The sequence below is a fragment of the Streptomyces sp. NPDC055815 genome (assembly GCF_053616475.1).
The window spans coordinates 221864-274950 of record NZ_JBSHDU010000002.1 but is presented as its reverse complement, the minus strand read 5'-3'; the positions used below and the strand labels follow the sequence as shown (position 1 = coordinate 274950).

61 protein-coding genes (1 of these 61 cut by a window edge) are annotated in these 53087 nt (G+C 72.7%); 36 read left to right on the top strand and 25 right to left on the bottom strand.

Annotation, left to right across the window (positions count from 1 at the left end; all coding sequences use genetic code 11):
• A protein-coding gene (gcvP, locus tag ACWGN5_RS03080) for an aminomethyl-transferring glycine dehydrogenase (RefSeq protein ID WP_453510862.1) crosses the window boundary here: on the top strand, window positions 1-741 show its end. Its footprint begins 2145 nt before the window's first position; only the last 741 of its 2886 coding nucleotides appear in the window; its start codon lies off the left edge, out of view; the stop codon is at window positions 739-741.
• 82 nt (window positions 742-823) lie between these two features.
• On the opposite strand, the gene ACWGN5_RS03075 is transcribed toward gcvP, so the two are convergent.
• Window positions 824-1030, bottom strand: a complete 207-nt coding sequence (locus ACWGN5_RS03075) for a DUF5999 family protein (RefSeq protein ID WP_017238438.1) — start codon at window positions 1028-1030, stop codon at window positions 824-826.
• Window positions 1031-1361: 331 nt separating this feature from the next.
• On the bottom strand, window positions 1362-1952 hold the full coding sequence (locus tag ACWGN5_RS03070; RefSeq protein ID WP_453510861.1) for a hypothetical protein: 591 nt from the start codon (window positions 1950-1952) through the stop codon (window positions 1362-1364).
• Window positions 1953-2432: 480 nt separating this feature from the next.
• Between ACWGN5_RS03070 and ACWGN5_RS03065 the strand changes: the two genes are divergently transcribed.
• Both ACWGN5_RS03065 and ACWGN5_RS03060 read left to right on the top strand, forming a co-directional pair.
• Complete coding sequence (locus tag ACWGN5_RS03065) at window positions 2433-3932, top strand: glutamate--cysteine ligase (protein ID WP_453510860.1); 1500 nt, start codon at window positions 2433-2435, stop codon at window positions 3930-3932.
• Window positions 3933-4052: 120 nt separating this feature from the next.
• Window positions 4053-4844 carry a CPBP family intramembrane glutamic endopeptidase gene (locus ACWGN5_RS03060; RefSeq protein ID WP_453510880.1) on the top strand — a complete coding sequence of 264 codons (792 nt, stop codon included), beginning with the start codon at window positions 4053-4055 and terminating at the stop codon, window positions 4842-4844.
• An 88-nt stretch (window positions 4845-4932) separates the two neighbouring features.
• On the opposite strand, the gene ACWGN5_RS03055 is transcribed toward ACWGN5_RS03060, so the two are convergent.
• Window positions 4933-5742, bottom strand: coding sequence for a PhzF family phenazine biosynthesis protein (locus tag ACWGN5_RS03055; RefSeq protein WP_453510859.1), 810 nt, complete (start codon window positions 5740-5742; stop codon window positions 4933-4935).
• A gap of 109 nt (window positions 5743-5851) precedes the next feature.
• On the opposite strand from ACWGN5_RS03055, the gene ACWGN5_RS03050 reads away from it, so the two are divergent.
• Entirely contained in the window at window positions 5852-6208 is a 357-nt protein-coding gene (locus ACWGN5_RS03050) for a hypothetical protein (RefSeq protein WP_453510858.1), read from the top strand.
• Here the strand turns inward: ACWGN5_RS03050 and ACWGN5_RS03045 are convergent.
• Genes ACWGN5_RS03045 through ACWGN5_RS03035 form a run of 3 tightly spaced genes read right to left on the bottom strand, consistent with a single transcriptional unit; the run spans window position 6186 to window position 8240 of the window.
• Window positions 6186-6734: a GNAT family N-acetyltransferase gene (locus tag ACWGN5_RS03045; protein WP_453510857.1), complete on the bottom strand. Its 549-nt coding sequence runs from the start codon at window positions 6732-6734 to the stop codon at window positions 6186-6188. The genes ACWGN5_RS03050 and ACWGN5_RS03045 overlap by 23 nt on opposite strands.
• Window positions 6731-7492, bottom strand: a complete 762-nt coding sequence (locus ACWGN5_RS03040) for a GNAT family N-acetyltransferase (RefSeq protein ID WP_453510856.1) — start codon at window positions 7490-7492, stop codon at window positions 6731-6733. Before ACWGN5_RS03040 ends, ACWGN5_RS03045 begins: the two co-directional genes overlap by 4 nt.
• Window positions 7493-7520: 28 nt before the next feature.
• Complete coding sequence (locus ACWGN5_RS03035; RefSeq protein WP_453510855.1) at window positions 7521-8240, bottom strand: TioE family transcriptional regulator; 720 nt, start codon at window positions 8238-8240, stop codon at window positions 7521-7523.
• A 69-nt stretch (window positions 8241-8309) separates the two neighbouring features.
• Here ACWGN5_RS03035 and ACWGN5_RS03030 point away from each other — a divergent pair, with 69 nt between their 5' ends.
• Together ACWGN5_RS03030 and ACWGN5_RS03025 are read left to right on the top strand one after the other, a co-directional pair.
• Window positions 8310-9512 carry an erythromycin esterase family protein gene (locus ACWGN5_RS03030; RefSeq protein ID WP_453510854.1) on the top strand — a complete coding sequence of 401 codons (1203 nt, stop codon included), beginning with the start codon at window positions 8310-8312 and terminating at the stop codon, window positions 9510-9512.
• A gap of 119 nt (window positions 9513-9631) precedes the next feature.
• Window positions 9632-10255 carry a PadR family transcriptional regulator gene (locus tag ACWGN5_RS03025; protein WP_453510853.1) on the top strand — a complete coding sequence of 208 codons (624 nt, stop codon included), beginning with the start codon at window positions 9632-9634 and terminating at the stop codon, window positions 10253-10255.
• Between the two features lie 63 nt (window positions 10256-10318).
• On the opposite strand, the gene ACWGN5_RS03020 is transcribed toward ACWGN5_RS03025, so the two are convergent.
• Window positions 10319-10747 (bottom strand): type II toxin-antitoxin system Rv0910 family toxin, encoded by a 429-nt coding sequence (locus tag ACWGN5_RS03020; protein ID WP_453510852.1) that lies wholly within the window; start codon window positions 10745-10747, stop codon window positions 10319-10321.
• A 69-nt stretch (window positions 10748-10816) separates the two neighbouring features.
• A complete protein-coding gene (locus ACWGN5_RS03015; RefSeq protein WP_392158210.1) occupies window positions 10817-11041 on the bottom strand; it encodes a hypothetical protein in 225 nt (74 codons plus the stop codon).
• A 196-nt stretch (window positions 11042-11237) separates the two neighbouring features.
• Here ACWGN5_RS03015 and ACWGN5_RS03010 point away from each other — a divergent pair, with 196 nt between their 5' ends.
• From ACWGN5_RS03010 to ACWGN5_RS03000, 3 genes are all read left to right on the top strand, one after another.
• The gene (locus ACWGN5_RS03010) at window positions 11238-11822 is read left to right on the top strand and encodes a Clp protease N-terminal domain-containing protein (RefSeq protein ID WP_453510851.1); all 585 of its coding nucleotides are present in this window, start codon (window positions 11238-11240) and stop codon (window positions 11820-11822) included.
• Window positions 11823-11863: 41 nt separating this feature from the next.
• Complete coding sequence (locus ACWGN5_RS03005) at window positions 11864-12871, top strand: EamA family transporter (protein WP_453510850.1); 1008 nt, start codon at window positions 11864-11866, stop codon at window positions 12869-12871.
• Between the two features lie 175 nt (window positions 12872-13046).
• Complete coding sequence (locus tag ACWGN5_RS03000; RefSeq protein ID WP_453510849.1) at window positions 13047-14012, top strand: DMT family transporter; 966 nt, start codon at window positions 13047-13049, stop codon at window positions 14010-14012.
• 48 nt (window positions 14013-14060) lie between these two features.
• Here ACWGN5_RS03000 and ACWGN5_RS02995 read toward each other — a convergent pair whose 3' ends face one another.
• Together ACWGN5_RS02995 and ACWGN5_RS02990 are read right to left on the bottom strand one after the other, a co-directional pair.
• The gene (locus ACWGN5_RS02995; RefSeq protein ID WP_453510848.1) at window positions 14061-14705 is read right to left on the bottom strand and encodes an FMN-binding negative transcriptional regulator; all 645 of its coding nucleotides are present in this window, start codon (window positions 14703-14705) and stop codon (window positions 14061-14063) included.
• A gap of 33 nt (window positions 14706-14738) precedes the next feature.
• The gene (locus ACWGN5_RS02990) at window positions 14739-15443 is read right to left on the bottom strand and encodes a pyridoxamine 5'-phosphate oxidase family protein (protein ID WP_453510847.1); all 705 of its coding nucleotides are present in this window, start codon (window positions 15441-15443) and stop codon (window positions 14739-14741) included.
• Between the two features lie 35 nt (window positions 15444-15478).
• Here ACWGN5_RS02990 and ACWGN5_RS02985 point away from each other — a divergent pair, with 35 nt between their 5' ends.
• The 3 genes from ACWGN5_RS02985 to ACWGN5_RS02975 all read left to right on the top strand — a co-directional run bounded on the left by ACWGN5_RS02985 (window position 15479) and on the right by ACWGN5_RS02975 (window position 18184).
• Entirely contained in the window at window positions 15479-16813 is a 1335-nt protein-coding gene (locus ACWGN5_RS02985; RefSeq protein ID WP_453510846.1) for an aminotransferase class I/II-fold pyridoxal phosphate-dependent enzyme, read from the top strand.
• Between the two features lie 226 nt (window positions 16814-17039).
• Entirely contained in the window at window positions 17040-17903 is an 864-nt protein-coding gene (locus ACWGN5_RS02980) for an isocitrate lyase/PEP mutase family protein (RefSeq protein WP_453510845.1), read from the top strand.
• A complete protein-coding gene (locus tag ACWGN5_RS02975; protein WP_453510844.1) occupies window positions 17900-18184 on the top strand; it encodes a hypothetical protein in 285 nt (94 codons plus the stop codon). Before ACWGN5_RS02980 ends, ACWGN5_RS02975 begins: the two co-directional genes overlap by 4 nt.
• Window positions 18185-18261: 77 nt before the next feature.
• Here the strand turns inward: ACWGN5_RS02975 and ACWGN5_RS02970 are convergent, their stop codons facing one another.
• Together ACWGN5_RS02970 and ACWGN5_RS02965 are read right to left on the bottom strand one after the other, a co-directional pair.
• The gene (locus tag ACWGN5_RS02970; protein WP_453510843.1) at window positions 18262-18450 is read right to left on the bottom strand and encodes a hypothetical protein; all 189 of its coding nucleotides are present in this window, start codon (window positions 18448-18450) and stop codon (window positions 18262-18264) included.
• The gene (locus ACWGN5_RS02965) at window positions 18447-19454 is read right to left on the bottom strand and encodes a DMT family transporter (RefSeq protein WP_453510842.1); all 1008 of its coding nucleotides are present in this window, start codon (window positions 19452-19454) and stop codon (window positions 18447-18449) included. Before ACWGN5_RS02965 ends, ACWGN5_RS02970 begins: the two co-directional genes overlap by 4 nt.
• 93 nt (window positions 19455-19547) lie before the next feature.
• Between ACWGN5_RS02965 and ACWGN5_RS02960 the strand changes: the two genes are divergently transcribed.
• Window positions 19548-20450 carry a LysR family transcriptional regulator gene (locus ACWGN5_RS02960; RefSeq protein WP_453510841.1) on the top strand — a complete coding sequence of 301 codons (903 nt, stop codon included), beginning with the start codon at window positions 19548-19550 and terminating at the stop codon, window positions 20448-20450.
• A gap of 39 nt (window positions 20451-20489) precedes the next feature.
• On the opposite strand, the gene ACWGN5_RS02955 is transcribed toward ACWGN5_RS02960, so the two are convergent.
• Window positions 20490-20957, bottom strand: coding sequence for a pyridoxamine 5'-phosphate oxidase family protein (locus ACWGN5_RS02955; protein WP_123458798.1), 468 nt, complete (start codon window positions 20955-20957; stop codon window positions 20490-20492).
• A gap of 76 nt (window positions 20958-21033) precedes the next feature.
• Here ACWGN5_RS02955 and ACWGN5_RS02950 point away from each other — a divergent pair, with 76 nt between their 5' ends.
• Window positions 21034-21741, top strand: a complete 708-nt coding sequence (locus ACWGN5_RS02950) for a cysteine hydrolase (RefSeq protein WP_453510840.1) — start codon at window positions 21034-21036, stop codon at window positions 21739-21741.
• Here ACWGN5_RS02950 and ACWGN5_RS02945 read toward each other — a convergent pair.
• A complete protein-coding gene (locus ACWGN5_RS02945) occupies window positions 21728-22126 on the bottom strand; it encodes a Rieske (2Fe-2S) protein (protein WP_453510839.1) in 399 nt (132 codons plus the stop codon). The genes ACWGN5_RS02950 and ACWGN5_RS02945 overlap by 14 nt on opposite strands.
• 151 nt (window positions 22127-22277) lie before the next feature.
• Between ACWGN5_RS02945 and ACWGN5_RS02940 the strand changes: the two genes are divergently transcribed.
• A complete protein-coding gene (locus tag ACWGN5_RS02940) occupies window positions 22278-23309 on the top strand; it encodes an AraC family transcriptional regulator (protein WP_453510838.1) in 1032 nt (343 codons plus the stop codon).
• A gap of 103 nt (window positions 23310-23412) precedes the next feature.
• Window positions 23413-24021 carry a signal peptidase I gene (lepB, locus tag ACWGN5_RS02935; protein ID WP_453510837.1) on the top strand — a complete coding sequence of 203 codons (609 nt, stop codon included), beginning with the start codon at window positions 23413-23415 and terminating at the stop codon, window positions 24019-24021.
• 3 nt (window positions 24022-24024) lie between these two features.
• On the opposite strand, the gene ACWGN5_RS02930 is transcribed toward lepB, so the two are convergent.
• On the bottom strand, window positions 24025-24627 hold the full coding sequence (locus ACWGN5_RS02930) for a TetR family transcriptional regulator (protein ID WP_453510836.1): 603 nt from the start codon (window positions 24625-24627) through the stop codon (window positions 24025-24027).
• Window positions 24628-24762: 135 nt separating this feature from the next.
• Here ACWGN5_RS02930 and ACWGN5_RS02925 point away from each other — a divergent pair, with 135 nt between their 5' ends.
• From ACWGN5_RS02925 to ACWGN5_RS02900, 6 genes are all read left to right on the top strand, one after another.
• Entirely contained in the window at window positions 24763-25449 is a 687-nt protein-coding gene (locus ACWGN5_RS02925; protein ID WP_453510835.1) for a DUF6230 family protein, read from the top strand.
• A gap of 86 nt (window positions 25450-25535) precedes the next feature.
• Window positions 25536-26003, top strand: coding sequence for a DUF6114 domain-containing protein (locus ACWGN5_RS02920; RefSeq protein ID WP_453510834.1), 468 nt, complete (start codon window positions 25536-25538; stop codon window positions 26001-26003).
• Window positions 26000-26743, top strand: a complete 744-nt coding sequence (locus ACWGN5_RS02915) for a DUF6230 family protein (RefSeq protein ID WP_453510833.1) — start codon at window positions 26000-26002, stop codon at window positions 26741-26743. The genes ACWGN5_RS02920 and ACWGN5_RS02915 overlap by 4 nt, the downstream gene beginning before the upstream one ends.
• A complete protein-coding gene (locus ACWGN5_RS02910) occupies window positions 26737-27123 on the top strand; it encodes a DUF6114 domain-containing protein (RefSeq protein ID WP_453510832.1) in 387 nt (128 codons plus the stop codon). Before ACWGN5_RS02915 ends, ACWGN5_RS02910 begins: the two co-directional genes overlap by 7 nt.
• A complete protein-coding gene (locus ACWGN5_RS02905; RefSeq protein WP_453510831.1) occupies window positions 27120-27728 on the top strand; it encodes a hypothetical protein in 609 nt (202 codons plus the stop codon). Before ACWGN5_RS02910 ends, ACWGN5_RS02905 begins: the two co-directional genes overlap by 4 nt.
• Entirely contained in the window at window positions 27725-28432 is a 708-nt protein-coding gene (locus ACWGN5_RS02900; protein ID WP_453510830.1) for a DUF6230 family protein, read from the top strand. The genes ACWGN5_RS02905 and ACWGN5_RS02900 overlap by 4 nt, the downstream gene beginning before the upstream one ends.
• A gap of 47 nt (window positions 28433-28479) precedes the next feature.
• Here ACWGN5_RS02900 and ACWGN5_RS02895 read toward each other — a convergent pair whose 3' ends face one another.
• A complete protein-coding gene (locus tag ACWGN5_RS02895; protein WP_453510829.1) occupies window positions 28480-29250 on the bottom strand; it encodes a hypothetical protein in 771 nt (256 codons plus the stop codon).
• A gap of 480 nt (window positions 29251-29730) precedes the next feature.
• On the opposite strand from ACWGN5_RS02895, the gene ACWGN5_RS02890 reads away from it, so the two are divergent.
• The 10 genes from ACWGN5_RS02890 (at window position 29731) to ACWGN5_RS02845 (ending at window position 38668) form a co-directional block, all read left to right on the top strand.
• Window positions 29731-30501, top strand: a complete 771-nt coding sequence (locus tag ACWGN5_RS02890; protein ID WP_453510828.1) for a hypothetical protein — start codon at window positions 29731-29733, stop codon at window positions 30499-30501.
• 139 nt (window positions 30502-30640) lie between these two features.
• A complete protein-coding gene (locus ACWGN5_RS02885) occupies window positions 30641-31384 on the top strand; it encodes a DUF5819 family protein (RefSeq protein ID WP_453510827.1) in 744 nt (247 codons plus the stop codon).
• A 1-nt stretch (window position 31385) separates the two neighbouring features.
• Window positions 31386-32570, top strand: a complete 1185-nt coding sequence (locus tag ACWGN5_RS02880; protein ID WP_453510826.1) for an HTTM domain-containing protein — start codon at window positions 31386-31388, stop codon at window positions 32568-32570.
• Between the two features lie 96 nt (window positions 32571-32666).
• Window positions 32667-33512, top strand: coding sequence for a HipA family kinase (locus tag ACWGN5_RS02875; protein ID WP_453510825.1), 846 nt, complete (start codon window positions 32667-32669; stop codon window positions 33510-33512).
• A complete protein-coding gene (locus ACWGN5_RS02870; protein WP_030686313.1) occupies window positions 33509-33892 on the top strand; it encodes a DUF3037 domain-containing protein in 384 nt (127 codons plus the stop codon). Before ACWGN5_RS02875 ends, ACWGN5_RS02870 begins: the two co-directional genes overlap by 4 nt.
• A gap of 169 nt (window positions 33893-34061) precedes the next feature.
• Window positions 34062-34823 carry a 3-oxoacyl-ACP reductase FabG gene (fabG, locus tag ACWGN5_RS02865; RefSeq protein WP_351181289.1) on the top strand — a complete coding sequence of 254 codons (762 nt, stop codon included), beginning with the start codon at window positions 34062-34064 and terminating at the stop codon, window positions 34821-34823.
• A 28-nt stretch (window positions 34824-34851) separates the two neighbouring features.
• A complete protein-coding gene (locus ACWGN5_RS02860; protein WP_453510824.1) occupies window positions 34852-35619 on the top strand; it encodes an SDR family oxidoreductase in 768 nt (255 codons plus the stop codon).
• 148 nt (window positions 35620-35767) lie between these two features.
• The gene (locus tag ACWGN5_RS02855) at window positions 35768-37345 is read left to right on the top strand and encodes an ABC transporter substrate-binding protein (RefSeq protein WP_453510823.1); all 1578 of its coding nucleotides are present in this window, start codon (window positions 35768-35770) and stop codon (window positions 37343-37345) included.
• A gap of 95 nt (window positions 37346-37440) precedes the next feature.
• Window positions 37441-38124 carry a uracil-DNA glycosylase gene (ung, locus tag ACWGN5_RS02850; RefSeq protein ID WP_453510822.1) on the top strand — a complete coding sequence of 228 codons (684 nt, stop codon included), beginning with the start codon at window positions 37441-37443 and terminating at the stop codon, window positions 38122-38124.
• A gap of 70 nt (window positions 38125-38194) precedes the next feature.
• Window positions 38195-38668 (top strand): hypothetical protein, encoded by a 474-nt coding sequence (locus ACWGN5_RS02845; protein WP_453510821.1) that lies wholly within the window; start codon window positions 38195-38197, stop codon window positions 38666-38668.
• 73 nt (window positions 38669-38741) lie between these two features.
• On the opposite strand, the gene ACWGN5_RS02840 is transcribed toward ACWGN5_RS02845, so the two are convergent.
• The 3 genes from ACWGN5_RS02840 to ACWGN5_RS02830 all read right to left on the bottom strand — a co-directional run bounded on the left by ACWGN5_RS02840 (window position 38742) and on the right by ACWGN5_RS02830 (window position 40560).
• Entirely contained in the window at window positions 38742-39230 is a 489-nt protein-coding gene (locus ACWGN5_RS02840; protein ID WP_453510820.1) for a hypothetical protein, read from the bottom strand.
• Between the two features lie 119 nt (window positions 39231-39349).
• Window positions 39350-39877, bottom strand: a complete 528-nt coding sequence (locus ACWGN5_RS02835) for a DinB family protein (protein WP_453510819.1) — start codon at window positions 39875-39877, stop codon at window positions 39350-39352.
• Window positions 39878-39942: 65 nt separating this feature from the next.
• Complete coding sequence (locus ACWGN5_RS02830) at window positions 39943-40560, bottom strand: TetR/AcrR family transcriptional regulator (RefSeq protein WP_453510818.1); 618 nt, start codon at window positions 40558-40560, stop codon at window positions 39943-39945.
• 173 nt (window positions 40561-40733) lie between these two features.
• On the opposite strand from ACWGN5_RS02830, the gene ACWGN5_RS02825 reads away from it, so the two are divergent.
• Together ACWGN5_RS02825 and ACWGN5_RS02820 are read left to right on the top strand one after the other, a co-directional pair.
• Window positions 40734-41960 (top strand): FAD-dependent monooxygenase, encoded by a 1227-nt coding sequence (locus ACWGN5_RS02825; protein WP_453510817.1) that lies wholly within the window; start codon window positions 40734-40736, stop codon window positions 41958-41960.
• A gap of 61 nt (window positions 41961-42021) precedes the next feature.
• Window positions 42022-42927: a Gfo/Idh/MocA family protein gene (locus tag ACWGN5_RS02820; RefSeq protein WP_453510816.1), complete on the top strand. Its 906-nt coding sequence runs from the start codon at window positions 42022-42024 to the stop codon at window positions 42925-42927.
• Here the strand turns inward: ACWGN5_RS02820 and lnt are convergent.
• Both lnt and ACWGN5_RS02810 read right to left on the bottom strand, forming a co-directional pair.
• The gene (gene lnt, locus ACWGN5_RS02815) at window positions 42872-44482 is read right to left on the bottom strand and encodes an apolipoprotein N-acyltransferase (protein ID WP_453510815.1); all 1611 of its coding nucleotides are present in this window, start codon (window positions 44480-44482) and stop codon (window positions 42872-42874) included. The two genes, ACWGN5_RS02820 and lnt, sit on opposite strands and share 56 nt — an antisense overlap.
• Before the next feature lie 53 nt (window positions 44483-44535).
• The gene (locus ACWGN5_RS02810; RefSeq protein ID WP_453510814.1) at window positions 44536-44982 is read right to left on the bottom strand and encodes a nuclear transport factor 2 family protein; all 447 of its coding nucleotides are present in this window, start codon (window positions 44980-44982) and stop codon (window positions 44536-44538) included.
• 127 nt (window positions 44983-45109) lie between these two features.
• Here ACWGN5_RS02810 and ACWGN5_RS02805 point away from each other — a divergent pair, with 127 nt between their 5' ends.
• Window positions 45110-45703: a flavin reductase family protein gene (locus tag ACWGN5_RS02805; protein WP_453510813.1), complete on the top strand. Its 594-nt coding sequence runs from the start codon at window positions 45110-45112 to the stop codon at window positions 45701-45703.
• 71 nt (window positions 45704-45774) lie between these two features.
• Window positions 45775-46887 (top strand): MerR family transcriptional regulator, encoded by a 1113-nt coding sequence (locus tag ACWGN5_RS02800; protein WP_453510812.1) that lies wholly within the window; start codon window positions 45775-45777, stop codon window positions 46885-46887.
• A gap of 40 nt (window positions 46888-46927) precedes the next feature.
• Here the strand turns inward: ACWGN5_RS02800 and ACWGN5_RS02795 are convergent, their stop codons facing one another.
• The 4 genes from ACWGN5_RS02795 to ACWGN5_RS02780 all read right to left on the bottom strand — a co-directional run bounded on the left by ACWGN5_RS02795 (window position 46928) and on the right by ACWGN5_RS02780 (window position 52694).
• Entirely contained in the window at window positions 46928-47557 is a 630-nt protein-coding gene (locus tag ACWGN5_RS02795) for a sigma-70 family RNA polymerase sigma factor (RefSeq protein WP_453510811.1), read from the bottom strand.
• 174 nt (window positions 47558-47731) lie between these two features.
• A complete protein-coding gene (locus ACWGN5_RS02790) occupies window positions 47732-49105 on the bottom strand; it encodes a cryptochrome/photolyase family protein (RefSeq protein ID WP_453510810.1) in 1374 nt (457 codons plus the stop codon).
• On the bottom strand, window positions 49102-50634 hold the full coding sequence (locus ACWGN5_RS02785; protein WP_453510809.1) for an SDR family oxidoreductase: 1533 nt from the start codon (window positions 50632-50634) through the stop codon (window positions 49102-49104). Before ACWGN5_RS02785 ends, ACWGN5_RS02790 begins: the two co-directional genes overlap by 4 nt.
• 164 nt (window positions 50635-50798) lie before the next feature.
• Window positions 50799-52694: an FHA domain-containing protein gene (locus ACWGN5_RS02780; RefSeq protein ID WP_453510808.1), complete on the bottom strand. Its 1896-nt coding sequence runs from the start codon at window positions 52692-52694 to the stop codon at window positions 50799-50801.
• Between the last annotated feature and the right edge of the window lie 393 nt (window positions 52695-53087).

Sequence of the window (53087 nt, the reverse complement as noted above, 5' to 3'; positions counted from 1 at the left end):
GGCGGCGGCGGCCCCGGCGTCGGCCCGGTCGGCGTCCGCGCCCACCTCGCCCCCTACCTGCCGAACCACCCGCTCCAGCCCACCGCGGGCCCGGAGACCGGTGTCGGCCCGATCTCGGCCGCCCCGTGGGGCTCCGCCGGCATCCTGCCGATCTCCTGGTCGTACGTGCGCCTCATGGGCGGCGAGGGCCTCAAGCGCGCCACCCAGGTCGCCGTCCTCGCGGCGAACTACATCGCCAAGCGCCTGGAGCCGCACTTCCCGGTGCTCTACACCGGTCCGAACGGGCTGGTCGCGCACGAGTGCATCGTGGACATCCGTCCGCTGGCCAAGGCCACCGGCGTCAGCGTCGACGACATCGCGAAGCGCCTCATCGACTACGGCTTCCACGCGCCGACGATGTCCTTCCCGGTGGCCGGCACGCTCATGATCGAGCCGACCGAGTCCGAGGACCTGACCGAGCTCGACCGCTTCTGCGACACGATGATCGCGATCCGCGCCGAGATCGAGAAGGTCGCCTCGGGCGAGTGGCCCGCCGACGACAACCCGCTGCACAACGCCCCGCACACCGCGGCCGCGCTGGGCGGCGAGTGGAACCACCCGTACACCCGCGACGAGGCCGTCTTCCCGGCCGGTGTCTCGGCGGCCGACAAGTACTGGCCGCCGGTGCGCCGCATCGACGGTGCCTTCGGCGACCGGAACCTGGTCTGCTCCTGCCCGCCGCTGGACGAGTACGACAACTGAGCATGCGCCGAGGGCCGGTTCGGAGGATCTCCTCCGGGCCGGCCCTCGGCGTTTCCCTCGTACGGTGTCCTGCCGCGCGGCTTCAGGCGGCGGTCGTCACCTGTCCCGCGGTCAGCGGCCGGTGCGGGGCGATGATCTGCCCGTCCGGCAGCAGTTCGCCGGTGTCCTCGAAGAGCAGGACACCGTTGCACAGCAGGCTCCAGCCCTGTTCCGGGTGGTGTGCCATCAGTCGGGCCGCCTCACGGTCGGCGGAGTCGGCGGTGGGACAGGCAGGCTGATGCTGGCACATGGGTGGGTTCTTTCGCTGCGTCGTGGTGGATGTCCTGCGGCTCTGTGCGCTCATGGCCGCCCCCGTCGGTCGGTTCGGTTCCGGTCCCCAGTGTTGCCCCACGGACGGTCTTCCGCAGGTATTTCGCGGCAGCTCGTCCTCTCCTGGGAAGACGCATCACCCGCAGGGGCGGTTCAGGTCAACTGCACCGTCTCTTCGGGTGGTTCGGGGTGGTCCCAGCGGGCTAGTCCGTACGGGAGGGGCGTTCGGGAGGCGCGTTCGGGCGCACGGTTCGGACAGGAGTGCGCCCCGTGACCCGGCCGGGTCACGGGGCGGCGTCGCGTGGGTTCGATCAGGCGGGCGCCGGCGAGCCCAGGAGGGGCGGCGGCGCGAGTCGTGTACTGAGCACGGGCAGGAGATCGGCGACCTGGTACGGGCGGTGCGCCGCGATCCCCGGGGGTGCGGGGGCCAGGGGCACCATCAGATCGGCCGCGGCCGGGGCGACGGTGGTGCCGTCGTCCTCCGGTCCGGCCTGCAGCCAGAGCGTCAGCATGTAGAGCTCCGGTACGGACAGCAGTCGTGGTGCGTACGTGACCGGCAGGGCCTCGGCCTGGAGCAGGGCCCGTTCCGTGGCGGAGACGTACGGGCCTTCGAAGAAGTGCGAGAAGGCCCAGCCGTCCGGGGTGAGCATGGTGTCCGCGGCGGCGATCGCCCGGTCTCCGCTGCGGATCAGGAACCGCCAGCCGGCGAGCCGGGTGCCGGGTGCGAGCCCCGGTGCTCCGGTGACGCCGAGGACGTGCACGGGCAGCGGGTTCTCGGGGCTCAGCGGTCCTTGTGCGGCCCGCAGCGCGGGAGTTCGCCGCTCGTTGACGGCGGTCGGTGAGCCGAGGGCCGCGAGGACACTGCGGAGAGCCGGCGCAGGGGCCGGGGAGGGTCGGAGCATGGTGGGTCGCCTCTCACTCAGGAGACACGGTGATGCGTGGGCAGGTACGACGGCGCTGTCGGCGGCGGGGCCAGAGAAGGGCCATGAGGCCATGGCCGGGCGCCAACACTCTGCCTCGTCCGCGGAGTTTATACGACACGTGTTCACACAGTGTTTCCGCTAGACCTCGCGGATATTCCTGACAAGGCGTCATCAGGCCGTAATCACGGGGAGTTGAAGCGGAATCACGAGGGCGATACCGCTCTCACCTGCGCATTCCTCGCGAAGGCGGACGGCTGAATTCCGACCCGGGGTCCCGGGACAATATGACATTGGTATATGTCGAGTGTTCCGTGCCTTCGGGATGTGCCGATGGACCGCTCCGTCCAGCCTATCCTCCGACAGGCCGGTTCCGCAGGCGTTGTGGATCAGCGGGGTGGGCATCATCGTCCGTGACGCGCGGCCGTCCGGGCGGCCGCCCACTCGGGGAGGGACGCTTCGATGGGGCAGAAGGTCGTGGCCGACGGGTTCGGCCCGTCCGACCGGCAGCAGTACCGCAGAAAACTCCAGCAGTGTCTCGCGGGGCTCGCGCGACTGTTGGCGGAGAAGCGGTTCGACCGGCCCCGCAATCTCATGGGCGTGGAGATCGAACTCAATCTCGCCGGCGCCGACGGGCTGCCCAGGATGCTGAACGGACCGGTTCTCGAAAAGATCGCCAGTGCCGATTTCCAGACGGAACTCGGAATGTTCAACCTCGAAGTGAACATCGCGCCCCACCAGCTCCACGGGCGCGTATTCGACCGGCTCGCGGAAGAGATCGGAACCGGCATCGGATATGCCGACCGCAAGGCGGCGGAACTCGACGCGGGCGTCGTCATGATCGGCATACTTCCCACCCTCGCCCAGCGCGACCTGGTCCCCGAGAACCTCTCGGACAACGAGCGCTACACCCTCCTCAACGACCAGATCCTCGCCGCCCGCGGCGAGGACTTCACCCTCGACATCCACGGCGTCGAACGCCTGCTGTGCACCTCCGAGTCGATCGTGCCCGAGGCGGCCTGCACCTCGGTGCAGCTGCACCTCCAGGTGACACCGGCCCGGTTCGCCGCCGTGTGGAACGCCGCGCAGGCCGTGTCCGGCGTCCAGATCGCGCTCGGCGCCAACGCGCCCTTCGTCTTCGGCCGCGAGCTGTGGCGCGAGTCCCGGCCCCCGCTCTTCATGCAGGCCACCGACACCCGGCCGCCCGAGCTCCAGTCCCAGGGGGTACGGCCGCGCACCTGGTTCGGGGAGCGGTGGGTGGACTCGGTGTACGACCTCTTCGAGGAGAACGTCCGCTACTTCCCCGCCCTGCTGCCGCTCTGCGACGAGGAGGACCCGCTGCTCGTCCTCGACCGGGGCGGCGTCCCGCGCCTCCAGGAGCTGGTCCTGCACAACGGCACCGTCTACCGCTGGAACAGGCCCGTGTACGGCTGGGTCGACGGGGTCCCGCACCTGCGCGTCGAGAACCGGGTGCTGCCGGCCGGGCCGACCGTCACCGACGTCATCGCGAACGCCGCTTTCTATTACGGCCTCGTCCGCTCGCTCGCCGACGACCCCCGCCCGGTGTGGAAGCGGATGACCTTCCAGGACGCCGAGGCCAACTTCGACACCGCCTGCCGCCAGGGCATCGAGGCGGAGCTGCGCTGGCCCCGCTCGGGCCGGGCCGGCGGCATCGCGACCCTGCCGGCCGTACGCCTCGTCCTCGACGAGCTGCTGCCGCTCGCCGCCGCCGGGCTCGACGCCTGGCACATCGAGCCCGCCGACCGCGACTTCTACCTCGGGGTCATCGAGCAGCGCTGTCTGCGGAAGGTGAACGGCGCCTCCTGGCAGGCCGACACCTTCCACCGGGCCCTGGACTCGGGCCTCGACCGGGAAGCGGCCCTCGCGGCGACGACCCGGCGGTACCGGACGCTCATGCTCGCGGGCGAGCCGGTGCACACCTGGCCGGTGGGGATCGGCTGACCTCCACCCCGTACCCCTCCATGGGCGATCATGTCCAGGTGGTCCCGGTCGGCCGGGGCCACCTGGACGGCATGGGCCCGCGAGGGGGAAACGGAGACAGGTGTGGTGTCGGAGCAACGACTGAGGGACGGTTCCCTGCCCCCCGACGGCCTGCCGCGCGGCGTGCTGCGCTCCGAGACGCTCATCGTGCTCGCGCTCTCGCTCGGGGCGAGCGGGGTGTCGGCGCTCATCAGCTTCATCGGCTCGCTCACCAAGCCGGGGGCGCTGAAGGAGCAGGCGGCGACGCTCAACGGCTCGTACGCTCCCGGGCGGCCCTGGCTCGACCTGAGCTGGCAGCTCTTCGGCATCGCCACCGCGCTCGTGCCGGTCGTCCTCGTCGCCCATCTGCTGATGCGGGAAGGACCGGGGGTACGGGGGCTGCGGGCCATCGGCTTCGACCGGAGCCGGCCGTGGTCCGACCTCGGGCGCGGGGCCCTGGTCGCGGCCGGGATCGGGAGCGCGGGCCTCGCCTTCTACCTGGTGGCGCGGGCGTCCGGGTTCAACCTGACGGTGGTGCCCGAGTCGCTGCCCGACGTGTGGTGGAAGTACCCGGTGCTCATCCTCTCGGCGATCCAGAACTCCGTCCTGGAGGAGGTCATCGTCGTCGGCTATCTGCTGCGGCGCCTCGGCCAGTTGGGGTGGTCGCCGATGGCCGCGCTGGTGGCGAGCTCGGTGCTGCGCGGCTCGTACCACCTCTACCAGGGGGTCGGCGGCTTCATCGGCAACATGGTGATGGGCGTCGTCTTCGTGCTGCTCTACCGCCGCTGGGGCCGGGTCGGGCCGCTGGTCGCGGCGCACGCGCTGCTCGACATCGTGGCCTTCGTCGGGTACGGGCTGCTGGCCGGGAAGGTGGACTGGCTGCCGACCGTGTGACGGACGCGGGACGGGGGAGAGGGGGTGTGCGGCTCGGTCGGCCGTGCACCCCCTCTCGTACGTCCTCGTACGTCTGCCTCTTCGTGCGTCAGACGCGCAGGTCGCCCTCGATGACCGTGACGGCGTGACCGTTCAGGAGGGTGCGGTCGCCGCACAGACGGGTGCGGACGTGGCCCGTACGGGCGCCGCCCTGGAAGCCGGTGAGCTCCTCGCGGCCGAACCGGGCCGACCAGTGCGGGGCGAGCGCGGTGTGGGCGCTGCCCGTGACCGGGTCCTCGTCGATGCCGACGGCGGGGAAGAAGCCGCGCGAGACGAACTCGTAGCCGCTGTCCGGGTGTTCGGCGGCGGCGGTCACGATGATGCCGCGCGTGGAGAGCGCCTTCAGGGCGGCGAAGTCCGGCGTGAGGGAGCGGACGGTGGCCTCGTCGCGCAGCTCGACGACGAGGTCGCCGATGTGGTCGGACGTGTCGTGGACGGCGACGATCTCGGCGCCGAGCGCCTTCTCCAGGCCCTCGGGGACCGGGAGCGGGGTGAGGGAGGAGGTCGGGAAGTCCATCGTGATCGTGCCGTCCTCCTCGGCGGTGGTGATCAGGAGCCCGCAGCGGGCAGCGAAGCGGACGGTGCCGCTCGCGATGCCGGTGCTGTGCAGGACGTGGGCCGTGGCCAGGGTGGCGTGCCCGCACATGTCGACCTCGGTGGTCGGGGTGAACCAGCGCAGGGCCCAGTCCGCCTCGCCACCGGCGGGCAGCGGGTGGGCGAAGGCCGTCTCGGAGAGGTTGACCTCCGCGGCGACCTTCTGGAGCCAGGCGTCTTCGGGGAAGGAGTCGAGGAGCAGGACCCCGGCAGGGTTGCCGGAGAAGGGCTGGTCGGTGAAGGCGTCGACGATTCGGATGCGCATGCGACCGACCGTACCGGGGGAGGAAAACGGCGGGCCAAGGCCAATCGCGGAGAACTGGACCCGTTCTCGTGCGGGCAGGCCTGTGGGGCGAGTGGGCCGGGGGGCTTCGATGATGTTCGGGTACGGGGACGAGTGGTGGGCGCTGCTGTTCTACCCGGTGCTGCTGTGGGTGCCGTTCGGGCCGTTCCTCATGGCCGCGACGGGCGTGTGGTGCGCCCGGCGGCCCGGTATGTGGCCGTGGCTGTGGTCGGTGCTGTTGCCGCTGCTGCCGGTGGGGGTGTCGGCGACCGCGCTGGTCCTGCCCTGGGACCAGCCGACGCGGACCGAGGACCTCGTCGGCTACCTCCTCGTGTACGTCCTCGGGATCACGGTGCTGCCGTGGGTGCTCGGGTACGGGATCACCCGGGTCGTGCGCGCCGTGCGGGCCCGTCGTGGCGCCGGGGTCAGAGGGGAGCCAGGACCATGAGGATCTCGTCGCGGTCGTCGTCGGCGGCCAGGCGGAGGGCTCCGGGCCAGCGGCCGATCTCCCGCCAGCCGAGCCGGCCGTAGAAGTCCTCGAGGCCCGCGCCGCCGCGTGCCGCGAGGTGCAGCTGCTCCAGGCCCATCTCGTCGCGGGCGATCGCGCGGGCGTGCCGGACCAGGCCCGCGCCGATGCCCCGGCCTCGTACCGCGAGGCGGGTCTGGACGTGGTGCAGGGTGCCCCAGTGCGCGATCAGCGGCCAGGGGTCGCGGCGGAGGCACAGCCAGCCCGCGAGGGCGCCGTCGACCGTGGCGATCACGAGACGGCTGCTCTCCGGGGCGAGTCCGGCGACGATGCGGTCGACCGCGGCGGCGACCTCCGTCGGGTCGACCGGCGGGAAGGGGAACCCGGCCGCCCCGCCGGCGTCGCTCACCTCGGTCCAGCAGTCGACGAGAGTCGTCGCCAGCCCGGCGGGCAGCGCCTCGCGGGAGGTGAACTGGGTGAAGAGCGGGGTGGTGTTCGTGCTGGTCATCGCAGGAGTGTCGCAGAGCCTTGGGGGGCCGGCTCCTTCAGGGTGAGTTCCAGGGAGAGTTGGGCGCCCAGCTCCTCGAAGCCCAGGGCTGCGGCGACCCGCCGGGAGGCCGCGGGACGCGCGCGCCACTGGGGCAGGAGTCCGGCGGCGAGGGCGTGGGCGACCGCGGCCGAGGCCGCCGTCCGCGCGAGCCCGCGTCCGCGGGCCTCCGGGGCCGTCAGCACGCTGATGTGGGCGGTCCGGCGCGGCCAGTCCTCGTAGCCGGCGGCGGCCACGACCCGGCCGTCCTCACGGACCACGAACGCGGGGGAGGTGATCTCGTCCAGGGCGGCCTCCGCGGCGTCCTCCTGCCCGGCGGCCGCTTCGAGGGCGCGCAGGGCCCGATGACCGGCGGGCAGCCGTTCCACCGGCGAGGGGCCGGTGGCCGGACGGAAGCCCTCCGGGGACACGTACGCCAGCGTCGCCGGTCCGAGCGTCCTGGCCACGGGCAGGACGTCACGGACGGAGGCGGCGTCCACCAGGGCCTCGGCCGGCAGGCCCGAGAAGGCGGTGCGGACGGTCGCGGCGGTCTCCTCGCCCGGCACGGTCACGATCGCCGATCCGGCGAGGGTGACGACGCCGACCCATCCGGACGGGCAGAGGCGCGACTCCGGCGAAACGATCACGCTCACCGTGCCCCCGGGTGTGAACGACTGGGCTGCCCCGGCCAGTTCCTCCCAGAGTGCGCGGGCTCCGCGTACGAGGGGATGCGTCGACATGGCGCCGATCATGCCAGCCGGAGGGGTCTCATCCTCGGTCGCGGAGGTACGTCTCCAGTTCGGCGGCCCCGGACAGCATCGCGCGGCCGCGGGCGGACAGGCGGCCGTGCCAGTCGGTCAGTGTGGCCTCCAGGGGTTCCAGGCCGCCTGCCGTCCGTACGTGGGCGATCAGCGGGGCGATGCGCTCCAGCGGGTAGCCGCCGCGCCTGAGTTGGTGGGTCAGTTCGGCGTCCCGTACGGCGGCTTCGTCGTACACGCGGTACCCGGTCATCGGGTCGCGGTGCGGGTGGACCAGGCCGGCCCTCTCCCACGTGCGCAGGGTCGCGGGGCGGATGCCGAGCTTCCTCGCCAGCGGTCCGACGAAGGTGCCGCCGGGCGCGGGTGGCGTCGGGGTCCCCCGGTCCAGGTCGCGGAGGGCGTTCTCCACGGCGCGGAGGGTCCGCCGGTCGTCGAGGAGCTGGGCGTGGCTCTCGTCGATCAGGCGGAACGCCTCGTCGGCCGCCCCCTCGTTCACGGCCCGCATGATCGACGTCGCCGTCGGATGGCCGTGGCCCGGCAGCAGGGCCAGGAACGCGCGCAGGGCCCCGGCGTGCAGAGGGGTGTACGTGCGGTAGCCGGAGCGCGTGCGAGCGGCCGCCGGGAGGATGCCGGCCTCCTCGTAGTTCCTGACCGCCTGCGTCGACAGACCGTGCTCGCGCGCCAGATCGACCGGCCTGAGCCGCACCCCGCTTTGAAGGTTTTTCCCCATGAGGACCACGGTATCGCGGGCCATGCGCGAAAAAGTCTCCACCGAATGTTCAGCGATAGCGTGGAAGGCATGGCGACTGACATCAAGGACACCACTCATGCCGTCGACGCTGCCTCCGTCCTGGGGCTGCTTCCGGCCCGGCCCCGGCTGCTCGCCCTCGGCGAGCCCACCCACGGCGAGGACACCCTGCTCGAACTGCGCAACGAGCTCTTCCGGCAGCTCGTCGAGGAGGCGGGCTACCGGACGATCGCGCTCGAGACCGACTGCCTGAGGGGCCTGCTCGTGGACGAGTACGTCACCACCGGGACCGGGACTCTCGACGCGGCCATGGAGCACGGATTCAGCCATGGCTGGGGCGCTTTCGCGGGCAACCGCGCGCTCGTGCGCTGGATGCGCGCGTACAACGCGGGCCGGCCCGCCTCCGAGCACCTTCGCTTCGCCGGATTCGACGGCCCGCTGGAGATCACCGGCGCCGAGAGCCCCCGGCAGGCGCTCACCGCACTCCACGGCTACCTCGCCGCCCACGTGGACGCGGACCTGCTCCCCTGCACGCCGGAGACCCTCGACGGGCTGCTCGGCGGCGACGGCCGGTGGACCGAGCCCGCCGCCATGATGGACCCGGCCCGGTCCGTGGGGCGGTCCGCCGAGGCCGGCCCGCTGCGGCTGATCGCCGACGACCTGGTGGCGCTGCTCGACGAGCAGCGGCCGCACCTGATCGCCGTGAGCCCGCCGGAGGAGCTGGACCGGGCGCGTCTGTACGGGCGCACCGCGCTCGGACTGCTGCGGTACCACCACTGGATGGCCGACACCTCGCCGGCCCGCCTCGCCAGGCTGGTCGCCGTACGGGACCGGATGATGTCCCTCAACCTGCTCGCGCTCGCCGACCGGGGCCCGGCCTTCGTCTACGCCCAGAACGCCCACCTCCAGCGGGAGAAGAGCTCGATGCGGATGGGCGGGCGGCCGCTGGAGTGGTGGAGCGCCGGTGCACTGGTGAGCGCACGGCTCGGCGAGGAGTACGCCTTCGTGGCGATGGCGCTGGGCACGATCCGGCACCAGGGCGTGGACGCGCCGCCGCCGGACACCGTCGAGGGGCTCCTGTACGCCCTGCCGGAGGACCGCCGCGTCGTCGACGCCCGGCGGCTCGCCGCCGTTCTCGGCGATGCGCTGCCCGCGCCGCGCGTGTCCCCCTGGTTCGGGTACGCCTCCTTCGACCCGGCCCACCTCGGGGCCTGTGACGGGCTCGTGTTCGTGAGGGACGTTCCGCAGTGCTAGGCCGTCTCTTCCGGATCTTGCCTGACCGATCGGTCGGGTCTTGTTCGGTGAACAGTTCCGATATATCGTTGAGGCATCGCGACAGTTCGACGATGATTCTCGATGGAAGGAGCGTTGCGATGCGTTCACATGGACACGAGTACGGAAACGGACACGGCCACGGTCGTGGAGGCTGCGGCCCCGGTCCTCGGGGTGACTTCGAGGGGCGGCGTGCCGCGTTCGGGCCGTTCGGGCCCGGGTTCCGCGGCGGGCCGTTCGGTGGCGGCCCCTTCGGCGGCCCGGGTCGCGGCGGCGGCCGGGGGCGGGCGCGGCGCGGTGACGTGCGCGCCTCGATCCTGGCGCTCCTGAAGGACCGCCCGATGCACGGCTACGAGATGATCCGCGAGATCGGCGAGCGCAGTGAGGGGGCCTGGAAGCCCAGCCCCGGCTCGGTGTACCCGACCCTCCAGATGCTGGAGGACGAGGGCCTGATCACCAGCGCGACCGAGGGCGGCAAGAAGCTGTTCACGCTCACCGACACCGGGCGCGCCGAGGCCGACGAGGGCCCCGAGGCGCCGTGGGAGGAAGCCGGGCGCGGGGTCGACTGGGACGCCGTGAACGAGATCCGGCAGGCCGGCTTCGGTCTGATGGAGGCGTTCGGGCAGGTCTGGAAGACCGGCAGTCCCGAGCAGCGGCAGAAGGCGGTCACCGTGATCAACGATGCCCGCAAGAAGCTGTACCTGATCCTCGCCGACGAGCACTGAGATCCATCGGGAGGGCCCCGCGACCGTCGTCGCGGGGCCCTTCCGGCTGTCCGGCGGTACGGGTCAGACCACCAGGCCCGAGAGCTTGCGCAGGGACTCGGTCAGCGCCGCCGTCGCCGAGTCCTTGAGCTTGCCCGCCATCAGGGAGACCGCCGCACCGGTGAACTCCCCGTCGATCCGTACCGTCGTCGCGTCCCCCTCCGTCGTCAGGGAGTAGCGCGTTCCGACGACGACCCCCATCGGGCCCTTGCCCCTGATGGCGAACGTCCGCTCGGCCTCCAGCTCCTCCACCGTCCACAGCACCTCGGCGGGGAAGCCCATCAGCTTCATGTTCTCCGTGAAGGTGGTACCCGCCTCCAGGGCGGCCGGGCCGCCGTTCGGGAAGCTGGTGTGGGTGGCGTTCCACTCGCCGTACGAGGAGAAGTCCGTGAGCCGCGCCCAGACCTTTCCGGCCGGCGCCTCGATCCGTGCCTCCGCGCTGACTTCGGCCATGAGACCACCCCTTCACGCGTGCCAACTGGGTTCCGGTGTCGCGGAACGTAGCGGGGCGGCCGTGAACATTCAATACTGATGAACCGTCAGTTCTGCCGTGGTCGGTCCCGCGCCGTCGCCGATCCACCAGATCTCGGCCGCGTCGAAGCTGTCGGAGGCCCGGGGCGCCCCGTCCTCCTCGTGGCAGTGGAAGGCCGCCCAGAACAGATCGGCCGGCAGCGCCTCCCGGGGTGCGTACACCCGGTACACGTACTGCCGCCCGTCGCGTGAGGGCAGGGCCACCATCCAGAACACGCTCGGAAGACGTCCGGGAAGGGGGTCATGGTTGCCATGGGGGCGCAAAGCAAGGCGGCGCGCGCCTCTCGGGGTCGACGCGCGCGATCTCATCCGTAAGGAGGAGGAACCGCGCGCGCGTGCCCAACTCCGGTGGGATGCGGACATGCTTCTCCCCGGTGATGTTCCGGCCCTCCCGGCCTGATGAGGTGGGAGGGTGCACCATCCCGTCCCGCGCCCTCAGCCGCTCCCGTCCTCCGTCGCCCCGCGCGCGGAGCTCGCGCCCCATCTGACGCCGTCGCTCGCGACGGTGGTGTCGGGTGCGCGCCGCAGAGCCCTCAGGGACGGTGACCGTCAGATCGACACCGCCCACCTCCTGCACTCCCTCGTCGAATCCGACCCCGAGGTCGGCGCCGCCTTCGAGGGCGGCCACCAGCCGGCCCGCGTCCTCGGCTATCTCGTCCAGCGGTCCATCGGCTACGGCCTGCGCTGGCAGCGTACGGAGGAGGAGTCGGCGGTCCGGCGCCTGCTCCCCGCCGCGCGCGGTGCCGAACCCCAGGCCGCCCGGCCCTCCCCCTGGTCGCCGGCCGCTGCCGCCGCCCTGGAAGGCGCCTTCCGGCGGGCCGCCGAGCGCGGCGAACCCCAAGCCCGCGGCCTCGATCTGCTCGCCGCCGTAGCCGCCGATCCCGAGAGCCGGGCCGTCGAGGTGCTGCGGCGCGCGGGGGTCGAACCGGCCGCACTGGGCGCCCGGATCGCCGGCCTTCTGACCGCCCGCGACGAGGAGCCGTCTCAACAGGTGTAACGGGGGTTACGCCCCTGACGGCGTCCTGTCATGATGGCCCGATGCACGCGTCTCAGGGGAGAAGCGCCGGCCTGGGACTCGCCCTGGCCTCGGCCTTCGCATTCGGTGGTTCAGGAGTGGCGGCCAAGCCGCTCATCGAGGCGGGACTCGACCCGCTCCACGTGGTGTGGCTCCGCGTCGCCGGCGCCGCACTCGTCATGCTGCCGGTGGCCTGGCGCCACCGGGACCTCCTGCGCCGCAAACCGGCCCTCCTCGTGGGCTTCGGCCTGCTCGCCGTCGCCGGAGTCCAGGCCTTCTACTTCGCCTCGATCTCCCGCATCCCCGTCGGCGTCGCCCTCCTCATCGAGTACCTCGCCCCCGCCCTCGTCCTCGGCTGGGTCCGCTTCGTCCAGCGCCGCCCCGTCACCCGCGCCGCCGCCCTCGGCGTCGTCCTCGCCGCCGGCGGCCTCGCCTGCGTCGTGCAGGTCTGGTCCGGGCTGAGCTTCGATCTCGTCGGCCTGCTCCTCGCCCTCGCCGCCGCCTGCTGCCAGGTCGGCTACTTCGTCCTGTCCGACCAGGGCGCCGACGAGGCCGAACAGGCCGACCCGGTGGGCGTCATCGCGTACGGACTGCTCATCGGCGCGCTCGTCCTCACCCTCGTGGCCCGGCCCTGGGGCATGGACTGGGGCGTCCTCGGCGGACGGGCCGACATGGACGGGACCAGCGTGCCCGCGTGGCTGCTGCTCGGCTGGATCGTGCTGATCGCCACCGTCCTCGCGTACGTCACCGGCGTCATCTCGGTGCGCCGGCTCTCCCCGCAGGTGGCGGGTGTCGTGGCCTGTCTCGAGGCGGTCGTCGCGACCGTCCTGGCCTGGGTCCTGCTCGGCGAGCACCTGGACGCGCCGCAGATCATCGGCGGTGCGGTGGTCCTGGTCGGAGCCTTCATCGCCCAGTCCTCGACCCCGAAGGCGCCCGCGAGCGAGCCGGTGGCCGGTTCCGGTCCGGCGACCGGAGCGGACGAGTCCACGGAGCGGGACGCGCAGTTGTCCGGCGGTCGTACCGCCTCGTAGGGTGCCGACCATGCATTCCACCGTGCTTCCGCCGCCCGTCGCCTAGCGCGCGCGGAGACTCTCCTCGACGAAGACCGGGCCCGGCCGGCGATTCCTCGCCGCCGGGCGGTTCGTCGCTGCCCGCGCGCGGAGCCCAGCGACCACCTCCCACTCCTGTCTTCCACGGAGAACCCACGTGTCGAACTCCTCGGGATCCGCCCTGTCCGTCGGGCGGAGCCTCCTCTATCTGATCGTCGCCGGCATCGCCTGGGGCACGGCCGGCGCCGCCGCCTCGCTGATCTTCCGCGTCAGCGACATGGGCCCGCTCGCCCTCTCCTTCTGGCGCTGCGTCGGCGGCCTCGTCCTCCTGCTCGGCGCGCTGGCGCTGCGGCCCCGGCGGGCGGCCGTCCGCACCGCTCCGGAGTCCCGCGGCCGGCGCACGGCCCGCATCCTCGGCACGGGGATCGGTCTCACCGTCTTCCAGAGCGCGTACTTCGCCGCCGTCGAGGCCACCGGCCTCGCGGTCGGCACCGTCGTCACCCTGGGCGCGGGACCCGTCCTCATCGCACTCGGCGCCCGGCTCACCATGGGGGAGCGCCTCGGCCGCGGCGGGATCGCCGCCGTCGCCGGAGCGCTCGCCGGGCTCTTCGTCCTCGTCCTCGGCGGCGGGGCCGCGGAGGTGCGCCCGCTCGGCGTCGTCCTCGCGGTGGTCTCGGCGGCCGGATACGCGGCGATCACCCTGCTCACCCGGTGGCTCGGCCGCGACGGCGGCGGTACGGACGCCCTGGCCACGACCACCTGGGCGTTCGCGATCGGGGCCGTCGGGCCGCTGCCGGCGGCGCTCGCGGAGGGGCTCGTGCCGCATACCGACGCGCCGGTGAGCGTGGTGCTGCTGCTTGTGTACGTGGCGGCGGTGCCGACCGCCCTCGCCTATGCGCTGTACTTCGCCGGGGCGGCCGTCGTCCGGGCGGCCACCGTCTCCGTGATCACGCTCCTGGAGCCGGTGAGCGCGGCCCTGATCGCGGTCTCGCTGCTCGGCGAGCGGCTCACCGCGGCGATCGTGCTCGGCACCCTGCTGCTGCTCGCCGCCGTGACGGGCCTCGCCCTCGCGGAGGCGCGGACGGCGGCGGAGGCGCGCAGGCGGGAGCCGGTGGCGGTGTAGGAGATCCGCGGTGGGGGCGGGGATTCTCATGGCCCGCCCCCACCGGTCTCATCCGTTCGTGCGGCGGCGCTGCTGGTGGGCCCGGGCGCTCAGGTCGCCGGGGCCCGCCCGCTCGGCGAGCCGCTCCGAGATCCGGTCCTGGACCTCCTGCGGCTTGTTGCCCGCGTACTTGAACTTCGCCCGTACGTCGGTCACCTCCAGGCTCAGCACCCGGATCCCCGGCAGCATCCGGCCGAACGGGGCCTCGCCCGGGGCGACGGTCGCGGTGCCGCCCTCCGGCTGGAAGTGGGCCACCTGGCGGTTGAGCAGGGCGGCCTTCTCCGCCGGATCGTCGACCACGCGCGCGGTGCAGCGCAGTTGGACGGCCGCGTAGTACGAGGTCGGGGTGCCGTGCTCGGACGGGGCGCCCTCGGGGGCCGTCCAGTGCCCCGGCACGTAGACGTAGTCGTCGACCACGCTCAGGAGCACCGTCGGGTTCGCCTCCAGGGCGTGCCAGAGCGGGTTGGGGCGGGCCAGATGGGCCAGGGCGCGGCCGTACGGGCCGGGCTCGGGCTCGTACCGGAAGTGCAGCGGCTGCACCCACGGCGGCTCGCCGGCAAGGCCGTTGACGGCGAGCTGGCCGAAGTCGTGCCGGGAGAGCCACTCGCGCCACTCGCCCTCGTCGTGGGCGGCGTCCCAGGGGTGGATCAGCATCGTCGATCCGTCCTTCCTCGCTCGGAGCGCGGCTCAGAGCGCCGTGAGGTAGCCGGGCAGGGCGACGGACGGGTCGAGGTCGTCCGACGGGATCGGGGTGCCGTAGCCGCCCTGGACGGGGATCACACCCGACCAGTACGGGAGGCCGAGGTCCTCGGGGTCGTCGTTGGGGCCGCCGTTACGGACCTTCGCGGAGACCTCGTCCAGGTCGAGCCGGATCACCGCGGTGGCCGCGATCTCCTTGGCGTTCGCGGGGCGCGAGTCGGCCGAGCGGCCGGGGACGACGTGGTCCACGAGGGCGTCGAGGGCGATCCGCAGCTCCTCCGGGTCGGTGACCTGGTGGGCGGTGCCGTGGACGACGACCGAGCGGTAGTTGAGCGAGTGGTGGAAGGCGGAGCGGGCGAGCACGAGGCCGTCGACGTGCGTCACGGTCAGGCAGACGGGCAGACCGGGGGCCGCCACGCCGTCGCCTGCCGCGCGCAGCGGCCGCGAGCCGGTGGAGCCGTGGACGTAGAGCCGCTCGCCGACCCGGCCGAACAGCGTCGGCAGGACGACCGGCGCGCCGTCGCGGACGAAGCCGAGGTGGCAGACGTAGGCCTCGTCGAGTATCGAGTGGACGAGTTCCCTGTCGTACGAGGCGCGGCCGCGGTTGCGCGTGGGCACGGTCCGGTCGGTCGGCGCGTAGGCCCCGTCCCGCGCGGACGTCTCGGTCGCGGTGCTCGTGTCGACGGCGCTCATTGCGTACTCCATTGCACTAGTGCATAATCGTGTTTGTGCTAGGAGATTACCGGATCGAAGGTCGGCGCGCATCGGAGATCGCCGCCAGCGTCGAGCGGGGGGTGGGCGCGGGCGCGCTGCAGCCCGGCCAACTGCTGCCTCCCATGCGGGAATTGGCGGGCGACCTCGGCGTGAACCCGAACACCGTCGCCGCCGCCTACCGCACCCTGCGCGAGCGCGGGGTCATCGAGACGGACGGCCGGCGCGGCAGCCGGGTGCGGCCGCGCCCCGCCACGACCGCGCGCGGCTCGATCCGCGTGGAGGCCCCCGCCGGGGTCCGGGACGTGGGCAAGGGCAACCCCGACCCCGCCCTGCTGCCACCTCTCGGCGAGGCCTTCGCGGAGGTCGCCCGGCGGTACGCCGAGCGGCCCGGGATGTACGGAGAGGCCCCCGTCGACGAGGAGTTCGGCCGCCTCGCGCGCGCCGCCTTCGACGCGGACGGCGTGCCCGCCGGGCCGATCGGCGTCACCTCCAGCTCCCTCGACGCCGTCGAGCGGGTGCTCACCGCGCACCTCAGGCCCGGTGACGCCGTCGCCGTCGAGGACCCGGGCTGGGGCAGCCTCCTCGACCTCGTGCCCGCGCTCGGACTGCGCCCGGTGCCGGTCGCCGTCGACGACGAGGGGCCCCTGCCGGAGGCGGTCGAGCGGGCGATCCGGCAGGACGGGGCGCGGGCCGTGATCGTCACCGACCGGGCGCAGAACCCGACGGGGGCCTGTGTCACCGAGGACCGGGCCCGGGAGCTGCGGCGCGTCCTCGGCGCGCACCCCGGCGTGCTGCTCGTCGAGGACGACCACGGGCACGGCTTCGTCGCGCAGCCCCTCCACCCCCTGGCCGGCGTCACCGACCGCTGGGTGCTCATCCGTTCGGTCGCCAAGGCCTACGGGCCCGACCTGCGGATCGCCGCCTTCACCGGCGACGCGGAGACCGTCGACCGGGTCCTCGGACGGCAGCGGCTCGGCCCCGGCTGGGTCAGCCGGCTGCTCCAGCGGACCGTCGCCCACCTCTGGGCCACGGACGCGATCGACCCGGCCGCCGTCGCCCGCGCGTACGGCAAGCGGCGCGACGGGCTCGTGCGGGCCCTGGCCCGGCGCGGCGTCGAGGCCCACGGGCGGGGCGGCATGAACGTCTGGGTCCCGGTATCCGACGAGACCGGCGCGGTGGCCCGGCTGCTCGCCGCGGGCTGGGCCGTCGCGCCCGGCGCCCGCTTCCGGACGGACTCGGGCCCGGCGATCCGGCTCACCGTCTCCGGCCTCACCGCCGGCGACGTCGAGGCACTGGCCGAGGCCGTGGCGGGCGCGGCGGGACCGGCGCCCGCGCGGAGCTACGGCTAGGGGCTCTCCGGGCCGGTCCTAGGGTCCATCTGCCGTGCGGCGCAAGCCCGTTCCTCGCAAGTGACGTTTCTCTGGTGAAAGCGCTACGCCGGGAGAGTGAGTAAAGCGCCCGTACAGCGATGTTCGTGCTTGGTTCAGGAAATCATCAGGTTTTGGTAAAGCCCCGCCGTGTTGCGGCGGTTCTTCACTCATGCCGTGTCTTTCCGAACTGACCAGGAGTCATACCTTGAGCTACGGAAGCAGTCTGCGCGAGGCCGTCGCGGCGCCCGGGACGACGCCGCTGATCGGCGTGTACGACATGTACTCGGCGTCCGTCGCCGCCGACCACTACGACGGGATGTTCGTCTCCGGGTTCGGCTTCGCCGCCTCGTACTACGGGCTCCCGGACATCGGCTTCATCGCCTGGCCCGACATGGTGGCCTTCGTGCAGCGGCTGCGCGGCGCGTTCCCCCGCCACCACCTGCTCGTGGACATCGACGACGGCTACGTCGACCCCGAGGTGGCCTGCCACGTCGTGGAGGGCCTGGAGCGCATCGGCGCCTCGGGCGTGATCCTGGAGGACCAGAAGCGGCCGCGCCGGTGCGGCCACGCGGACGGCAAGCAGGTGCTGCCGCTCGACGAGTACCTGGCCAAGCTGAAGATGGTCCTCGCCACCCGCCGGGACATGGTCGTCGTGGCCAGGACGGACGCCACGGACGAGGCCGACATCCTGCACCGGGCGGAGTGCCTGGCCGCCACCGACGCCGACGTCGTCCTCGTGGACGGCGTACGCAGCGTCGAGTGGATCCACCGGATCCGCGAGGTGGTCGGCGGCAAGCCGCTGCTCTTCAACCAGATCGCCGGAGGAAAGTCGCCGCGGCTCTCGCTCGACGAACTCTCCGACCTCGGCGTCGACGTGGCGATCTACAGCACGCCCTGTCTCTTCGCGGCGCACGAGGCGATGGACTCGGCGCTCGTCGAACTGAAGCGGGCCAACGGCCGGCTGCCCTCCTTCGACCCCGAGACCGGTGTCGGGGTCGCCGCCTCGACCCGGCTCCTGGAGCGGAACATCGCCCGCCACCAGACGGCCCCCGAGCGGGTGGGCGCATGAGCCCGGTGATCCCGCGCCAGGCAACGGGGCCCGGCCTCAGGGCGCCGTTGAAGGCGCTCGGTCTGGCCGCGGCCCTCCTCGCCACGGGCGCCGCGCCGGCGGCGGCCGACGGCAGCCTGCTGACCGTCATCGACAACTCGCACGCCGACTCCGTCGTGGAGATCGACCGGGCGGCCAACGTCCAGTACGGCAGCAGCGGCACGGCGGGGAGCGATCACGACGGCAGCGCCGTCGACGCCCTCCAGACCCTCTTCGGCAGGCCGCGATCGGGCGGCGACTGACGCCCGGCACACACGGAACGGCCGGACACCGCCCTCGTGGTGTCCGGCCGTTCTCTTGCCCCGCTGCCCCCGTGCGGTCAGTCCTCCAGCAGGTCGGGGAGGCCCCGCTCGTCGAGCTCGACGGGCTCGGGGCCGTCCATGGGGGCGACGGTCGCCACGGCACCGGCGGTGGCGGTGGCCGCCTGCGCCGGGCCGGCGAAGCCGAGGAAGGCGCCGGCCACGGCGAGGCCGGCGAGGAGGGTGCGGGGGAGTGCGGTGAGGTTCATGCCCGGGGAACGATCTTGTCGCCACGGGGGTCACGGAGAGTGACACGGGAGAGGGAGAGGCGCCCGCCGCCGGAGGCGCGCACGCCCGCCGTTCGGGTGGTGCCGCGGGTCTGGGTGAGCGCCGCGCCCGCCAGGACCACGAGCGCGCCGACCGGGGTGTTCCAGGTGAGGCGCTCGTCCAGGAGCGCGACGCCCGCCGCCGTGGCGATGACGGGGATGAAGTACGTGACCATGGCGGCCGTCGTCGGGCCGACCTCCGCCACGACGCCGTACTGGAGCAGCATCGCGTACCCCGTACCGAGCGCGCCGAGCGCGATCACGGCGAGGAGCGGCATCAGTTCGACCGACTCCGGGACCGAGGTGAACAGCGGGGTGACCACCGCCAGTTGCAGGGTCGCCAGACCCACCTGGGAGCCCGCGAGCGAGAGGTTCGAGGCGCCCGTGCCGCTGAGGGTCCTGCGGACGTAGATCCAGCCGACCGCGTAGCTGAACGAGGCGAGCAGGGCGAGGGCCGTGCCGGTCACGTCGAGGCCGGAGAAGCCCTGCCAGGCGCCGAGCACCGTGAGGACGCCGATGAAGCCGATGCCCAGACCGACCGCGCGGACCCGGGTGGGGCGGTCCTCGGACAGCGCCACGAGCGAGAGCACCATGCCCCAGAGCGGGGTCGTGGCGTTGCAGATGCCCGCCAGGGTGGAGGGGATCGTCAGCTCCGCGTACGCGAAGAGCGAGAACGGCAGGGCGTTCAGGAGGAAGGCCGCGACCGTCAGATGGCCCCAGACGCGGGCCCCGCGCGGCAGCCGGTCCCGCTTCACGACGATCGCGACGGCGAGCACCGCCGTACCGAACAGCAGCCGGCCGAAGCTGACCTGGAGAGGGGCGAAGCCGTCCGTGCCGACCTTGATGAAGAGGAAGCTGAAGCCCCAGATGAGGGCGAGGGCGCCGAACCGGACGCGCCAGTCGAGGAGGGGGGAGGCGGAAGAGGCGGGTGCGGGACTGGGGCTCATGCACTCAGGGTGACCGGAACGATGTCTTAGAACAAGCGAGAATTCCTCGACCCCTCCCCTTAGAATCGCTTACATGTCGAACCTGGAGCGGACATGTTGAACCTGGAGCGCCTCCGCACTCTCGACGCCGTCGCCCGGCACGGTTCGGTCAGCGGCGCGGCCGACGGCCTGCACGTCACCACCTCGGCCGTCTCCCAGCAGCTGTCCAAGCTGGAGCGCGAGGTCGGACAGCAGCTCCTCGCCAAGAACGGCCGGGGCGTGCGGCTCACCGACGCCGGGCTGCTCCTCGCCGAGCACGCCGCCCGGATCCTGTCCCAGGTCCAGATGGCCCAGGCCGACATCGAGGCACAGCGGGGGCAGGTCGTGGGCGAGGTGCGGCTCGCGGCCTTCCCGACGGCGGCCCGCGGACTGTTCCCCACCGCACTCGCCGCCCTGCGCGCCGGCCACCCCGAACTCCGCGTCCGTACGGCGGAGCTGGAGCCGGAGCCCGGCGTCCGGGCGGTCCTGCGCGGCGACGCCGACCTGGCGATCGTCCTGGACTGGAGCAACAAGCGGGCGCCCGTCCCCGGCGGCCTTGAGCGCGCCCACCTCCTCGACGACTCCGCCGACGTCGCCCTGCCCGCCGGGCATCCGCTGGCCGGCCGCGAGGCGGTGGACCTGGAGGACTTCGCCGACGAGGAGTGGGTCTCCTGGCCCGAGGGCGAGTTCTGCCACGACTGGCTGATGTTCACGCTGCGCTCGCAGGGCATCGAGCCGCGCATCGCGCACTTCGCGGGGGAGCACCACACCCAGCTGGCCCTGGTCGCGGCCGGGTTCGGGGTGTGCGTCACGCCCCGGCTCGGCCGTCCGGTGCCGGACGGGGTCGTCTTCGTTCCCGTACGGCAGAAGGTCCGGCGCCACATCTACGCCACCTGGCGCGCCGACGCGGGCCGCCGGCCCTCCGTGCGGGCGGTCGTCGCGGCGCTGCGGGCGGCGGCGGAGCCCTTGGCGAGCTGAGGCCCGGCGGCGGAACCGCCGGCCGGCTGGGGCCCGGGTTCAGAGGTCCGCGAGCTTGCGGAAGTCCCAGGAGGCGACGGCGTCCGGGGTCAGCCGGAGCCAGGCGTGCCGGCCGTCGTGGGGCATGCTGTCGAGGCCGAAGTTCTTGGCGGCGAAGAGCTGCTCGGGCACGTCGAGTTCGGGGCACGGCTCCCCGGTGCGCGGCGCCTCGCCGACGAAGACGGCCGTCCCCGACAGCTCGACCCCGCGCAGCTCGCCGTACTCCTCGCCGTCGTCCACCACGACCGCGATCCTCGGGTCGGCGCGCAGCTCCGCCCAGCGCCGGCTGCGGGTGATCGAGTACAGCCACAGCGAGGAGCCGTCCCAGACGAACCAGAGCGCGCTCACGTGCGGGCGGCCGTCGGCGGAGACCGTCGCGACCCGGCAGGTGCGCTGTTCGGCGAGGAAGGAGTCGAGCTCGGCCGGGGTCATCATGATCCGGCGTCCACGGCGCTGTGCGACGGTCATCGTCCGCACCCTTCTGGATTTCTGATGAGACGTCAGAAAGCATGGGGGTCCCACCGCGCGCGTGCAAGGGGAGGCCATGGGTCAGAGTCCGAGAGAACGGCTGGGGGAGCGGATCCGTCCGGACGGCGGAGTCGTCCTGCTCACCGTCGAGTGCCAGCAGGGGGTCGTCGGGCCCGACAGCGCCCTGCCCGAACTGGCCGCCGTCGCCCGCGCGTCGGGCGCCCTGCGGAACGTCGCCCGGCTCGTCGCCGCCGCGCACGCGGCCGACGTCCAGGTGATCCACGCCGTCGCCGAGCGGCGCCCCGACGGGCGGGGCGCCAACACCAACGCCCGGCTCTTCACGGCCGCCGCCCGGCTGCCCGTGCAGCAGCACAGCGGCAGCAGGGCCGTCCGGATAGCCGAACCGATCGAGGTCGCCGACGAGGACCTGGTCGTCCGGCGGCTGCACGGGCTCTCGCCGCTCGCCGGCACCGACGTCGACGCGCTGCTCCGCAACCTCGGCTGCCGCACGCTGATCGTCACGGGCGTCTCCGCCAACGTGGCCGTGCCCAACGCGGTCTTCGACGCCGTGAACCTCGGCTACACGGTCGTCGTGCCCGGGGACGCCATCGCGGGGGTGCCGGCCGACTACACCCCCGCGATGATCCGTCACACCCTCGCGCTCGTCGCCACGATCACCACGACCGACGAGGTGCTCGGCTGCTGGAAGGCCCCCAGGGGCGCCGGGAGTTCCGGGCGTCCCGGGGGCTCCGCGACTCCCGGGGGTGCCGTCAGCCGGGGCTGATCTCCTCGCCCACCACCTGGATCGGCTCGGGCGGCAGCGGCGAGGGTGCCGGGCCGGACTTCACGCTGCCGTCCGAGATGTCGAAGTGGCTCTGGTGGCACGGGCAGACGATGACGCCGTCCTTGATGCTGCTCACGGCGCAGCCCTGATGGGTGCACTTCGAGGAGAAGGCCTTGAACTCGCCGGCCTTCGGCTGGGTGATCACCAGCCCCTTGTCGGCGAGGATCTTCCCGCCGCCCACCGGGATGTCCCCGGTCCGGGCGAGCGCGCCGCCCTCGGGGGCGCCGTTCTTGTCGTCCGCGCCGCCCCCGCAGGCGGCGAGTGCCGCCGCCAGGCCCGCGCTGCCCGCCGCCGCGACCACCGTCCGGCGTGCCACTCCGCTCATGTGCTGCCCCTCTTTCCTCGTGTGCTGGCTGCACGGGTGACGGTACGGCTGTGAGCTGTGTCCCGTTCACAGGATGCGTACTTCGACAGCCTTACAGTTCTGACTAGAGTGTCTGAACCTGGACATCCTTCGATGAAAGTGTCTAGTTTCGGTGAACTCGACGGTCAGCACTCACCACGTACGGGCCGTACTGCTCGGCGCCGAGCGGCGCGGGGTGGCTCCCGGCCCGCTCCTCGCCCGGGCCGGACTGCCCGCCGGACTCCTGGACGAATCGCGGGCCAGGGTTTCGGCGGAGCAGTTCGGACAGCTCGTCAGAACGCTCTGGGCCACCCTCGACGACGAGCTGATCGGCTTCGGCGGCGCGCCCAGCAAGGTCGGGACCTTCGCGATGATGGCCCATGTCGTGGTCCACGGCAGCCGGGACCTGCGCGAGGCGCTCCGGCGCGCCCAGACCTTCTACTCCCTCTTCCCGGCGGGGCCGCGGTTCCGGCTCCTGGAGCCCGGTGCGGGCGGGGCGGGGACGCTCGACGAGGCGCGGATGGAGTTCGACGTCTCCGGGTACGACGACCCCCTCCACTTCGGCGCCGAGTCCACCGTCCTGGTGGCGCACCGCTTCGCCGGCTGGCTCGTCCGGCGCCGGATCGGCCTGCGGCGGGTCGAGTTCGTCCACCCCGAGCCCCGGCACGCGCGCGAGTACGCCCTCCTGTTCGGCGCGCCCTGCGTCTTCGGCGCGGAACGGACGGCGGCCGTCTTCGACCGGGCGGACCTCGACGAACCCGTCCTGCGGGACGCGGCCGCGCTCAAGGCCTTCCTCCGCCGCGCCCCGGTCGACGTACTGGTCTGCGCCGACTACGGGAGTACGGTGACCGGCCGGGTGCGGCACCTGATCGGCCGGGCGCTGCCCGCCGGGCCGGTGCCGACGCCCGAGGAGCTGGCCGACCGGCTGTCCGTCAGCCCGCAGACCCTGCGCCGCCAACTGGCCGCCGAGGGAACGACGTACCAGCGGCTCCGCGACCAGGTGCGGCGGGACCACGCCATCGCCGAACTGACCGGCGGGCGGGTGTCGATCGAGCGGCTCTCCCGGCAGCTCGGCTTCTCCGAACCCAGCGCCTTCCACCGGGCGTTCAGGCGCTGGACCGGCGAGACCCCACGGTCTTATCAGACGCGCGGTCAACAACCCTGAGCGGTACGGTCACAGCCGCCGCCCGCCGCCCCGCCTACCTTCCCGCCATGACCGAAATCGACCGGTCCGGCGCTGTACGGCCGCCGGACCGCACCCGACGCCGATGAACCCGCGCCGGGCGGCCGTCGCCGTCCTCGGGACCGGTGTCCTGCTCTGCCTGCTCGCCGGGGTCGCCGTCACGGCCCTCGGCGTCCGCGTCGACGGCACCAGCATGACCCCCACCCTCCACCAGGGCGACCGGATCCTCGTCGCCCCGGGCTCGGCGGGCCGGGCGAACAGGTTCGACGTCGTGCTGCTGCGGGCCACCGGGAAGGACGCCCTCCTGGTCAAGCGGGTGATCGCGCTGCCCGGCGACCGGGTCGCGATCGTCTCCACGCCGGACGAGCCCTTCCAGGTGCTCCTCCAGGAGGGCGGCCGGGGGCCCGTACGACGGGTGGTGGCACCCCAATGGGCGGCGCAGGCCCACCGTACGGGCGCCTGCTGTGGCCCGGACGGCACCCGGTCGGCACGGTCCGAGCTGCGGACCGTGCCTGCGGGGTCGTTCTTCTACCTGGGCGACAACCCCGATCTGTCGGACGACTCGCGGGCGTACGGCTGGGGGGCGCTCGACCGGGTCGAGGGCAGGGTCGGCGTGCGGGCCTTCCCCGTCTCCGCGTCGCCCGACATCGGCAACCGGCCCGTCCTGGAGGAGTACCGCGGGCCGGGCCCCTGACGGCTATTCGGGGACGCTCTCCCGGCCGGTGCTCAGGGCGACCCGGACCACGGTGTCCGCGATGCGCCGGGCCGACTCCTCCGGCGAGGGGCCGGCCTGGACGATGTGGCTGGCGGTCAGCCGGACCGCCGCGTCCACGGCCAGTTCGCGCGCCACCGGATCGATGGTGGGCCAGGCCTCCGTGACGTACGCGTCGGCCATCGCGGTCGCCAGGTCGAAGGCCGCGGCGGACCGGGTCGTGAGGTACGAGAGGAGTCCGTCCTCGCCGGTGCTGGTCAGCATGGCCTTGATCAGCGGATTGCGGCCGGCCAGCGTGAGCGTGAAGCCGACGGCGGCCTCGACGGCCGCGCGCAGGTCGTCCCGGTGCGCGTCCAGGCCCTGCTGGATGCCGACGAGGCAGCGCTCCAGCTCGCGCTGGAAGAGGGCCTCGCCGACCGCCTCCTTGGAGGGGAACTCCGAGTACAGCGTCTGCCGGCTGACGCCGACCGCGCCGGCCAGGTGGGCCATGCGCAGCTTGTCGAAGCCGCGGTCGGCGACCGCCTCGTACGCGGCGTCGAGCAGCCGCTCGCGCAGCAGTGTCCGGACCGTCTCCCTGAACCGTGGCATCGGCCAAGCCTAGACCAGGGGGAAATCTCCGCAGGATTGTCAGAAGTGTTGACACTTCTCAATGAAGTGTCCAATTCTCGAACAGGGAGCCGCAAAGTGTCATTCGACGCCGGCGGCACGACGGTTGGAGATCACATGCAGCACGAGACCAGAGGCGTCACCCGCTGGCGCAGATCGGCGTTCCTCGCCGTTCCCGCGACGGCCGCCATCGCCGCCATGGCCACGGCCATGGTCCAGGGCGCGCTCGCCGCGAACCTCTCGCTCACCAGCGTCCCCTTCACCCTCAGCTCCAAGACCGTCGCCGCGCCGCAGGGCATCGGCGCGGTCATGCACACCATCGACGCCGGCGGGGCCAAGGGCGCCGCCGAGGTCGGCATCGCCAAGGCAGGTCTCGACGGCATCTGCGTCCACGCCGTCCAGTCGGTCAACCTCCCGGTGATCGGCAGCCTCGGCACCTGGTCCCTCAACATCTCCTCGCCCGCCGCCGCGACCCCGCTCACCAGCGACCAGCTCGTCGCCGGTGCCGGGCTCCAGGTCAACAAGCTCGTGCTCGACGCGCAGGCGCTCAAGGCGGCCACGGCCACCCTCAACGCGAGCGACACCACCCCGAACGTCATCGGCGCCGCCGCCGACGGCTCCGGGATCAAGAGCACCGGCATCAACGACGGCACCGCCGGCCAGTTCGGCCTCGACGCCACCGGCGGCCGGACCGACATCAAGAACCTCAACGCCGACGCCAACGGCGCCACGATCGCCGGCGCGATCACCCTGCCGGACCTCGCGATCGGGATCGCCCACGGCGACAAGACCTGCGGCGCCTGACCCCCCGCACCACCCCGGGGCTCCGCGCGCTCCCTACGGCGCGGGGCCCCGGCCCTCCCACCCCGACCCACCGCTGCGAGGCCCCCATGACCACCGAACCGCCGCCCGAGCCGACCGAGGAGCCCCTGCCCGCCCGTGCGCGCCGAGCCTTCCGCCGCTGGCGCCGCACCCGGCCGTTCTGGGCGGCCGTCTGGACCGGACTGGGCGGCTTCGTCATCTTCTTCCTGCCGATGGCGCCGCTCGGCAAGATCCTCCAGGTCGGCGTCGGAGGCATCGCGGGCATGGCCGGAGGCGTCCTCCTGATGGCCATGGCCCTGCTCATCCTGCTGCTGCCCGGACAGCGCCACACCGCCGGAGTCATCGCGGTGATCGCGGGAGTCGCCTCCTTCCCGCTCTCCAACCTCGGCGGCCTCTTCGTCGGCATGGTCCTCTCGGTCCTCGGGGGCTCCATGGCCGTCGCCTGGCTGCCCGAGAAGCCCGCCGGGCGGCGCCGCCCGCGCCGTACCACCCAGTCCGCCGAGACGCCCGTGTCCCTGGGGGGCGGATCCGCATGAACGAGCTGCTCTCCGGTGCCCGCCGCGCCGCCGCCGACTGGAACACCCGGATGCTCGCCCAGGCCGCCGACGGCACCCGCCGCGGCACCCGCTGGGGGCGCGGCGCCTTCGCCCTCGTCCCCTCCGTCCTCGCCATCGGCGCCCTCGGCACCGCGCTCGCGCAGGGCGCTCTCGCCGCCAACTTCAGCGTCACCGGGCAGCCCTTCACCCTGACCTCCAACGGCGTGCAGGGCAGCGGCTTCGGCGCCATCGTCAACACCCCCGCCGTCGGGCGCCCCGACGGCACCACGACCACCAACACCGCGATGGCGCGCGTCGGCTTCGCCAGCGCCGGGCTCGCCGGACTCTGCGGCATCGTCCACCAGACGATCGCCGGCGTCCCGTACTCGCTGCTCCTGACGGGCGGCCAGAAGGTCACGGCGAGCCCACCCGCCACCTTCACCACCGACATCGACGCCTCGAACCTCTACATCCAGGCCACCGAACTCCAGGCCTACGGGCCCACCACCCTCCAGAACGCGGTGCTCGGCCAGTCCGCCGACCAGGTCACCGTCGCCGGCAAGCCGCTCACCGGCGCCCTGCCCGGCGGCTTCGGACTCGGCTCGGCCGGCGGCGAGGGCGGCAGCTCCATCGCGCTGCACGGACTGAACGCCACCGCGTACGACGCCGAGATGGCCGGCGCGCTCGTGCTGCCCGACCTGAGGATCAGGGTCGTCGCGGGAACGGCGACCACATGCTGAGCCGGGCGAGGGCGGCGTACGTCTGGTTCCGTGCGTTCCGCCGCACCCGGCCGTTCTGGGGCGGGGTCTGGCTGGTGGCCGGCGGCTGGACCGTCCTCAAGTTCTCCCTCAGCTCCCTGCAGTTGATCGTGAGCACCGGCTTCGGGGGAGTGGCGGGCTATCTCGTCGGCGGCGGGATGATCCTGTGCGGGCTCATCCCGCTCGCGCTGCCCGCCCAGCGGTACACCTTCGGGCTGATCGGCGCGGTCCTCGCCGTCGTCTCGCTCGTCGTCTCCAACCTGGGCGGCTTCCTGCTCGGCATGACGCTCGGCGTGCTCGGCGGCTCCATGATGGTCGGCTGGGGCGTCAAACGCCCGCGCGGCCGGGCGGTGGAGGGATGAGGGCGCGGCGCCGGGCGTGCGCGGTGGCGGCGGCCCTGCTCCTCGCCGTCGTCACGGCCGTCTGGTCAGGGCAGCCGAGCAGTGCCTCGGGCGAGAGCGCCGCGGTCGAGCCGCTCGGCGTGCCGTTCCTGCCCTCCCCGGACCCGCTGCACGTCACCATCGCCAGCATGGTCGCCGTCTCCATGACCGTCGACAAGAACGTCACCATCCGGCTCTCCGACGGCTCGACGCGCACCACCACCCAGTACACCTTCACCAAGCTCAAGATCCGCTCGCACATGAACGTGGTCCAGCGGGCGGCCGGACACACCGTCACCATCGACGTACCGGGAGAGGGTTCGCTCGGCGGCTACGACAGCGCGGGGAAGGCCGAGACGACGACGATGTGGGGGAACATCACCAACGTCTGCGTCCGGGTGCTCGTCAAGATCTGCGGCGTGCAGGGGCTGCTCGACTTCTTCGGCTCCCTGATCCCGCTCACCGCCGGCGCCGAGGACTTCACCGGCGACATCTACGCGATCCGGACCGTCGACGACCACGCGGCCCTCGACTCCACCGACAACCCCGTCCACCTCCCCGGAACGATCACGGTGACCACGCCATGAGGAACCGCGACATCAGGGTCCGCGAAGAAGGCCGTACCCACTGGCGCCGCTCCCTCGCCGTCGCCGTGCCCGCGCTCCTCGCCGCCGGCGGCCTCGGCTCCGCCATGGCGACCGGGGCGCTGGCCGTCGGCCTCCGCATCCAGGACCGGCCCGTCGACTTCACCACCAGCAGCCTGTACGGGACGCAGTACGGCGCCGCCGTCGTCGACCAGGCCGTCGTGCGGCCCGACGGCTCCACCGGCAGTGAACGGGTGCTCCGCATGGGCTTCGCGGACGGCGTCATCAACGGCCTCTGCCTGAGCCAGCGGCAGCAGATCGCGGGAGCCACGTACACCCTGCTGCTCACCCTCGGCGACGACAACCCCGGCTCCTGGGAGATCAGGACGAAGAACACCGTCCTCGACCTCCGCAGCGCCACCGGGGTCCTCGACATGGACGGCATCGTCGACCTCAACACGAACGGCGCCGACGTGAAGACCGTGAAGGACGCCACCGGCGCGTACGTGGTGAACCCGCTCGACAGCCCGCAGCACCGCTTCGGCATCCAGGCGCGCTACGCCAAGTTCGACCGGATCACCGGGACCGCCCAGGACTTCCAGATCCCGGGCCTCCTGACGACGCCGAAGCTCTCCCTCTCCGTACGGCCGGGCACGGTCGCCTGCCCCGCCCCGGCGGCCCCCACGGGAACGCCCGGCACGCCGTGACCGTGTCGCACGAACGGCCGGAGAGCGGGGGCACGCCGTGCTGCCGCCTACACCAGCCTGGCGACGAGGTACGCGAGGGCGGCCGCAGCGCCGAGGACGCCGAGGACGAACAGCGGGTTTCGTGAGCCGCCTCGCCTTCGGCTGCCACCACCGGCGGCGTCACCGGCCTCGGGCGCTGACGGCCGTGGCTCCGGGTGAACAGAGCCGCCGAGGGGCCCTGAGGGCGGCCCCGTCGGTCCGACGGATTCCGGACGCCTGTGACCGACACCGGTGTCCCTGCGCTCCGTCTCCGGCCGAGGGCCTCGGTACGGCTCGACGAGCGGGGTCATGGGAGGACCCCACCGCGGAGGGGCGCCGTCCGGCGAAACCCGTTCGAACAGCCTCCCCTCAGCAGACCGCAGCCAAGCCCGCCCCGCCACGTCGGTGAACTCCACGGCCATTCCCGAAGGATCGAGATCGAGGCCCGTCGCATCCGGACCGGGGACGAACGTCGCCCGCCGGCCCGGCACCAGCAGCCGGACCCTGCCGGGCCGCAGTACGTCGCCGCCGACCAGGACCCGGACGTCACTGACAGGCTGGCTGCTGCCGTTGTACACCGTGACGCCGCGCCCGCCGGCGTCGGCGTACACGGAGATCCAGCTCGCCTGCCGGATTCGCTCCGTCCGTTCCGCCTCCTCCTCGCGCTGTCTGCGCGATCGTTCCTCACGCTCGTCGCGGATCTGCTGAGCGCTCTCGGCGCGACGACCGTGCCGATAGCCGACGATCGCGGTCGCCACCGACACGACCAGGCCGAGCAGCGCGATCAGGGTCCCGATCATCCGTCCACCATGCGGCCTGTCGGCCTGTCTGCCCTGGAACGACGCCGGGCTTCAGCCCCGCGATGGGCCTTTTGCCTCTGCGCGGTCGTGCGCCGAACGGGGACACGGGCAGTTTCCCTCGCGCCCGCACGACCCTGCGCGGCGGCTCGATGGCGAGACGCATCGCGGTGCCGCCGGCAGGGGCTTTCTTTTCGGTCCCTCGAGTCCGGGTGAATTCCATAACAGGTTCGCCGGACATCTGTTTGCCTTCATCGGTGGATCGTCGCGTGGTGTGTCCCTCGAGCTTCTTCACGGACCACGGTCGTCAACCCCGAAATGTGGTCGGTAAATGCGATGAGATCTAGCCCCTTCGATGTATTTCCCGTCCCCGCGTGGGTGCAACAGGTCAATATATTTGTTTTTGTGGACCGGCATTGCTCTACTTCTCGCTTGAACAAGCGGGATCCCTCGTCCCGTGCGGAAATCAGGGAAAGGATCATCATGCGGGCCACACGAGCCTTGCTGGTGGGAGCTTCTGTACTCGCCATCGGAATGGGCACCCCCACCGCCTCTCAGGCGCTGGGCTGGGAACGCCCCTGGGTGGCGCACAACCAGAGCAGCACGCTGTCCCCGGGACACGGCGGCGACGACAAGGACAAGGAGCACCACAAGGGGAAGGGCGGCACGTACGACCTCGACCACAGCTGCAAGGGCGGGACGTTCGGCTACTGCACGCAGAACGCCGTCTTCGCCCCCAACATCCTCGGGGACATCGGACTCACGACCGGGCTCATCGGCCTGACCGGCGCCACGACCGGTCAGACGGGGCAGACCTCCACGACGGCCACCACGGGCACGACGTCCACCACGTCCACCACGTCCACGACGTCCACCACGTCGACGACGGCCACGACGGCCACCACGTCGACCACCACGCCCCCGCCCCGGAACGAGTGGTGTTCGCCCGGGTACTGGTTCAACCGGGGGCTCGACAACTGGCCGGCGCCCTACGACCCGGCCACGTCGACCTGGAGCGACCTGCCCACGCCCCCCTACAGCGACACCCTCGCGCGCACGAACGCCGGTGTCGCGGCGGGTGCGCCCGCGAACCCGCTGCTCACCTACATCTGGAACCCCCAGAATGCGAACAATTTCGCCGCTTGGTACGTGCGTCCCCGTGGCTCGGTCCTGAACGACATCGCCGACGTGCTCAGCTCCGCCGCCGGTCTGACCTGGACCGACAAGAACACGGCTACGTGCCCCCTCAACTGAACCGAAAAAAGGTCGCTGAAACGCTGAGCGACCGCTGAAAAAACACCGAGCGGCGCCGGTTTCACCGGCACCGCATCGGGAGTGCGGCCCGTGTGGTTGTCGTATTCCGCCGCACGGGCCGCCCACAAAAAGGAACGTGATGGAACCTTCCAGCGAATGCGCTGCCGGACCGCCGACGGCCACGGCTCCGGCGACGCGGCATCTGCCTCCTCCGCGACCGGGCGACGGCGCACCGGCACCGGAAGCGGAAGCGGGCACCGGCCCCCGGTGGTCCCGTGCGTCGGTCGGCGCACTGACCGCCACCGGCGTCGTGCTGGCCGGCGCCCTGGTGACGCACCTGGCCATGATCTTCCTGACCCTGGCGCCGAGCAACGCCGTCAGGGTGGCTCACAGCGGGACGATCGACTCCTATGTCCGGCCGGAGTTCGCGCAGGACTGGAGACTGTTCGCGCCCAACCCGAAGCAACGCAATGACGCCATCGGCGTGCGGGTGAGGACCACGGGCGCCGACGGAACCACCCACGTGTCGGATTGGATCAACCTCACGGCCCAGGACGTGGCGGAGATCCAGCACAATCCGGCGCCGAGCCATGTGCACCAGAACATGCTCCGCATCGCCTGGGACAACTCCGAGGCCTGGCTCGACAGCGGCAACCGGCCCAGGGGCCCGCGCGGCGAGGTGGCCGTGAACTACCTCAAGCGCATCGCGCTCCAGCGGGTCGGGCGCGACCGGCAGGGCGAGCGGATCACGGGAATGCAGCTCGCGGGCCGCTACACGATGGTGCAGCCGCCGTCGTGGAGCACCGAGGACGCGCCCGACACCACCACCTACCGGATGCTCCCTTGGTGGCCGGTGACCGACCAGGACCACAGGGGGCTGTGAGTTGAGCATCGAAACGCCCGTCGCCGAACGCCCGACGGCGCAGGCACGTCCGATGGAGCGGGCCCGCCAGGGTCGCACCCGCCGGTCCCTCGTGCGCCTCGGCCGCGCCGCCTGCACCACCAGAGCGCCGTACCAGGCCGCGGTCCTCCGCATCGGCCTGGCCCTGACCATCGCCGCCTACCTGCTCCGGGAATGGCCGCACCGCCGGGTGCTGTACGGCGACCGCAGCCCGCTGTCGTACGACATGGCCCTCGAACTGGGCCGACTGGACGGCAGTTTCAGCCTTCTGCACTGGTCCGACGGACGGCTCTGGTTCGAGATCGTCTACACCCTGACCGTCGCCGCGGCGGTCGCGGTCATGGTCGGCTGGCGCACCAGGACCATGAGCGTGCTGCTGATGGTCGGGATGCTGTCGCTGGAGAACCGCAACCCTCTGATCGGCGACGGCGGCGACAACGTCCTGCGCATCATGGTGATCTACCTGGTCTTCGTCCGCTGCGCCCAGGTCTGGTCACTGGACGCGCGCCGGCGGAACAGGAAGGGCTCCTGCCCTGCCGACCGCACGGGAGTCGTCCTCTGGTCGGCCGCCGGGCTGTTCCTGCTGCTGGCGTTCGGCCCGCAGACGGGCTGGCCGCTGGTCCTGTGGACCCTGTGGGGCGTCCAGGGCCTGTGGTACGTCGTCGGTCGCAGGTTCCCCGACTCCGAGGGCCGTGCGGTGCTGGACGCGGCCGCCGCGATGCTGCACAACGCGGCGATGCTGACGGTCGCGGCACAGGTCTGCCTGATCTACGCCACCAGCGGCTGGTACAAGATCCAGGGCTCGCGCTGGCAGGAGGGCAGCGCCCTGCACTACGCGCTGAGCCTGGAGTACTTCGAGCCCTGGCCGTGGCTCTCCGGGCTTCTCGCGGCGAACACCGCGCTGGTCCTGGTGATGAGTTACGGGACGGTCATCCTGCAGGTGGCCTTCCCGTTCACGCTCGCCAACCGCAAGGTCAAGAACGTGCTGCTGGCCGTCATGATCCTCGAGCACATGGGCATCGCGGTGCTCCTCGGCATCCCGTTCTTCTCCCTGGCCATGGTCGCGTGCGACGCGATCTTCCTGCCCACCGCGTTCCTGACGGCCCTCGGCACCCGCTGCGCGAGCCTGCCGCGGACCTTCCTGCCCGGGAACGCGCCGGTCACCTGAGCACTCCCTGCCGGTGAAGGGCGCGGCGAGGACGACCGCGTACGCGTCCGGAACCGCTTGCCCTCACCAGGATCCGTCGCCGGATAGCCTGGCGAGATGCTTACAGAAGTGACAGCGACTCGCTATGTCACCCCCTTGCGTGAGGGCGGCTCGCTCCCCGGGATCGTCGAGGCCGACGATCTCGGCACGTACGTCATGAAATTCACCGGCGCCGGCCAGGGGCGCAAGACCCTGGTCGCCGAGGTCGTCTGCGGGCAGCTCGCCCGCAGGCTCGGGCTGCGGGTGCCGGAGCTCGTCACCATCCAGCTCGACCCGGTCATCGGGCTCTCCGAGCCCGACCAGGAGGTGCAGGAGCTGCTCAAGGCGAGCGGCGGGCTCAACCTGGGCATGGACTTCCTGCCCGGCTCGCTGGGCTTCGACCCGCTCGCGTACGAGGTCGACCCCCTGGAGGCCGGGCGGGTCGTCTGGTTCGACGCGGTGATCAACAACGTCGACCGGTCCTGGCGCAACCCGAACATGCTCGTCTGGCACGGCGAGCTGTGGCTCATCGACCACGGCGCGACCATGATCTGGCACCACAACTGGCCGGGCGCCCAGGCGTCCGCCGCGAAGCCGTACGACGCCTCCGACCACGCGCTCGCCCCCTTCGGCCCGGACGTCGCCGCCGCGGCCGCCGAGCTCGCCCCGCTGGTCACCCGCGAGCTCCTGGAGGAGGTCGCCGCCGACGTCCCCGACGAGTGGCTCGTCGACGAGCCCGGCTTCGACAGCACCGACGAGGTGCGGGACGCGTACGTCGCGGCGCTGCTGCCGCGCGCCGCCACGATCCACGAGCGGATCACGCTCGGGCCCCGCACCGAGAGCCGGCCGCAGCAGCCGCCCGGCTGGCTCGCCGAGCGCCTCGCGCCCAGGAAGCACTCCACCGAGAAGGACAGCACGACGTGACCGACCGCGATGTCTTCGAGTACGCGCTGCTGCGCGTCGTGCCGCGGGTGGAGCGCGGCGAGTGCTTCAACGCGGGAGTGGTCGTCTACTGCCGTGCCCGGTCCTTCGTGGCCGCCCGTACGCATCTGGACGAGGCCAAGCTGACGGTGCTCGACCCGGCGGCCGACGTGACCGGCGTACGGGCCGCGCTGCGTGCCGTCGAGGGGGTCTGCCTGGGCGGCGACGCGGCCGGTCAGGCCGCCCGTGACGACGCGGGGCGCCGCTTCCGCTGGCTGATCGCGCCGCGCTCCACGGTCGTGCAGCCGGGGCCCGTCCACACGGGTCTGACCGCCGACCCCGAGGCCGAGGTGGAACGGCTGCTCGACCTTCTCGTGCGGTAGGTGACCACGGAGTGACCTGGTGCACCCGGTGGGCCGTTGACACCGGGTGCCAGGGCTTCTAGCGTCTCGTCTGCGGACGATACTAAGCGGTCGCTCATGTGCGGGACGCAGGAGCGCGCCACCGGTTCGACCGCGACCAGGGACGATCCAAGGGCGAGGAGAACCAAGCATGTCCACCACCGAGCAGCGCGTAGCCGTCGTCACGGGTGCCGCACGGGGCATCGGCGCGGCCACCGCGCTCCGCCTGGCGGCCGAGGGCCGCGCCGTCGCCGTACTCGACCTCGACGAGGCGGCCTGCAAGGACACCGTCGAGAAGATCACCGCCGCGGGCGGCACCGCTCTCGCCGTCGGCTGCGACGTCTCGGACAGCGCCCAGGTGGAGGCCGCCGTCGCGCGGGTCGCCGCCGAGCTCGGCGCGCCGACGATCCTTGTCAACAACGCGGGCGTGCTCCGCGACAACCTGCTCTTCAAGATGTCCGAGGCCGACTGGGACCTCGTCATGAACGTCCACCTCAAGGGCGCCTTCCTGATGGCGAAGGCCGTCCAGAAGCACATGGTGGACGCGGGCTTCGGCCGGATCGTCTCGCTCTCCTCCTCCTCGGCGCTCGGCAACCGCGGCCAGGCCAACTACTCGGCCGTCAAGGCCGGTCTGCAGGGCTTCACCAAGACCCTGGCCAAGGAGCTCGGCAAGTTCGGCATCACCGCCAACGCCGTCGCCCCGGGCTTCATCGTCACCGAGATGACCGCGCAGACCGCCGAGCGCGTCGGCATGGGCTTCGAGGACTTCCAGGCGGCCGCCGCCTCCATGATCCCGGTGCAGCGGGTCGGCCGCCCCGAGGACGTCGCCAACGCGATCGCCTTCTTCACGGGCGACGACGCCGGCTTCGTCTCCGGCCAGGTCCTGTACGTGGCCGGCGGCCCGCTCAACTGACGACCGGCAGCGAGAGGAGGAGGCGCGCATGAGCACGCAGGAAAGGCCGGAGCTGTCCGGCAAGGTCGCCCTCGTCACCGGCGCCAGCCGGGGCATCGGCTACGGCATCGCCGAGGCCCTGGTCGCCCGCGGCGACCGGGTCGTCATCACCGGGCGCGGCGAGGAGGCCCTGAAGGAGGCCGTCGAGCGGCTCGGGGCCGACCGTGTCATCGGCGTCCCCGGCAAGGCCCACGACGAGGTCCACCAGGCCGCCGCGGTCGAGGCGGCGATGGACGGCTTCGGCCGTCTGGACTTCCTGGTCAACAACGCCGGCACGAACCCCGTCTTCGGGCCCATCGCGGACCTGGACCTCGGGGTGGCCCGCAAGGTCTTCGAGACGAACGTGATCTCCGCGCTCGGTTTCGCCCAGCGCAGCTGGCACGCCTGGCAGAAGGAGAACGGCGGGGCGATCGTGAACATCGCCTCGATCGCCGGCGTCTCCGCCTCGCCTTTCGTCGGCGCGTACGGCGTGAGCAAGGCCGCGATGATCAATCTGACCCTTCAGCTGGCGCACGAATTCGCGCCTCTCGTGCGGGTCAACGCCATCGCGCCGGCCGTCGTGAAGACGAAATTCGCGCGGGCGCTCTACGAGGGCCGTGAGACGGAGGCGGCCGCGGCCTATCCGCTCGGCCGGCTCGGCGCGCCCGAGGACATCGGCGGCGCGGCCGCCTTCCTGACCTCGTCGCAGTCGGAGTGGATCACCGGTCAGACGCTCGTCGTCGACGGCGGCATTTTCCTGAACGCCGGAGTCGGGTGACCGATTACCGGACACTTCCCGGATTCCCTGTCCGGATTGCGCCCGGTTATACGTCGAATGCCTCAAGTGCCCCGTCGGGCTCGAAGATTGACCTGGCGGGGTGCTGCGGTATCGTCGGCCGACCCCTGGCTGAACGAGGAGCGTGCACGTGTTCAACCGGACCAGTCTGCAGGCCGCTGCAGCCCTTGTGTCCATATCCCTGGTAACCGGATGCGGTGTCTTCTCGGACAGTGAATCCGCCGGGGATCAGAGAATCGTCGTCGGCACGACGAGTTCTCCCACCACGCTTGATCCGGCCGCCGCCTGGGACAATTCCTGGGAGCTCTTCCGGAATGTGTTCCAGACCCTGGTCGCCTTCCCGACGGGCAGCACCACCCCGCAGGCGGACGCCGCCGACTGCAAGTTCACGGACACCTCCAGCCGGGTCTTCGAGTGCAAGCTCGTGGAGGGCCTCACGTTCTCCAACGGGCACAAGCTGGACGCCCAGGCCGTGCAGTACTCGATCGAGCGCATCCGCACGATCAACCACAAGGGCGGCCCGAACGGCATGCTCGGCTCGCTCGACAAGATCGAGACCGTCGGCGACCGCACCGTCGTCTTCCGCCTCAACAAGTCGGACGCCACCTTCCCGTTCGTCCTCGCCACCCCCGCGATGTCGCTGGTCGACCCCGCCGAGTACCCGGCCGACCAGCTCCGCAAGGACGGCAAGATCATGGGCTCGGGCCCGTACGTCCTCGACTCGTACGCCGAGCGCGAGGCGGCGGAGCTGACGAAGAACCCCTCCTACAAGGGCTTCGCCGACCGCAAGAACGGCGGCGTCACGATCAAGTACTTCGACGACTCCGACGCCATGGTCGCCGCCCTCCGGAAGGACGAGATCGACGCCACCTACCGCGGCCTCACCGCCGCCGAGGTCGTCTCCCTCCAGGAGGACAAGCCGGAGAACAAGGGTCTCCAGCTCGTCGAGTCGACCGGCGCCGACATCCGCTACCTGGTCTTCAACGCCGAGGACGAGTCCGTCGCCAAGCCGGCCGTGCGCAAGGCGATCGCCCAGCTCGTCAACCGCGACGAACTGGTCAGCAAGGTCTACCAGGGCACCGCCGAGCCCCTGTACTCGATGGTGCCCAAGGGCATCGCCGCCCACACCACCAAGTTCTTCGACCGCTTCGGCTCGCCCAGCGTGGAGAAGGCGAAGAAGATCCTGCGCAACGCCGGCATCACCGAGCCCGTCGCCCTGGACTTCTGGTACACCACCGACCGGTACGGCTCCTCGACGGCCGCCGAGTTCGCCGAGCTCAAGCGGCAGCTGGAGGAGTCCGGCCTCTTCAAGGTCACCCTGCACGGCAAGCCCTGGAAGGAGTTCCAGGCGGGCTACCAGAAGGGCGAGTACCCGGTCTTCGGCCGCGGCTGGTTCCCCGACTTCCCGGACCCGGACAACTTCGTCGCCCCCTTCATAGGCAAGGAGAACGTCCTCGGCACGCCCTACGTGAGCTCCCGGATCACCAACGAGCTGCTCCCGAAGTCCCGCCGCGAGAGCGACCGCGGGACCGTCACGGACGAGTTCGTGGAGGCCCAGGAGATCATGGTCCAGGACGTCCGGCTGCTGCCCCTGTGGCAGGGCAAGCTGTACATCGCGGCCGGTGAGGACATCGGCGGCGGCGAGCGGGCCCTCGACCCGCAGACGGTCATGCAGATGTGGGAGCTGAGCCGCCGGGCCAGCTGGTAGCCGACCTCTCGGAACGACCTGCCGGGGGCCACTGTCAGTGGCCCCCGATAGGTTCTGGGACGGAGAAACACGAACGTCCACCGGAGGTTGTGACCGTGACCGACACCAGCATGCTGCCCGAGTCCTGGCGGGGTGTCCTCGGCGAGGAGCTGCAGAAGCCGTACTTCGCCCAGCTCACCGAGTTCGTCGAGGAGGAGCGGGCCAAGGGGCCGGTCTTCCCGCCGAAGGACGAGGTCTTCGCCGCCCTCGACGCCACCCCGTACGACAAGGTCAAGGTTCTGATCCTCGGTCAGGACCCGTACCACGGCGAGGGGCAGGGCCACGGCCTGTGCTTCTCCGTCCGCCCCGGCGTGAAGACGCCGCCCTCGCTGCGGAACATCTACAAGGAGATGCACGAGGAGCTCGGGCACCCGATCCCGGACAACGGCTATCTGATGCCGTGGGCCGAGCAGGGCGTCCTCCTGCTCAACGCCGTGCTGACGGTCCGCTCCGGCGAGGCGAACTCGCACAAGGGCAAGGGCTGGGAGAAGTTCACGGACGCGGTGATCACCGCCGTCGCCTCCCGCCCCGACCCCGCCGTCTTCGTCCTGTGGGGCAACTACGCGCAGAAGAAGCTGCCGCTGATCGACGAGGAGCGGCACGTCGTGGTGAAGGGCGCGCACCCCTCGCCGCTGTCGGCGAAGAAGTTCTTCGGATCGCACCCCTTCACCCAGATCGACGCGGCCGTCGCCGCCCAGGGACACGAGCCGATCGACTGGCGCATCCCGGACCTCGGCTGAGCCTCGGCCCGATCCGGGCCGGCTCCGGCTAGCGTCGTCACTCCCAGTGGGAGAGCGGGTGGAGGTCGCGGTGACCGAGCAGCAGCAGGTGTCGGACGACGGGGTCATGACCAGGATCGGGCAGGCCATGATGCTGCTCCACGGCGGCGACCGCGAGGAGGCCCGTAACCGCTTCGGGCTGATCTGGCAGCAGATCGGCCCGGACGGCGACCCGCTGCACCGCTGCACCCTCGCGCACTACATGGCGGACGCCCAGGACGACCCCGACACCGAGCTGGCCTGGGACCTGCGGGCGCTGAGCGCGGCCGAGGGCCTCGCCGAGGAGCGGCTCGCCGAGCACGATTCGGCGGCCGCGCTCCGGGCGCTGTACCCCTCGCTCCATCTCAACCTGGCCGCCGACTACGTCAAGCTCCAGCGGCCCGACGCCGCGCGGGTCCATCTGGACCGGGCCCGCGCCGCCTCGGACCACCTCGACGACGACGGCTACGGGAACGGGGTACGGGCCGCGATCGAGCGCCTGGAGCTGCGACTCCGAGGCGCGTGACGGGGCGCGTGAAGAGGCGCTGGAAGGGTCGCGTGACGGGACGCGGGACGGTTCCGGGGCGTACGGCCAGGGCTCACCTGCCGTACGTGCCGTGGCAGATCCTCGCCTGATCGCTGCCGGGGGTCCAGCCCCCGTACCGCCGGCCCAGATCGCAGACCTCGTCCCGGGAGACCGGCGGGCCCTTCGGCAGCCTCCCGAGGTCCGGCAGCTCGGGGAGGTCCGGCCGCGCCGACGGGCGCGGTCGCTCCTGCCGCTGCGGTACGGAGCCGGGGTGCGGGGCCTCCGGCCCGGGCGGCGTCGCCGTCCGCCGGTGCTGCCCTGCCGGCGGCGTCGCGCGGGGCGCGGTGGACGGCGGGGGAGCGGGGAGCGCCGCTTCGAGGGCCTCACGGGCCGGGCCCTCGACGATCTGCGGTGCCACGTCCTGGGCGGGGCGTGCGGTGTCGGCCGCGGGCGCGGGGGCGTGGGCGGGCGCCGTCGGCGGGGCGTCCACCGAGACGCAGCCCGCGAGGGCGGCGACCGCCGCTCCGACCAGGATCTTCGCTGTGGTTCGGGTTCCATGCACCCGCGCAACTCTGCTGGTCCGTCCGCGATCTTCGCGCCCCTACCGGCGGGGAATGCCCCGCACGGGTGAGGCGCGCGGGGCCCGGCCTTGACCGGCCCGGGATGCGTTCCGGTACGGGGTCAGTCGCCGGTCACGCCGTCGATCCGCTCGCGGATGAGGTCCGCGTGGCCGTTGTGGCGGGCGTACTCCTCGATCATGTGGAGGTAGATCCACCGGAGGTTGAAGGTCTCGCCGCTGCGGTGCTCGCCCACGCCGAGGTCGTCGAGGTCACGGCCGGCGGCCAGGGTGCGCGCGTGCGCGATCTCGGCCTGCCAGGTGGCGTGGGCCTCCTCGTAGGTGTCCTCGTCCGTGGCGTGGATGTCCCCGTCGCGGTCCGCCTCCGTGGAGTAGATCCACGGCGCCTTCTCGCCGGCCAGGACGTTGCGGAACCAGCCGCGCTCGACCTCGGCCATGTGCCGGACCAGGCCGAGCAGGTTGAGGTCCGAGGGCGGGGCGGACGGGGTGCGCAGCTGGGCGTCGTCGAGCCCCTCGCACTTCGTCGCGAGGGTCGCGCGATGGAAGTCGAGCCACTGCTCCAGCGCTTCGCGCTCGCCGGTGGTGGTGCCGGGTTCGACGCGCGTGACGGTTTCGGTGCGTTCGGTGGTCATGGGCGGCATCGTCTCCCATGATCGCGGACGGCGCCAGGGGTTTCGCGGCCGTCCGGCGGGGCGTGTCAGCCCCGGTCCCTGAGCATGCCGCGCAGCAACTCGTCGAAGCCGGTGCGCAGTTCCGCGCGGCTCGGTACGGCCGCGTGGAAGGAGCCCACTGCGCAGGAGAACATCAGCCCCTCGCTCCAGGCGATCAGGGAGAGCGCGTGCCGTTCGGGCTCGGGCGAGCCGGCCGCGGTCATCATCGCGATCAGCGGGGTGTGGAAGGTCGCGCCGGCCGTGTCGAAGAAGCTCCGGAGCTCGGGGCGGCGGGTGGCCTCCAGGGCCAGCTCGTAGCGGGAGACCAGCAGTGAGCGGTGGTCGGTGAGATAGCGGTGCAGGGCGAGGGCGAGCGCGTCGACGAGCGCCTCGCCGCCGCTCTCCGGGCCCGGCAGCTCGTGCGGGGTGAGGACCTCGGCCTCCCGCTGGACCTGGCGCCGTACGGCCGTCTCCAGGAGGGCCTGGCGGGTGCGGGCGTGGTTGGACGTGGAGCCCTGCGGCAGCCCCGCGCGCTCGTCCACGGCGCGGTGGGTCAGGCCCCGCATCCCCCGCTCGACCAGGAGGGCGAGGGCGGCGTCGCCGATCCGCTCGGCGCGGGAGACGGGGGACTCCGGGGCCGGGGTACCGGCGGTGGCTGAGGTCATGGGGACAACCTACTACCGGCACGACTACAGCTGTAGTACGGTCACGGTGTCGGCCTCACTACAGCTGTAGTGAGGCGCGGTGTCGGGCTCCCCCGCGGTGTCCCGTCGCATCCGCAGGGCCGACCGCACCCGCAGGGCCCGTCGCCCCGCCCGTACCGAGCCGAGGAGCAGCCATGGACAAGCACCGCGCCGTCGTCGTCGGAGCCGGCATCGGCGGACTCACCGCCGCCGTCGCCCTGCACCGCCGCGGCTGGCACATCACCGTCCTCGAACGCGCCGCCGACCTCACCCCCGTCGGCGCCGGGATCGCCCTCGCCCCCAACGCACAGCGCGCCCTCGACGTCATCGGCCTCGGCGACCGCGTCCGCGAGCTCTCCGCCTGGCAGGGCGACGGCGGCATGCGCACCCCCGCCGGCCGCTGGCTCGCCCGTACCGACGCCAAGGCGGCCGCCGCCCGCTTCGGCGGGCCCCTCGTCCTCCTCCACCGCGCCGCCCTCGTCGACATCCTCACCTCCGCCCTCCCCGAAGGCGCCGTCCGCACCGGCGTGACCGCCGCCGTCACCGACCCCGGCGACGACCACCGCCCCGCCCGCCTCACCGTCACGGAAACCGGGACCGGGGCCCTCGACGAGATCGAGGCCGAGCTCGTCCTCGGCGCCGACGGCATCCACTCGGCGACCCGCACGACCCTCTTCCCCGACCACCCCGGCCCGCGCTACTCCGGCGCCACCAGCTGGCGCGTCGTCGTCCCCGCCCCCGCGCGGCCCTTCGCCCCGCACGAGACCTGGGGCGCCGGCCGGCTGTGGGGCAGCCAGCCCCTCAAGGACGGCCGGGTCTACGCGTACGCCATGGCCGCCGCCCCCGCCGGAGGCCACGCACCCGACGACGAGAAGGCCGAACTGCTCCGGCTCTTCGGGGACTGGCACCACCCCGTCCCCGAGATCCTCGCCGGAGTCGCCCCCGACCGGATCCTGCGGCACGACGTCCACCACCTGCCCGACCCGCTGCCCGCCTTCCACCACGGGAGGGTGGCCCTCCTCGGCGACGCCGCGCACGCGATGATGCCGAGCCTCGGCCAGGGCGGGAACCAGGCCGTCGAGGACGCCGTCGTCCTCGCCCACCACGCCGGCGCCGCCCCCGGCTTCCTGCCGAGCCGCGCCCTCGCCGCGTACACCGCCGACCGGCTGCCGCGCACCACCGCCATCGTCCGCAAGGCCGCCCGCACCGGCGCGCTCACCCTGCTCTCCGGCGGGCCCGCCGTCGCCCTGCGCAACGCGGCCGTCAGCGCCGTCTCCCTGTTCGGGCCCGGTCTCGCGCTGCGCGGCTTCGACGGAATCTGCGACTGGCACCCGCCCGTCGACGCCGCTCCTTCGACCGAGGGCGTGATCCGTCCCGCGTAAGCTGACCGGCGCGAACGGCCCTTACGGGCAAGGGCCGGTGGACGACGACAAGGGAGACCCCGTGAAGGTTGGCTGCATCGGACTCGGCGACATCGCGCAGAAGGCCTACCTCCCGGTCCTCGGTGCTCTTCCCGGGGTCGAACTGCACCTCCAGACCCGCACCCCGGCGACCCTGGAGCGGGTGGCCGACACCCTGCACCTGCCTGCCGGACGACGCCACCTCGACCTCGACTCGCTGCTCTCCGCCGGACTCGACGCGGCCTTCGTCCACGCCTCCACCGCCGCCCACGCCGAGATCGCCGGCCGGCTCCTCGAAGCCGGTGTCCCCACGTACGTCGACAAGCCCCTCGCGTACGAGTACGCCGACTCCGAGCGGATCGTGGAACTCGCCGAGAAGCGCTCGGTCAGCCTCGCCGTCGGCTTCAACCGGCGCCTCGCCCCCAGCTACGCCCAGTGCCTCGACCACCCGCGCGAGCTGATCCTCCTCCAGAAGAACCGCATCGGCCTGCCCGAGGACCCCCGCACCCTCGTCCTCGACGACTTCATCCACGTCGTCGACACCCTGCGGTTCCTGCTGCCCGGCGAGGTCGAGCACATCGACGTGCGGGCCCGGATCCGCGAGGGCCTCATGCACCACGTGGTGCTCCAGCTCTCCGGCGACGGCTTCACCGCCATCGGCATGATGAACCGGATGAACGGCTCCACCGAGGAGATCCTGGAGGTGTCGGGGCAGGACACCAAGCGCCAGGTCCTCAACCTCGCCGAGGTCGTCGACCACAAGGGGCAGCCGAGCGTTCGCCGGCGCGGCGACTGGGTGCCCGTGGCCCGGCAGCGCGGCATCGAGCAGGCGGTCCTCGCCTTCCTCGACTCGGTACGGGAGGGCCGGGTGCTCAGCGCCCGCGACGCGCTCCTCACACACGAGCTGTGCGAGCGCGTCGTCCGCGACGCTCTGGCACAGGCGTCCTGAAGGCGCCCGCGCCCTCGGCGGCGCACACCGCGCCCACCACCGCGAGCGCACCGTACAAGGGCCAGTCGCCCCAGCGGACGTAGGCCGTCGTCGTCCCCGAGAGGGGCAGCTCGCGCACGACGGCGGCGCTCGCGTCGGTGCCGAGCACCGGGCCGGCCCTCCGCCCGTCGGGACCGTACGCGGCACTGACCCCGGTGAGCGTCGCGTGGACCACGGGACGGCCCGTCTCCGCCGCCCGCAGGGCCGCGAGCGAGGCGTGCTGGGCGGGCGCCCAGCTGTCCTGGAAGGTACTGGTCGACGACTGCACGACCAGCAGGCCGGCCCCGTCGCGGGTGAGGCGGCGGCTCATGTCGGGAAACGCGGACTCGAAGCAGACGAGCGGTCCGACGCGCAGCGGGGACGCACCGGCCTCGCGGGCGGGCAGGGCCATCACGACCGGCTCGGAGCCCCGCCGCCGGTCCTCCTCCGCGGCCCGGCCGGCGGACGTCACCCAGCCCAGGAGCGGACGCGCCGGGATGTACTCGCCGAACGGCACGAGCCGCATCTTGTCGTAGCGGTCACCCGTGAGACCCGACGGGCCGACCAGGACCGCGCTCTTGTGGATGCCGGGACGGTCGGCGCCCCGCGCGTCCACGTTCACCAGGAGCGGCGCGCCCACCGCCCGCGACAGCGCGGCGAGCCGGGCCACGAGCTTCGGGTCGCCCGTCGGATCGGCGCCCACCCCGCTCTCGCCCCACACGACCAGGTCGAGCCGCTGCCCGGCCAGGGAGCGGGTCAGCGCCTCGGCCCGCGCGAGACGCCCCTCGGGCCCGTCGGGGCCACCGAACACCCCCGGCTGTACGAGCCCCACCCGTACCGTCCCGCTCTCGCGCGGGGCGGGGACGCCCCAGGCCGCCGTCCCCACCACGAGAGCGCAGGCGGCGAGCCCCGCCACCCCGACGGCACGCCGCCCGGGCGACGCCACGAGCAGGACCACGGCCGTGTTCACCGCCACAAGCAGGAGGCTCACCAGCCACACTCCGCCGACCGAGGCGAGCCGCAGCGCCGCAGGGACCTGCCACTGGCTGGCGCCGAGCAGCCCCCACGGTCCGCCGAGCCCCTCCCAGGAGCGGGCCAGCTCGACGAGCAGCCAGCCCGAGGGCACCGCGAGCAGCGCCACGGCCGCCCGCGGCAGCGACGGCGTTCCGCCGAGGAGCGCCCTGACGAGCCACCCCCAGGGCAGCCACAGCAGACCGAGCAGCGCGGCGAGCGGCAGCAGGAACACGTGCAGGCTCGGCAGCAGCCAGTGGTGCATCGCGAGCATGAACCCGAGGCCGCCGAACCAGCCGTCGAGACCGGCACGCCGGGCCCCCGGCGCGGAACGGATCAGCAGCAGCCACGGTACGAGCGCCAGACCGGCCCACCACCAGAGCCCGGGGGCCGGGAAGGCGAGCACGGGCAGGGCGCCGCAGCCGACGGCGAGCAGGGAACGCGCGGCCCCGCGCCCGGCGCGCCGGCGGGCGGGGGAGCGCTCGGCCCGGCCTGCTCGGCGGCGGACCACGAACGGACCACGCATGACGTGCCTCCCGTCGATGCCTCCAGTGTCCGCGAAGCCCCGGTGACCGGGGGTCAGCTGTGGCGGCGCCACCGTTCGTCGACGACGACCGAGGTCAGCCGCCAGCCGTCGGCGGTGCGGCGCGCCGCGAAGGCGTACCGCCCGCCGCAGACGAACTCCTCGCCGGAGGCGAACCGCATCGGGTTGACGTAGTCGGCGCCTATGTCCGCCCGGTCCCCGGTCTCCGGGTAGCCGCCCGGCTCACGGAACCGCACCCGCCGGTTCACGATGAGGTGCTGGCGTACGGGGAAGAGGGGCAGCGTCGCGGCGAGCCACTCCGCGACCTCCGCCGACGGCCCCTCGATGCCGCCCGAGCCGCGGTAGTCGGCCCGGCCGTCCGGGGTGAACAGACCCCGGTAGGCGTCCCAGTCGCCCTCGTCCACGGCCGCCGCGTACCCGGTGACCAGGTCGTCGAGGGCGAATCGGTCCATCACGGTCGCGAGGTCCACGCGCTGCGTCATCGGCTCAGTGTCGGGCAGCGGGGGCCAGGGGCCAAGGGGTGTGCGCGCCCGTCGTGCACGGGCCCACGAGGTGCCGGGGCCGACGGCCGGGCGGGGGACCCCCGAGAGGCCGGTCATACTGGCGGCCATGCGCGTGAACATCGATCCCGAACTGACCGACCGCACCTCCTTCTACCGGCTCCTCACCGCCACCGTCGTGCCCCGGCCGATCGCCTGGGTGTCCACGGCCTCGGCCGACGGGACGGACAACCTCGCCCCGCACTCCTTCTTCACCATCTCCTCGGTGGCGCCGCCGGTCGTGCAGTTCACCTCGGTCGGGCGCAAGGACACGCTGAGCAACGTGGAGGAGACCGGGCAGTTCGTGGTGAACCTCGCCCCCGAGGGGCTCTTCGAGCGGATCAACGCCACCTCCACGGACTTCCCGCGCGGGGTGAGCGAGTTCGACGCGTGCGGCATCGAGCGGGAGCCGAGCCTGCGGGTGAAGCCGCCGCGGGTCGCCCAGTCGCCGGTGGCCCTGGAGTGCGAGCTGCACAGCACGCTGCGGATCGGCGACTCGACGGTCGTCTTCGGCCGGGTCGTGCACGCGGCGGTCGACGAGTCGGTCATGGTCGACGGCCACCCCGAGATGACCCTGATGCGCCCGCTGACCCGGCTCGGCAAGAACGAGTGGGGCACCCTGGGCGGCATCGAGGAGATCGCCAGGGTCCCCTACGAGAACTGAGAGCCCTCAGCTCCCGACCCGCCCTTCCGTGCATCGTTTCCGCATCGGCTGGACCTCGTATCGTGGGTGGCATGTCCGATACGGCTCACGGGATCACGACCGGTGCCGTGGCACGGCGTCTGGGTGTCTCTCCCACCACGGTGCGTTCCTGGGACCAGCGGTACGGCATCGGTCCCGCCGTACGCGCGGACGGCCGGCACAGGCGGTGGAGCCCGGCGGACCTCGCGGTGCTCGACGAGATGTGCCGTCTCACGGCCACGGGCGTCCCGCCCGCCGAGGCCGCGAGGGCCGCACGGCAGACGCGGACCTCGGCGGAGTCGACCGTTCCCGAGGCCGTCCCCGACGCCTCCGTGGCCCCCGTGGCCCCCGTGGCCCCCGTGGTCCCCAGGAGGACCCGTCGACCCGGACCCGGCAGCGGCCTCCCGCGGGGCGACGTGCGGCGGGAGGCCCGCGGGCTCGCCCGCGCCGCCGTACGCCTCGACGGCCCCGCCATGGAGGGGCTGCTCCAGGAGGCGCTGGCCGAACACGGCCTGGTCACCGCGTGGCAGGAGATCATGGTCCCCACGCTGCACGCCGTGGGCCGCAGGTGGGAGTCGTCCGGCGACCGCTACGTCGAGGTGGAGCACCTGCTGTCCTGGCACGTCTCCACCGCGCTGCGCCGGGCCGCCGTGACCGGCCCGGCGACGGCTACCCCGGCCGCCCCGGTCGTGCTGGCGTGCGTCCCCGGGGAGCAGCACACGCTGCCTCTGGAGGCGCTCGCGGCGGGACTGGCGGAGCGGGGCCTGCCGACCAGGATGTTCGGCGCGGCGGTGCCCGCGGAGGCCCTCGACGCGGCGGTGCGACGCTCGGGGGCGGCCGCCGTCGCCCTCTGGTCCCAGGCGAGGTCCACCGCGAACCACGCCCTGGCCCGGCACGTCGCGGGGACGGCCTTCGGGGTACGGGGAGCACGCACGGCCCCCCTGGTCCTGCTGGCGGGCCCCGGCTGGCTCGGCCGGCCCCCGGCTCCCGGCATGATGCGTCCCACCGGGCTGCCCGAGGCCCTCGGCGTGATCTCCCGGTTGTACGGGAATCCGGCCGGGATCGCGGAGTCGTACGGGAATCCGGCCGGGATCGCGGAGTCGTACGGGAATCCGGCCGCGATCGCGGAGTCGTACGGGAAACCGGCCGTGAGCACGGAGGAGTGACGCCGCCGCCTCAGGTGCGAGGCGGTCGGGTGCGGTCGCGTCACCCACCGGTCGCGGCGAGGTCGAGACCGTGGCGCATGCGCCGGAGGCCGCGGCGGGCGTGGCTCTTGACCGTGCCGAGCGGCATGCCGGTGCGGTCGGCGATCTGCGTCTGGGTCAGGTCGGCGAAGTAGGCGAGCTCCAGGACGTCGCGCTGGGCGCGGGGCAGTCTGGCCAGTTCCTCGGTGACGAGGAGCCGGTCGATGATCCGCTCGGGGCCTTCCTGGGAGCCGCCGTTGTGCTCCAGTGCGGCGCCGAGGGCCGCGGTGAGCTCGGTGCGCCGGGTGCGTGCGGTCAGCGCGTCGGCGATCTTCCGGCGGGTGATGCCGGTGAGCCACGCCGGCAGGGTCCCCCGCTCGGGACGGAAGTTCGCGCGGCCCCGCCAGGCGGCGACGAACACCTGCTGGGCCACGTCCTCCGCCTCGCGGGGGTCGCCCAGGGCGCGGGCCGCGAGCGCGTGCACGAGCCGTCCCCAGCGGTGGTACGCCGCGTCCAGGCAGCGCTCGTCCCCCTGGACCAGCCCTCGTGCGATCCGCTCGTCGTCGTCGGCGGCAGCCGTGCCGCGCCGTGTGCGGTGGGCGTGGGTCTCCGCCCGGGTGGCGAGGCGGCCGGTCGTCCGGGGCTCGGTCATGACGGTTCCTCCTCCGGGCGGTGGCGCGGGTGACCACCGGGGCGTGCGACCGCCTGTATCGGAGCGGCGGTACGGCGGAACCTCGTCGATTCCGTGTCCTCACGTTCCGGCGGCGGCCCCCTGCTCCTCAACCCGCATCGTTTCCGCATCGGAATCCGAGCGACGCGGCACCGCTCAGGAGGTCCCCCGTCCCTGCCGGAAGCGCGCCAGCCCTTCGGAGAGCTCGATCAGCGGGTCCGGGTAGTCATAGGCGGCCCGATCGAGGCCGGTCAGGCGCCAGGGCTCGTGGACGGCCGGCCCGCCGAGGTCCGCGAGCTCCGGCACCCAGCGCCGGACATAGGCGCCGTCAGGGTCGTACCGCTTGCCCTGGAGCACCGGGTTGAGGACGCGGTGGGGGCGGCTGTCCGTCCCCGTCCCGGCCACCCACTGCCAGTTGAGCTGGTTGTTCGCGACGTCGCCGTCCACCAGCAGATCGAGGAAGTGGCGGGCGCCCTCGCGCCAGTCGATGTACAGCGTCTTGGTGAGGAAGGAGGCGGTGAGCAGCCGGCCGCGGTTGTGCATCCAGCCTTCGTGGGCGAGTTGCCGCATGGCGGCGTCGACGACGGGATAGCCGGTCCGTCCCTCGCGCCACGCCGCCAGGTCCGCCTCGGCCCCGGCACCCCGGCGCCAGCGGTCGTGACGCGGGCGGTAGTCCGTGCTCGCCGCCCGGGGCCGGGCGGCGAGCACCTGACGGTGGAAGTCGCGCCAGCACAGCTGCCGCACGAAGGCGTCCGCTCCGGCGCCGCCGCGCTTCCTGGCCCGCTGCACGGCCTCCAGGGCGGAGACGGCCCCGAAGTGGAGGTACGGCGAGAGGCGCGAGGTGGCGTCGCCCGCCAGGTCGTCATGGCGCTGCTCGTACGCGTCGCCGTGCGCCGTCAGCCACGAGGCGAGCCGCTTGCGCCCCTCGCTCTCCCCTCCCACGGCGAGGCCCGGCGACACGTCCGCGATCCCGGAGCGCCGGGGCGGCCGCTCCGAGCGCACCCCCGTCGGCACGCGCACCGCCCTGGGGGCGGCCAGCGGTGTCCGCAGCGGCTCGCCCGCCCAGCGCCGGTGGTACGGCGTGAAGACCGCGAAGTGGTCCGAGCCCTGGGGGGTGAGGTCACCGGGCGGCACGACGTCCACCACGCCGTCGTGCACGTACAGCCGGTAGCCGTCCTCCTCCAGCACCTTGCGCAGCTGCTCCTCCCGTGCCCGGGCGAAGGCCGTCGCACCGGCCGCCAGGTGGACCTCGTCCGCCTCGGTCTGCCGCACCACCGCCCTGACCTCGGACACCGTGTCGCCCTTCCGCACCACGAGCCGGCCGCCCCGCTCCCTCAGCGCCCGGTCGAGGTCCACCAGGCAGTCCGCGAGGAAGGCCAGCCGGTTGGGGGCCGCGAAGCCGGCCCGGTCCACCGCCCGGTCGCGCACGAACAGCGGCACCACCTCCTGCGCCCCTTCGAGGGCGGCCCTCAGCGGCGGGTGGTCGTGCACCCGGAGGTCGGAGGTGTAGAGAACGACGGCGACGGTCATCGCGTCCTCCCTGCTCGGCCGCCGGTCGTGAGCGTGCCGTGCGTCTCGGCGGTCCGGGTGATGTTCCGGGCCATGCCGCCGAAGACCACGGCGTGGAACGGGGAGACGCCCCACCAGTACGCCTGGCCCGCGAGGCCCTTCGGATGGAAGAGCGCCCGCTGCCGGTAGGACGTACGGCCCGCCTCGTCCCGTTCGACGATCATCTCCAGCCACGCGAGGCCGGGCAGGCGCATCTCGGCCCGGAGACGGAGCAGGCGTCCGCGGTCGATCTCCTCCACGCGCCAGAAGTCCAGGGCGTCGCCGACCCGGAGACGTGCCGCGTCCCGGCGGCCCCGCCGGAGTCCCACTCCGCCGACGATCCGGTCGGCCCAGCCTCGGACGGCCCAGGCCAGCGGGAAGGAGTACCAGCCGTTCTCCCCTCCCACGCCCTCGATGACCTGCCACAGGGCGTCCGGGCCGGCGTCGACGGCGCGTGACCGTTCGTCCGTGTAGAGACTGCCGCCCGCCCAGTCCGGGTCGGTCGGCAGCGGGTCGCTCGGCGCGCCGGGCGGCGAGGCGGAGGACCAGCGGGTCGTGACCTGCGCGTCCTGCACCCTGCGGAGGGCGAGACGGAGGGACTCCTCGAACGGGATGGGCTGCCCGGGGCCGTCGGGAACGTACCGGGCGATGTCGTGCTCGCCGCAGACCACCTCGTGCCGGAGCGACTCGGTGAGGGGCTTGGCCAGGGAGGCCGGCACCGGTGTGACGAGACCGATCCACTGGCTCGACAGCCGCGGGGTGAGGACGGGCACGGGAACGATGAGGCGCCTGGGGAGGCCGGCGATCTCGGCGTACCGCATCATCATCTCCCGGTAGCTGAGCACGTCGGGGCCGCCGATGTCGAAGGTCCGGTTGACGTCGGCGGGCATGCCGGCGCTGCCCACCAGACAGCGCAGGACGTCGCGCACGGCGATGGGCTGGACCCTGCTGCCGACCCAGCTGGGCGTGACCATGACCGGCAGCCGTTCCGTCAGGTACCGCAGCATCTCGAAGGAGGCGGATCCCGAACCGATGACGACGGCGGCGCGCAGCACGGTGGTGGGGACGCCCGAGTCGAGGAGGATGCGGCCCACCTCGGCACGGGAGCGCAGGTGCGGCGAGAGGTCGCTCTCCGGCACTCCGCGCGGGGTGAGGCCGCCCAGATAGACGATCCGCCGCACTCCGGCGGACCGGGCCTCCGCGGCGAAGACACGGGCGGCCAAGCGGTCCCGGTCCTCGAATTCCGCCGTCGAGCTCATGGAGTGGACGAGGTAGTAGGCGACGTCGACGCCGTCGAGCGCCCCGCGGAGGCTCGCGGCGTCGGTGACGTCCCCGCGCACCGCCTCCACCCGGTCGACCCAGGGGACGTCACGGAGCTTGTCCGGATGCCGGGCGAGGCAGCGGACGCGGTGACCGGCGTCGAGGAGCTCCGGCACGAGGCGGCCCCCGATGTAGCCGGTCGCGCCGGTGACCAGGCAGCGGGTGCCTCCGGCCGGTCTTGGAGTGTTCATGCGCTGATCCGTTTCGCCGATGGCCCTGGCGTACACGCCCTACGCCGGTTCTTCGCCTCGGCGGGCGCGCGCGGATGCGGGCCGTGGCCCTGCCGTCGCACGCGCGGCCCGCCTCCTTCGGCACCCGGGTCGGGACGGACGAGCGCTGCCGGGGACGCGCGCGGTCAGCTCGGGGCGGGGGTCCTGGCGGGGGCGGCGTTGGCCGCGGCCGGCCGGTAGAAGATGTCGATGTCCACCTCTTCGCCGCCGACCATCAGGGTGTCCCAGGCGCCGCTCTCCCACAGGGTCCGCAGGGTCGAGGAGCCGAGCGTCTCCAGGTGGTTCCGGAGCGTCGCGTCGTCGGGCATGCCGGGGACGCGCGGTGCCAGCCGGTCGCGGATTCCCCGCAGCCGTTCCATGAGCGCGTCGATGTCCGCGTCCCTCTCCAGGTCCTTCCCTTCCGACTCCTCGATGCTCTGGGCGATCCTCTCCTTGATCGCGCGGCTGACGCCGTTCTCGTCGGTGGTGATCATCGTGTTCCAGGCGCGGCTCTTGTGCCGGTACTGGAGCATGGACATGGCCGCTTCGTGGCGGGTGAAGTCGGCGTCCCGGAACGCCCTTCCGGTCCAGGCGCCGTTGAGGGACCGGGCCAGGGACATGGCCGAGCCCAGACCGCTGTTGAGCCCGCGGCCGGGCCAGAAGTGGATCGCGTTGGCGGCGTCGCCGAGGAGGAAGCCGTACGTCCCCGGGGTGGTCGCCGTGGCCGGAAGCAGCCGGGTGGTGAACCGTGGCCGCTGCACCATGTCGAGCCGGAAGGCGGTGACGGCGCTCAGGTCCCGCTCGGCGACTCCGAACAGTGCCAGCCCCTCCCGCACCCGCCTCCACAGGGCCGAACTCCTGACCATGGCGGGCAGGAAGAGCGTGCTGTGCGTCGAGCACTGGAAGTCGCCGTGGTCGTCCCGTCCCATGACACACGGGCGCGAGGCGATGCATTCCTCGAAGACGTGCCGGACCGGGTCGATGCCGATCACTTCCGCGGCCTCGGCGTCGGTGAGCCGCATGTTCAGGAAACCCTCGCCGCGCAGGGCGTTGAGGAGGAAGCGGTTCTGGGAGACGGTCAACAGGACCGTCATGGGGTCGGTCAGGGCCGATTTGACGCGCAGACCGAGGACCACGTCCTGAAGGTGCTGACCGTTCAGCGAGTAGATGGACTTGTCGGCGTTGCCGAACCTGTCGGTGAAATGCTCGCGCGTCCGGGAGCGGCTCCCCTCGCAGACGGCGAGTACATGTCCCCGGGTCTCCGCCTTCTGATAGGCGGCGGGGTCGAACACTTCGGGAACCAGCCGGATCCGCTCCGGCTTCTCGTTGGCCAATTCGAGGAGGGTGTCCTCGATGTACGCGATGCGGAGGTTCCTCGGTTTGCGGTCACGGAGCGAATCGGGGCCGACCGGCCACATTTCGGAGTACGCGTCGCCGCGGAAGAGCCGGGCCTGCACCTCTTCGGGGAGGTTGAGGTACTGGCGGCTCTGCACGGTGACGACCTGCTGCCGCCTGACGTTGCCCTGCGCCGCGGTCTTCCAGACGACCTTCGCTCCGTCCTGGACCCATCGGCCGTCGTACACGGTGATGGACACGCGGGGCCCCATGAGGCTTTCCAGGAGGAGCGCGAAGCTCAGACCGACGGGACCGCCGCCGGTCACCGTGACGTTCAGCACCGGCCCTGCCGCGAGGGTCGCCGCGGACGGAGCGACCGGCCCGAGCACGGAGAGGTCGAGGATGGTCTCCATCGCGTCGGCGGCTTCGAAGCGGAGCGTCTCGGTGCCGATCTCGATGAGGTCTCCGGGCTGCAGTTCGTGCGAGGTGACGCGCGTCCCGTTGACGCGTGTCCCATTACTGCTGCCGCTGTCGTAGAGGACGAATCCATGGCGTTCGCGACGCACCTCGGCGTGAAAGCGCGAGACGTTCCCCTCCGTTATCACCACGCTGTTGTCGCCGTTGCGACCCAGGGTGAGCGGAGTGGCGCCGATCGGAAACTGCTGTCCCGCCAGAGAGCCCTGATGGCCGACGAGCCGAGGAGGCATGGGTCACCCAATTCCATGAGTCACGGATCCGATGACGAAATTGCGAGACCGGCCGCCCAGACGAACAGCACCCCCTGCGTCACACACGGCGAGCGGACCGGAACGCAGGGCTATGATATTCGGGCCGCGAGGCGGATGAGAAGGCGTGCGGACCCATCGCTCATCACACGGTGACCATCTGGTGACGATGTGACACCGGAGTTCCGAGGGGGGCGCCTGGGGCCGATGCGCAGAAAAGCGACCCACGTGCGCGGGGACGGGACGACGGGGGCCGGAATGCGGAAGGGGCCCCCCCGCCGGGGGCCGGGGGGGGCCCTCGGTGGGGACAACCGGCACCCCCGGGGACGGCGGGGGGGGGGGGGGGGGCGGGACTGGCGGCCCCGAAGAAAAAAA

Excerpts from the sequence above, each read along its gene's own strand:
- ACWGN5_RS02920 (WP_453510834.1), top strand. The coding sequence starts at position 25,536 with ATGACCACCGAACCGCCGCCCGAGCCGACCGAGGAGCCCCTGCCCGCC.
- ACWGN5_RS02825 (WP_453510817.1), top strand. The coding sequence starts at position 40,734 with ATGGACAAGCACCGCGCCGTCGTCGTCGGAGCCGGCATCGGCGGACTC.
- ACWGN5_RS02950 (WP_453510840.1), top strand. The coding sequence starts at position 21,034 with ATGGGTCAGAGTCCGAGAGAACGGCTGGGGGAGCGGATCCGTCCGGAC.
- ACWGN5_RS02860 (WP_453510824.1), top strand. The coding sequence starts at position 34,852 with ATGAGCACGCAGGAAAGGCCGGAGCTGTCCGGCAAGGTCGCCCTCGTC.
- ACWGN5_RS02785 (WP_453510809.1), bottom strand. The coding sequence starts at position 50,634 with ATGAACACTCCAAGACCGGCCGGAGGCACCCGCTGCCTGGTCACCGGC.
- ACWGN5_RS03070 (WP_453510861.1), bottom strand. The coding sequence starts at position 1,952 with ATGCTCCGACCCTCCCCGGCCCCTGCGCCGGCTCTCCGCAGTGTCCTC.
- ACWGN5_RS02955 (WP_123458798.1), bottom strand. The coding sequence starts at position 20,957 with ATGACCGTCGCACAGCGCCGTGGACGCCGGATCATGATGACCCCGGCC.
- ACWGN5_RS02795 (WP_453510811.1), bottom strand. The coding sequence starts at position 47,557 with ATGACCGAGCCCCGGACGACCGGCCGCCTCGCCACCCGGGCGGAGACC.
- ACWGN5_RS02915 (WP_453510833.1), top strand. The coding sequence starts at position 26,000 with ATGAACGAGCTGCTCTCCGGTGCCCGCCGCGCCGCCGCCGACTGGAAC.
- ACWGN5_RS02810 (WP_453510814.1), bottom strand. The coding sequence starts at position 44,982 with ATGACGCAGCGCGTGGACCTCGCGACCGTGATGGACCGATTCGCCCTC.
- fabG (WP_351181289.1), top strand. The coding sequence starts at position 34,062 with ATGTCCACCACCGAGCAGCGCGTAGCCGTCGTCACGGGTGCCGCACGG.
- ACWGN5_RS02910 (WP_453510832.1), top strand. The coding sequence starts at position 26,737 with ATGCTGAGCCGGGCGAGGGCGGCGTACGTCTGGTTCCGTGCGTTCCGC.
- ACWGN5_RS03045 (WP_453510857.1), bottom strand. The coding sequence starts at position 6,734 with ATGACCAGCACGAACACCACCCCGCTCTTCACCCAGTTCACCTCCCGC.
- ACWGN5_RS02830 (WP_453510818.1), bottom strand. The coding sequence starts at position 40,560 with ATGACCTCAGCCACCGCCGGTACCCCGGCCCCGGAGTCCCCCGTCTCC.
- ACWGN5_RS02800 (WP_453510812.1), top strand. The coding sequence starts at position 45,775 with ATGTCCGATACGGCTCACGGGATCACGACCGGTGCCGTGGCACGGCGT.
- ACWGN5_RS02970 (WP_453510843.1), bottom strand. The coding sequence starts at position 18,450 with ATGAACCTCACCGCACTCCCCCGCACCCTCCTCGCCGGCCTCGCCGTG.
- ACWGN5_RS02900 (WP_453510830.1), top strand. The coding sequence starts at position 27,725 with ATGAGGAACCGCGACATCAGGGTCCGCGAAGAAGGCCGTACCCACTGG.
- ACWGN5_RS02805 (WP_453510813.1), top strand. The coding sequence starts at position 45,110 with ATGCGCGTGAACATCGATCCCGAACTGACCGACCGCACCTCCTTCTAC.
- ACWGN5_RS02780 (WP_453510808.1), bottom strand. The coding sequence starts at position 52,694 with ATGCCTCCTCGGCTCGTCGGCCATCAGGGCTCTCTGGCGGGACAGCAG.
- ACWGN5_RS02885 (WP_453510827.1), top strand. The coding sequence starts at position 30,641 with ATGGAACCTTCCAGCGAATGCGCTGCCGGACCGCCGACGGCCACGGCT.
- ACWGN5_RS03050 (WP_453510858.1), top strand. The coding sequence starts at position 5,852 with ATGATGTTCGGGTACGGGGACGAGTGGTGGGCGCTGCTGTTCTACCCG.
- ACWGN5_RS03020 (WP_453510852.1), bottom strand. The coding sequence starts at position 10,747 with ATGGCCGAAGTCAGCGCGGAGGCACGGATCGAGGCGCCGGCCGGAAAG.
- ACWGN5_RS02965 (WP_453510842.1), bottom strand. The coding sequence starts at position 19,454 with ATGAGCCCCAGTCCCGCACCCGCCTCTTCCGCCTCCCCCCTCCTCGAC.
- ACWGN5_RS03025 (WP_453510853.1), top strand. The coding sequence starts at position 9,632 with ATGCGTTCACATGGACACGAGTACGGAAACGGACACGGCCACGGTCGT.
- ACWGN5_RS03065 (WP_453510860.1), top strand. The coding sequence starts at position 2,433 with ATGGGGCAGAAGGTCGTGGCCGACGGGTTCGGCCCGTCCGACCGGCAG.
- ACWGN5_RS02890 (WP_453510828.1), top strand. The coding sequence starts at position 29,731 with ATGCGGGCCACACGAGCCTTGCTGGTGGGAGCTTCTGTACTCGCCATC.
- ACWGN5_RS02875 (WP_453510825.1), top strand. The coding sequence starts at position 32,667 with ATGCTTACAGAAGTGACAGCGACTCGCTATGTCACCCCCTTGCGTGAG.
- ACWGN5_RS02975 (WP_453510844.1), top strand. The coding sequence starts at position 17,900 with ATGAGCCCGGTGATCCCGCGCCAGGCAACGGGGCCCGGCCTCAGGGCG.
- ACWGN5_RS03040 (WP_453510856.1), bottom strand. The coding sequence starts at position 7,492 with ATGTCGACGCATCCCCTCGTACGCGGAGCCCGCGCACTCTGGGAGGAA.
- ACWGN5_RS03035 (WP_453510855.1), bottom strand. The coding sequence starts at position 8,240 with ATGGGGAAAAACCTTCAAAGCGGGGTGCGGCTCAGGCCGGTCGATCTG.
- ACWGN5_RS02930 (WP_453510836.1), bottom strand. The coding sequence starts at position 24,627 with ATGCCACGGTTCAGGGAGACGGTCCGGACACTGCTGCGCGAGCGGCTG.
- ACWGN5_RS02925 (WP_453510835.1), top strand. The coding sequence starts at position 24,763 with ATGCAGCACGAGACCAGAGGCGTCACCCGCTGGCGCAGATCGGCGTTC.
- lepB (WP_453510837.1), top strand. The coding sequence starts at position 23,413 with ATGAACCCGCGCCGGGCGGCCGTCGCCGTCCTCGGGACCGGTGTCCTG.
- ACWGN5_RS03075 (WP_017238438.1), bottom strand. The coding sequence starts at position 1,030 with ATGTGCCAGCATCAGCCTGCCTGTCCCACCGCCGACTCCGCCGACCGT.
- ACWGN5_RS03030 (WP_453510854.1), top strand. The coding sequence starts at position 8,310 with ATGGCGACTGACATCAAGGACACCACTCATGCCGTCGACGCTGCCTCC.
- ACWGN5_RS02945 (WP_453510839.1), bottom strand. The coding sequence starts at position 22,126 with ATGAGCGGAGTGGCACGCCGGACGGTGGTCGCGGCGGCGGGCAGCGCG.
- ACWGN5_RS02835 (WP_453510819.1), bottom strand. The coding sequence starts at position 39,877 with ATGACCACCGAACGCACCGAAACCGTCACGCGCGTCGAACCCGGCACC.
- lnt (WP_453510815.1), bottom strand. The coding sequence starts at position 44,482 with ATGCGTGGTCCGTTCGTGGTCCGCCGCCGAGCAGGCCGGGCCGAGCGC.
- ACWGN5_RS03055 (WP_453510859.1), bottom strand. The coding sequence starts at position 5,742 with ATGCGCATCCGAATCGTCGACGCCTTCACCGACCAGCCCTTCTCCGGC.
- ACWGN5_RS02790 (WP_453510810.1), bottom strand. The coding sequence starts at position 49,105 with ATGACCGTCGCCGTCGTTCTCTACACCTCCGACCTCCGGGTGCACGAC.
- ACWGN5_RS02990 (WP_453510847.1), bottom strand. The coding sequence starts at position 15,443 with ATGAGCGCCGTCGACACGAGCACCGCGACCGAGACGTCCGCGCGGGAC.
- ACWGN5_RS03005 (WP_453510850.1), top strand. The coding sequence starts at position 11,864 with ATGCACGCGTCTCAGGGGAGAAGCGCCGGCCTGGGACTCGCCCTGGCC.
- ACWGN5_RS02995 (WP_453510848.1), bottom strand. The coding sequence starts at position 14,705 with ATGCTGATCCACCCCTGGGACGCCGCCCACGACGAGGGCGAGTGGCGC.
- ACWGN5_RS02960 (WP_453510841.1), top strand. The coding sequence starts at position 19,548 with ATGTTGAACCTGGAGCGCCTCCGCACTCTCGACGCCGTCGCCCGGCAC.
- ACWGN5_RS02905 (WP_453510831.1), top strand. The coding sequence starts at position 27,120 with ATGAGGGCGCGGCGCCGGGCGTGCGCGGTGGCGGCGGCCCTGCTCCTC.
- ACWGN5_RS02895 (WP_453510829.1), bottom strand. The coding sequence starts at position 29,250 with ATGATCGGGACCCTGATCGCGCTGCTCGGCCTGGTCGTGTCGGTGGCG.